Origin of the sequence: Nostoc sp. (assembly GCF_036919575.1) — a bacterium.
Taxonomy (GTDB): domain Bacteria; phylum Cyanobacteriota; class Cyanobacteriia; order Cyanobacteriales; family Nostocaceae; genus Nostoc.
In genome coordinates this window covers 1-57,671 of the sequence record NZ_JBALBY010000032.1, presented here as the reverse complement: position 1 = coordinate 57,671, position 57,671 = coordinate 1, and the positions used below count along the sequence as shown (strand labels likewise).

At 43.0% G+C, this 57,671-nt stretch carries 55 protein-coding genes, 2 pseudogenes and 1 CRISPR repeat array (1 of these 58 running past the window's edge); of the genes and pseudogenes, 26 read left to right on the top strand and 31 right to left on the bottom strand.

The window, feature by feature from the left end; all coding sequences use genetic code 11:
- A protein-coding gene (locus tag V7K27_RS10610; RefSeq protein WP_334946876.1) for a TldD/PmbA family protein crosses the window boundary here: on the top strand, nt 1-162 show its final stretch. 1,185 nt of this gene lie to the left of the window's left edge; the window shows 162 of its 1,347 coding nt (coding positions 1,186-1,347); the start codon falls outside the window, past its left edge; the stop codon is at nt 160-162.
- A 343-nt stretch (nt 163-505) separates the two neighbouring features.
- On the opposite strand, the gene V7K27_RS10605 is transcribed toward V7K27_RS10610, so the two are convergent.
- Both V7K27_RS10605 and V7K27_RS10600 read right to left on the bottom strand, forming a co-directional pair.
- Complete coding sequence (locus V7K27_RS10605; protein WP_334946874.1) at nt 506-787, bottom strand: hypothetical protein; 282 nt, start codon at nt 785-787, stop codon at nt 506-508.
- Nucleotides 780-1,148, bottom strand: a pseudogene (locus tag V7K27_RS10600) (DUF4277 domain-containing protein); the annotation flags it as partial. The gene V7K27_RS10605 and the pseudogene V7K27_RS10600, both read right to left, overlap by 8 nt.
- Before the next feature lie 1,200 nt (nt 1,149-2,348).
- Here V7K27_RS10600 and V7K27_RS10595 point away from each other — a divergent pair.
- The 3 genes from V7K27_RS10595 (at nt 2,349) to V7K27_RS10585 (ending at nt 7,624) form a co-directional block, all read left to right on the top strand.
- Nucleotides 2,349-5,351: a peptidase domain-containing ABC transporter gene (locus tag V7K27_RS10595; protein WP_334946872.1), complete on the top strand. Its 3,003-nt coding sequence runs from the start codon at nt 2,349-2,351 to the stop codon at nt 5,349-5,351.
- A 176-nt stretch (nt 5,352-5,527) separates the two neighbouring features.
- Nucleotides 5,528-7,096 carry an HlyD family efflux transporter periplasmic adaptor subunit gene (locus V7K27_RS10590; RefSeq protein WP_334946870.1) on the top strand — a complete coding sequence of 523 codons (1,569 nt, stop codon included), beginning with the start codon at nt 5,528-5,530 and terminating at the stop codon, nt 7,094-7,096.
- A gap of 30 nt (nt 7,097-7,126) precedes the next feature.
- A complete protein-coding gene (locus tag V7K27_RS10585; protein ID WP_334946868.1) occupies nt 7,127-7,624 on the top strand; it encodes a DUF427 domain-containing protein in 498 nt (165 codons plus the stop codon).
- Between the two features lie 228 nt (nt 7,625-7,852).
- Here the strand turns inward: V7K27_RS10585 and purQ are convergent, their stop codons facing one another.
- Complete coding sequence (purQ, locus tag V7K27_RS10580) at nt 7,853-8,527, bottom strand: phosphoribosylformylglycinamidine synthase subunit PurQ (protein ID WP_334946866.1); 675 nt, start codon at nt 8,525-8,527, stop codon at nt 7,853-7,855.
- 109 nt (nt 8,528-8,636) lie between these two features.
- Complete coding sequence (gene purS, locus V7K27_RS10575; RefSeq protein WP_334946864.1) at nt 8,637-8,915, bottom strand: phosphoribosylformylglycinamidine synthase subunit PurS; 279 nt, start codon at nt 8,913-8,915, stop codon at nt 8,637-8,639.
- Between the two features lie 145 nt (nt 8,916-9,060).
- Here purS and V7K27_RS10570 point away from each other — a divergent pair, with 145 nt between their 5' ends.
- The gene (locus V7K27_RS10570; protein ID WP_334946862.1) at nt 9,061-9,465 is read left to right on the top strand and encodes a Fur family transcriptional regulator; all 405 of its coding nucleotides are present in this window, start codon (nt 9,061-9,063) and stop codon (nt 9,463-9,465) included.
- 128 nt (nt 9,466-9,593) lie between these two features.
- A complete protein-coding gene (locus V7K27_RS10565) occupies nt 9,594-9,797 on the top strand; it encodes a type II toxin-antitoxin system Phd/YefM family antitoxin (protein ID WP_334946860.1) in 204 nt (67 codons plus the stop codon).
- 218 nt (nt 9,798-10,015) lie between these two features.
- Here the strand turns inward: V7K27_RS10565 and V7K27_RS10560 are convergent, their stop codons facing one another.
- Both V7K27_RS10560 and V7K27_RS10555 read right to left on the bottom strand, forming a co-directional pair.
- A complete protein-coding gene (locus V7K27_RS10560) occupies nt 10,016-10,591 on the bottom strand; it encodes a Uma2 family endonuclease (protein WP_334946858.1) in 576 nt (191 codons plus the stop codon).
- 363 nt (nt 10,592-10,954) lie between these two features.
- Nucleotides 10,955-11,302, bottom strand: coding sequence for a DUF433 domain-containing protein (locus tag V7K27_RS10555; RefSeq protein WP_334946857.1), 348 nt, complete (start codon nt 11,300-11,302; stop codon nt 10,955-10,957).
- An 83-nt stretch (nt 11,303-11,385) separates the two neighbouring features.
- Between V7K27_RS10555 and V7K27_RS10550 the strand changes: the two genes are divergently transcribed.
- Nucleotides 11,386-11,973, top strand: coding sequence for a pentapeptide repeat-containing protein (locus tag V7K27_RS10550; RefSeq protein WP_334946855.1), 588 nt, complete (start codon nt 11,386-11,388; stop codon nt 11,971-11,973).
- 48 nt (nt 11,974-12,021) lie between these two features.
- Here the strand turns inward: V7K27_RS10550 and V7K27_RS10545 are convergent, their stop codons facing one another.
- The 3 genes from V7K27_RS10545 to V7K27_RS10535 all read right to left on the bottom strand — a co-directional run bounded on the left by V7K27_RS10545 (nt 12,022) and on the right by V7K27_RS10535 (nt 13,719).
- Complete coding sequence (locus tag V7K27_RS10545; protein ID WP_334946853.1) at nt 12,022-13,029, bottom strand: SPFH domain-containing protein; 1,008 nt, start codon at nt 13,027-13,029, stop codon at nt 12,022-12,024.
- Between the two features lie 90 nt (nt 13,030-13,119).
- Nucleotides 13,120-13,260 (bottom strand): hypothetical protein, encoded by a 141-nt coding sequence (locus V7K27_RS10540; RefSeq protein WP_334946851.1) that lies wholly within the window; start codon nt 13,258-13,260, stop codon nt 13,120-13,122.
- 24 nt (nt 13,261-13,284) lie between these two features.
- A complete protein-coding gene (locus V7K27_RS10535) occupies nt 13,285-13,719 on the bottom strand; it encodes an NfeD family protein (protein WP_334946849.1) in 435 nt (144 codons plus the stop codon).
- A 213-nt stretch (nt 13,720-13,932) separates the two neighbouring features.
- Here V7K27_RS10535 and V7K27_RS10530 point away from each other — a divergent pair, with 213 nt between their 5' ends.
- Entirely contained in the window at nt 13,933-15,927 is a 1,995-nt protein-coding gene (locus V7K27_RS10530; RefSeq protein WP_334946847.1) for a PP2C family protein-serine/threonine phosphatase, read from the top strand.
- Between the two features lie 747 nt (nt 15,928-16,674).
- On the opposite strand, the gene cobM is transcribed toward V7K27_RS10530, so the two are convergent.
- Both cobM and lgt read right to left on the bottom strand, forming a co-directional pair.
- Nucleotides 16,675-17,490, bottom strand: coding sequence for a precorrin-4 C(11)-methyltransferase (gene cobM / locus V7K27_RS10525; protein ID WP_334946845.1), 816 nt, complete (start codon nt 17,488-17,490; stop codon nt 16,675-16,677).
- A gap of 231 nt (nt 17,491-17,721) precedes the next feature.
- On the bottom strand, nt 17,722-18,597 hold the full coding sequence (gene lgt, locus V7K27_RS10520) for a prolipoprotein diacylglyceryl transferase (RefSeq protein ID WP_334946843.1): 876 nt from the start codon (nt 18,595-18,597) through the stop codon (nt 17,722-17,724).
- Nucleotides 18,598-19,086: 489 nt separating this feature from the next.
- Here lgt and coaD point away from each other — a divergent pair, with 489 nt between their 5' ends.
- Together coaD and V7K27_RS10510 are read left to right on the top strand one after the other, a co-directional pair.
- Entirely contained in the window at nt 19,087-19,638 is a 552-nt protein-coding gene (gene coaD, locus V7K27_RS10515; protein WP_334946841.1) for a pantetheine-phosphate adenylyltransferase, read from the top strand.
- Nucleotides 19,548-20,216 (top strand): DivIVA domain-containing protein, encoded by a 669-nt coding sequence (locus tag V7K27_RS10510; RefSeq protein WP_334946839.1) that lies wholly within the window; start codon nt 19,548-19,550, stop codon nt 20,214-20,216. The genes coaD and V7K27_RS10510 overlap by 91 nt, the downstream gene beginning before the upstream one ends.
- A gap of 334 nt (nt 20,217-20,550) precedes the next feature.
- On the opposite strand, the gene V7K27_RS10505 is transcribed toward V7K27_RS10510, so the two are convergent.
- On the bottom strand, nt 20,551-20,973 hold the full coding sequence (locus tag V7K27_RS10505) for a hypothetical protein (protein WP_334946837.1): 423 nt from the start codon (nt 20,971-20,973) through the stop codon (nt 20,551-20,553).
- Between the two features lie 293 nt (nt 20,974-21,266).
- The gene (locus V7K27_RS10500) at nt 21,267-22,904 is read right to left on the bottom strand and encodes a CTP synthase (RefSeq protein WP_334946835.1); all 1,638 of its coding nucleotides are present in this window, start codon (nt 22,902-22,904) and stop codon (nt 21,267-21,269) included.
- 84 nt (nt 22,905-22,988) lie between these two features.
- Between V7K27_RS10500 and V7K27_RS10495 the strand changes: the two genes are divergently transcribed.
- The 4 genes from V7K27_RS10495 to V7K27_RS10480 all read left to right on the top strand — a co-directional run bounded on the left by V7K27_RS10495 (nt 22,989) and on the right by V7K27_RS10480 (nt 27,143).
- Nucleotides 22,989-24,764 (top strand): N-acetylmuramoyl-L-alanine amidase, encoded by a 1,776-nt coding sequence (locus tag V7K27_RS10495; protein ID WP_334946833.1) that lies wholly within the window; start codon nt 22,989-22,991, stop codon nt 24,762-24,764.
- A gap of 153 nt (nt 24,765-24,917) precedes the next feature.
- Entirely contained in the window at nt 24,918-25,328 is a 411-nt protein-coding gene (locus V7K27_RS10490; protein ID WP_334946831.1) for a hypothetical protein, read from the top strand.
- An 11-nt stretch (nt 25,329-25,339) separates the two neighbouring features.
- Nucleotides 25,340-25,486 (top strand): type II toxin-antitoxin system VapC family toxin, encoded by a 147-nt coding sequence (locus tag V7K27_RS10485; protein WP_334946829.1) that lies wholly within the window; start codon nt 25,340-25,342, stop codon nt 25,484-25,486.
- Nucleotides 25,487-25,739: 253 nt separating this feature from the next.
- Nucleotides 25,740-27,143, top strand: a complete 1,404-nt coding sequence (locus tag V7K27_RS10480) for an ATP-binding protein (protein WP_334946827.1) — start codon at nt 25,740-25,742, stop codon at nt 27,141-27,143.
- 197 nt (nt 27,144-27,340) lie between these two features.
- Here the strand turns inward: V7K27_RS10480 and V7K27_RS10475 are convergent.
- Nucleotides 27,341-27,442: pseudogene (locus V7K27_RS10475) on the bottom strand (Uma2 family endonuclease); the annotation flags it as partial.
- A 512-nt stretch (nt 27,443-27,954) separates the two neighbouring features.
- Nucleotides 27,955-28,464: a pentapeptide repeat-containing protein gene (locus V7K27_RS10470; protein WP_334946883.1), complete on the bottom strand. Its 510-nt coding sequence runs from the start codon at nt 28,462-28,464 to the stop codon at nt 27,955-27,957.
- 87 nt (nt 28,465-28,551) lie between these two features.
- Between V7K27_RS10470 and V7K27_RS10465 the strand changes: the two genes are divergently transcribed.
- Together V7K27_RS10465 and V7K27_RS10460 are read left to right on the top strand one after the other, a co-directional pair.
- Nucleotides 28,552-29,067, top strand: a complete 516-nt coding sequence (locus tag V7K27_RS10465) for a hypothetical protein (protein WP_334946825.1) — start codon at nt 28,552-28,554, stop codon at nt 29,065-29,067.
- Nucleotides 29,068-29,166: 99 nt separating this feature from the next.
- Complete coding sequence (locus V7K27_RS10460; RefSeq protein ID WP_334946823.1) at nt 29,167-29,685, top strand: YraN family protein; 519 nt, start codon at nt 29,167-29,169, stop codon at nt 29,683-29,685.
- Nucleotides 29,686-29,755: 70 nt separating this feature from the next.
- On the opposite strand, the gene V7K27_RS10455 is transcribed toward V7K27_RS10460, so the two are convergent.
- Nucleotides 29,756-30,145 (bottom strand): hypothetical protein, encoded by a 390-nt coding sequence (locus V7K27_RS10455; RefSeq protein WP_334946821.1) that lies wholly within the window; start codon nt 30,143-30,145, stop codon nt 29,756-29,758.
- Nucleotides 30,146-30,417: 272 nt separating this feature from the next.
- On the opposite strand from V7K27_RS10455, the gene queA reads away from it, so the two are divergent.
- The 4 genes from queA to V7K27_RS10435 all read left to right on the top strand — a co-directional run bounded on the left by queA (nt 30,418) and on the right by V7K27_RS10435 (nt 37,487).
- Nucleotides 30,418-31,662 carry a tRNA preQ1(34) S-adenosylmethionine ribosyltransferase-isomerase QueA gene (queA, locus tag V7K27_RS10450; protein WP_442947605.1) on the top strand — a complete coding sequence of 415 codons (1,245 nt, stop codon included), beginning with the start codon at nt 30,418-30,420 and terminating at the stop codon, nt 31,660-31,662.
- A 142-nt stretch (nt 31,663-31,804) separates the two neighbouring features.
- Nucleotides 31,805-32,914, top strand: coding sequence for a tetratricopeptide repeat protein (locus V7K27_RS10445; RefSeq protein ID WP_442947607.1), 1,110 nt, complete (start codon nt 31,805-31,807; stop codon nt 32,912-32,914).
- A gap of 280 nt (nt 32,915-33,194) precedes the next feature.
- A complete protein-coding gene (locus V7K27_RS10440) occupies nt 33,195-34,037 on the top strand; it encodes a methyltransferase domain-containing protein (RefSeq protein ID WP_334946817.1) in 843 nt (280 codons plus the stop codon).
- A gap of 326 nt (nt 34,038-34,363) precedes the next feature.
- Nucleotides 34,364-36,533: a CRISPR direct-repeat array (repeat unit 37 nt; unit sequence GTTTCTATTAACCAAATCCCCTCACGGGGACTGAAAC).
- Between the two features lie 177 nt (nt 36,534-36,710).
- Nucleotides 36,711-37,487 carry an ABC transporter ATP-binding protein gene (locus tag V7K27_RS10435; RefSeq protein ID WP_334946815.1) on the top strand — a complete coding sequence of 259 codons (777 nt, stop codon included), beginning with the start codon at nt 36,711-36,713 and terminating at the stop codon, nt 37,485-37,487.
- 416 nt (nt 37,488-37,903) lie between these two features.
- On the opposite strand, the gene V7K27_RS10430 is transcribed toward V7K27_RS10435, so the two are convergent.
- The 3 genes from V7K27_RS10430 to V7K27_RS10420 form a co-directional block, all read right to left on the bottom strand.
- Nucleotides 37,904-38,674 carry a hypothetical protein gene (locus V7K27_RS10430; protein WP_334946813.1) on the bottom strand — a complete coding sequence of 257 codons (771 nt, stop codon included), beginning with the start codon at nt 38,672-38,674 and terminating at the stop codon, nt 37,904-37,906.
- Nucleotides 38,675-38,795: 121 nt separating this feature from the next.
- Nucleotides 38,796-39,443, bottom strand: coding sequence for a hypothetical protein (locus V7K27_RS10425; protein WP_334946811.1), 648 nt, complete (start codon nt 39,441-39,443; stop codon nt 38,796-38,798).
- A gap of 256 nt (nt 39,444-39,699) precedes the next feature.
- Nucleotides 39,700-39,936 (bottom strand): DNA-directed RNA polymerase subunit omega, encoded by a 237-nt coding sequence (locus V7K27_RS10420; protein ID WP_334832704.1) that lies wholly within the window; start codon nt 39,934-39,936, stop codon nt 39,700-39,702.
- Nucleotides 39,937-40,093: 157 nt separating this feature from the next.
- Here V7K27_RS10420 and V7K27_RS10415 point away from each other — a divergent pair, with 157 nt between their 5' ends.
- Complete coding sequence (locus V7K27_RS10415; protein ID WP_334946809.1) at nt 40,094-40,513, top strand: fasciclin domain-containing protein; 420 nt, start codon at nt 40,094-40,096, stop codon at nt 40,511-40,513.
- 146 nt (nt 40,514-40,659) lie between these two features.
- Here V7K27_RS10415 and V7K27_RS10410 read toward each other — a convergent pair whose 3' ends face one another.
- From V7K27_RS10410 to pilM, 5 genes are all read right to left on the bottom strand, one after another.
- Complete coding sequence (locus tag V7K27_RS10410; RefSeq protein ID WP_334946807.1) at nt 40,660-42,132, bottom strand: glycoside hydrolase family 13 protein; 1,473 nt, start codon at nt 42,130-42,132, stop codon at nt 40,660-40,662.
- 547 nt (nt 42,133-42,679) lie between these two features.
- Complete coding sequence (locus V7K27_RS10405; RefSeq protein WP_334946805.1) at nt 42,680-45,094, bottom strand: AMIN domain-containing protein; 2,415 nt, start codon at nt 45,092-45,094, stop codon at nt 42,680-42,682.
- Between the two features lie 564 nt (nt 45,095-45,658).
- Nucleotides 45,659-46,462, bottom strand: a complete 804-nt coding sequence (locus V7K27_RS10400; protein WP_334946803.1) for a pilus assembly protein PilO — start codon at nt 46,460-46,462, stop codon at nt 45,659-45,661.
- Nucleotides 46,459-47,235 carry a PilN domain-containing protein gene (locus tag V7K27_RS10395; RefSeq protein ID WP_334946801.1) on the bottom strand — a complete coding sequence of 259 codons (777 nt, stop codon included), beginning with the start codon at nt 47,233-47,235 and terminating at the stop codon, nt 46,459-46,461. Before V7K27_RS10395 ends, V7K27_RS10400 begins: the two co-directional genes overlap by 4 nt.
- Nucleotides 47,236-47,239: 4 nt before the next feature.
- Nucleotides 47,240-48,346, bottom strand: a complete 1,107-nt coding sequence (gene pilM, locus V7K27_RS10390; protein WP_334946799.1) for a type IV pilus biogenesis protein PilM — start codon at nt 48,344-48,346, stop codon at nt 47,240-47,242.
- A 197-nt stretch (nt 48,347-48,543) separates the two neighbouring features.
- Between pilM and V7K27_RS10385 the strand changes: the two genes are divergently transcribed.
- Nucleotides 48,544-49,842, top strand: a complete 1,299-nt coding sequence (locus tag V7K27_RS10385; RefSeq protein ID WP_334946797.1) for an ABC transporter substrate-binding protein — start codon at nt 48,544-48,546, stop codon at nt 49,840-49,842.
- On the opposite strand, the gene V7K27_RS10380 is transcribed toward V7K27_RS10385, so the two are convergent.
- From V7K27_RS10380 to V7K27_RS10365, 4 genes are all read right to left on the bottom strand, one after another.
- Complete coding sequence (locus tag V7K27_RS10380) at nt 49,833-49,958, bottom strand: hypothetical protein (RefSeq protein WP_334946795.1); 126 nt, start codon at nt 49,956-49,958, stop codon at nt 49,833-49,835. The two genes, V7K27_RS10385 and V7K27_RS10380, sit on opposite strands and share 10 nt — an antisense overlap.
- A 121-nt stretch (nt 49,959-50,079) precedes the next feature.
- Nucleotides 50,080-51,369 (bottom strand): bifunctional folylpolyglutamate synthase/dihydrofolate synthase, encoded by a 1,290-nt coding sequence (locus V7K27_RS10375; RefSeq protein ID WP_334946879.1) that lies wholly within the window; start codon nt 51,367-51,369, stop codon nt 50,080-50,082.
- Nucleotides 51,370-51,474: 105 nt separating this feature from the next.
- A complete protein-coding gene (locus V7K27_RS10370; protein WP_334946793.1) occupies nt 51,475-51,603 on the bottom strand; it encodes a photosystem II protein Y in 129 nt (42 codons plus the stop codon).
- 211 nt (nt 51,604-51,814) lie between these two features.
- Nucleotides 51,815-52,342 (bottom strand): gamma carbonic anhydrase family protein, encoded by a 528-nt coding sequence (locus tag V7K27_RS10365; RefSeq protein ID WP_334946791.1) that lies wholly within the window; start codon nt 52,340-52,342, stop codon nt 51,815-51,817.
- 243 nt (nt 52,343-52,585) lie between these two features.
- Between V7K27_RS10365 and V7K27_RS10360 the strand changes: the two genes are divergently transcribed.
- Both V7K27_RS10360 and V7K27_RS10355 read left to right on the top strand, forming a co-directional pair.
- Nucleotides 52,586-53,095, top strand: a complete 510-nt coding sequence (locus V7K27_RS10360; RefSeq protein ID WP_442947606.1) for a TIGR02652 family protein — start codon at nt 52,586-52,588, stop codon at nt 53,093-53,095.
- A gap of 59 nt (nt 53,096-53,154) precedes the next feature.
- Complete coding sequence (locus V7K27_RS10355) at nt 53,155-53,598, top strand: VOC family protein (RefSeq protein ID WP_334946787.1); 444 nt, start codon at nt 53,155-53,157, stop codon at nt 53,596-53,598.
- Nucleotides 53,599-53,910: 312 nt separating this feature from the next.
- On the opposite strand, the gene V7K27_RS10350 is transcribed toward V7K27_RS10355, so the two are convergent.
- Both V7K27_RS10350 and V7K27_RS10345 read right to left on the bottom strand, forming a co-directional pair.
- Nucleotides 53,911-55,066, bottom strand: a protein-coding gene (locus V7K27_RS10350; RefSeq protein ID WP_334946785.1) for a PCRF domain-containing protein whose coding sequence is annotated in 2 segments (ribosomal slippage) — nt 53,911-54,990 and nt 54,992-55,066 — 1,155 coding nt in all. Because the reading frame shifts where the segments join, the coding sequence is not laid out codon by codon here.
- A gap of 132 nt (nt 55,067-55,198) precedes the next feature.
- Nucleotides 55,199-55,927, bottom strand: coding sequence for a Bax inhibitor-1/YccA family protein (locus V7K27_RS10345; RefSeq protein ID WP_334832723.1), 729 nt, complete (start codon nt 55,925-55,927; stop codon nt 55,199-55,201).
- Between the two features lie 337 nt (nt 55,928-56,264).
- On the opposite strand from V7K27_RS10345, the gene V7K27_RS10340 reads away from it, so the two are divergent.
- Complete coding sequence (locus tag V7K27_RS10340; RefSeq protein ID WP_334946783.1) at nt 56,265-57,050, top strand: RNA polymerase sigma factor SigF; 786 nt, start codon at nt 56,265-56,267, stop codon at nt 57,048-57,050.
- Here V7K27_RS10340 and V7K27_RS10335 read toward each other — a convergent pair.
- Nucleotides 57,037-57,198: a hypothetical protein gene (locus tag V7K27_RS10335; protein ID WP_334946781.1), complete on the bottom strand. Its 162-nt coding sequence runs from the start codon at nt 57,196-57,198 to the stop codon at nt 57,037-57,039. The genes V7K27_RS10340 and V7K27_RS10335 overlap by 14 nt on opposite strands.
- Here V7K27_RS10335 and V7K27_RS10330 point away from each other — a divergent pair.
- Nucleotides 57,180-57,575 carry a four helix bundle protein gene (locus V7K27_RS10330; RefSeq protein ID WP_334946778.1) on the top strand — a complete coding sequence of 132 codons (396 nt, stop codon included), beginning with the start codon at nt 57,180-57,182 and terminating at the stop codon, nt 57,573-57,575. The genes V7K27_RS10335 and V7K27_RS10330 overlap by 19 nt on opposite strands.
- Nucleotides 57,576-57,671: the final 96 nt, after the last annotated feature.

Genomic DNA, 57,671 nt, shown 5'->3' with positions numbered 1-57,671 from the left:
TTACGTTTTGATGAAAGTCTCTATCGCTTTTGGGGAGAAAACTTAGTAGATTTGACCACATTTCAAGAATTCATTCCCGAAGTAGGTACATACGAGAGTCGTCAACTTGGAGGTAGTTTAGTTCCCGGTATGCTGGTAGAAGATTTTACCTATACTTTGTAATCAGGTGTTGACAGACAATCAAAAGCCAACAGATAGAACCCACCTTCCGCACCCCCAAGTGTCACAAGCGGAAATTACTGAGAAAAACACGTAAGCAAGAATAAAAACAAACATCTGAAGACAAAAAAGACATTTGAGCCGCCATGAATCACCAAAAATGGCATCAAAACTTATTGTCAATAAGCAGCAATAAGAATTGATGGCAGATAGATTCGGATGAGATAATTGAAGAAGAATTCAGAATCCAGAATTCAGAATTCACCAATCTTTCAGTCGCGGGTCTGAATCCCTGATTGATTGAAGACCACCAAATTGAAAATTTGGTGGGGTGCAAAAACGCCGATTATTCATCCGCTTTTTCGTTCAGAATACCCAACTGAATTCTGACGACTGGCGCCAATATTGCTGTTCGATAAATCAAGATGTTAACAAGAAAGGCAGAGGGCAGGAGGCAGAAGGCAGAAGGGAGTTCTGCTTCGTGTCCACAGAGAGTGACCGGACCGAACTTGGGTTTAAGTCCCCCACCAAAATCTCTGCTGAAGGTGGCCTGCAATTGGTGTGGGTCTGAAGCCCAGACCATATTGCTACCTTCTGCCCTCTGCCTTCTGCCTTCTGCCTTCTTCACAGACTCTCCCCAGTTTATCGTCGTTGAGATATTCTGGTTTTACTCCTGCTCCTATTAAATGCTCACAGGCTATTGTTTCAAAATATTGGGGAAACATATACAAAGGTTTTGATATAAATCCTAAGTTGATGTGCAGCTAAATTGTATAAGACGAAAACCCAAAAATATTGTAGTGCGGGCAACATGAGCGCGTCCAATATACAAATTAAATACGCAACAGCTTAACCCATTCAATATCATGGCTTTAACGACATGACCAGGGCTGACTTTTTCTCATTTCTCTTCACCTATTAATGAGAGTGATTGTTTCTACTAATCCTATAGAATCTATTATTCCTGCTACTATGCCTAGATGGTCTATGTTCTAAATTTCAATGTCTTTAGCATTCAACATCACAACAGTATTCTCCACGTCTTCTGTTGTAATTAAATCATTTCTCTTTTTGTTATCAATTAATTTTTTTAACTATGGCGTTTTCCCTTTCTTCTGCCTTTCGTCACAAAACTTCCTCTTCTCGCCAATTCAAGAGACTTAATACTACTTCTTCTCATTAAGTCTCTTAACTTTTTAAGCAAATTTAGTTATTATGTACTACTCTGTCAGCTTTTTGTTGATGTGTGACAGTTAGGGTGCGGAAGGTGGGATATAAGGATGGACTCGATATTAATTAAACTAGTAGATTTACTGAAGGCAGTTATTGTCTTTTCTTCATAAATTGAGTAGTTGATTACTCTCAGGCGATCAAAAAATATTCACCTTTACTTTTCCAGTTAATTTTTATTGAATTAATCTGGGCCAAATGTCATAGCTACTGTTTGACAACGAAAGTTTGTTGTTTTTCACCGATTATATAGTGATGGTATCAATCCCTATATTGAAGATTTTGTAAAAAATAACTCAGAAATTTAAAGTTTTTTTTAATTACACAATTCTTCATGAGGGTATTTACTTAGGAAAGCATTTGTGATATTTTCATGTTAAATTATCATAAATTCAAATATCCGACGCTAAGTTTAACAACGGCGTTTATCAAAAAGTGAAGGTTCAAAACCTCGCCCGCAAGTTGCGCGTTCGCGCTAGCGTCTCGTCAGAGAAACAGTCCTTGTATCTGAAGGTAGGTAAAAACCCCTCTTACCGTTGTATCTGTCTTGATTTAATACTTCCGACTTCCGACTTCCGACTTCATTTTTATGTGTCCTGGTTTGATGACAAGTATCCATCTTGCATACTTGCAATGCTAAATATTGATTTTCAACTTGTATAAATTAACGCGATGATGGCGTAAATTATGTAGCGTTAACCAAGTGATAAGTTGTCCTCGATCTATTTACGCTATCTTGGTTTTGAATAATGCATAACATTAGGAACCGTGTGAACTGGATGCAGAACTGCAATTAGATGAAGTTACTCTCTGTGCTTTTACATATTCAGGCACACACTGAATACTAGAGAAGTCTTGCGGCTGCTGGCATAAAACCAAACACTGCTACTGTTAATAAAAAGAGATGCTCCCTAATATTTTCGGCTTTATTCCTCACTTTTTCCTTCGACTTGTTTTATATGACTTACATTAAGAACACTTTTGCCGAATTTCTCACCACCCTAGAAGGGTTTGATCAGTTACCAGATGGAGCGATCGCCAATCTATCAGAACAGGTGCAAGCTTGGCGCTATCGCATCGGTCAGAAAATCATTGGTAAAGAAAGTCTCCCGGAACAGATCACCATAATTTATGAGGGACAAGTGCGCCTGTTGGGATATGACCCCCAGACGCAACTGCCAATCACTCTAAAATTACTGCAACCTGGCGAAATTATTGGCGAAATTGGTTTGCTGCGCGATATCGCCTGTGAAACAGCGATCGCCTCCACCGAAGTAGTATGTTTAACCTTGAATGCCTCAGCATATTTTAGCTTTCTGGCTTTATATCCAGCTTTTGCCGATGCTCGCAAGAACCGCAGTTATTTAGTTGAAGTTTTCGATATTCTCAGTTCCTATTGGCAAAAGCAAGCGATCGCGACTTTAAACCTCAGAGAACTGTCAGAAAAGGCTTTACCACAGGCGAAAATACATTACCTCCCTCCCGGAAAAACTCCATTCAACCAACTAGATCGCGAAAGAGTCTGGTTTATCAGTGGCGGTGGGACAGTCACGAATTTATCACCTAGCGATCGCCTAGAATCGCACGATGATAGAGATAATATTCAAGTCATCGGTCAAAACTCCGCCCGGTTGCTGGGGATACATCCGTCAGATTTGATCTTGGAAGTCCCTCATCAGATAGAACTTGTGGTAAGTGACACCAAATCAAATAGCACCCAGGAACTAGATATTCCCTACGCATCAAACGAAATAGTTCCACAGACAGCGCCCCAGACCTCAAACAGTTTGCTAAAAGGCAAATACCCGTTTTTTGGTGGTAACGGAGAACTAAATACAGCCTTCGCCTGCTTCCAAATGATCGCGAAGCAGCTAGAAATGCCCTTTCGTCGAGAGGTGGTTCGCCGCATCTTAACTGAGCAAGTCAAACGTCAGGGTACTATATCGTTTCAAGTTACTGCTTACCTAGCAGAGTTAATCGGACTGAAGGCGCAGTTGATAGAGCTACCAGTAGCCTCTGTGACGCGCATTCCTACACCGGCATTAATTCGCTATGGTGATAGTTTTGCGGTTTTATATGCAGCAGATGCAAATACTATGGTTGTGGGTGTCCCATCCGAAGGAATTGTGCGCTGTAAACCCGCCCAATTGATTGAACAATTAGATGTTGATCCAACCAACTTTCCGCCCCAAGTTAGAGTATTACTGCTCACTCCTACCAAAGAAACACCCCAAGAGCGCTTTGGTATCCGGTGGTTCCTGCCCTATTTGTCACGCTACCGTCGAGTCCTGATAGAGGTCTTTGTTGCTTCCTTTTTCGTGCAGTTGGCAGCCTTGGCAAATCCGCTAGTCGTCCAGTTAATTATCGACAAAGTTATCACTCAAAATAGTATTGGTACTCTACATATTTTGGGGGTTTTGCTATTAGTAGTCGGGATATTTGAAGCCGTGCTGACTACCTTAAGAACCTACTTATTTGTTGATACCACTAACCGGATCGATATGAGTTTAGGGTCGGAAATCATCGACCACTTACTACGTTTACCCCTGCGCTATTTTGAACGCCGACCGGTGGGCGAACTTTCCACTCGCATCAACGAACTAGAAAATATCCGCCAATTCCTCACGGGTACTGCTTTAACAGTGGGGTTAGATGCTCTATTCTCAGTGGTCTATATCGGTGTAATGCTGATTTACAGTTGGCAACTCACCTTAGTAGGCTTAAGCACAATTCCGGTGTTTATCATTGTGATCTTAATTGCTTCTCCCACCATTAGCAGACAGTTACGTGGTAAAGCCGAACGCAACGCCGAAACTCAATCTTATTTAGTGGAGGTGATGTCAGGAATTCAAACAGTAAAAGCGCAAAATATTGAATTGCGAACGCGCTTTTCCTGGCAAGAGCGTTACGCTCGATTTGTTGCCGCAGGTTTTAAAACAGTTGTGACTTCTACCCTCGCCAACTCTACCAGCAGCTTCCTCAACAAACTCAGCAGCTTACTAGTTTTATGGGTAGGAGCTTATTTAGTACTGCAACAACAATTAACTTTAGGCGAATTAATTGCCTTTAGGATTATATCGGGTTACGTCACCAGTCCAATATTGCGCTTGGCTCAACTCTGGCAAAGCTTCCAAGAAACTGCCTTGTCTATAGAACGTTTAGGCGATATTGTCGATACACCACAAGAAGGAGAAACAGACCGCTACAATATACCCTTACCTCCGATCAAGGGAGCAGTGAAATACGAAAATGTTTCCTTCCGGTTTGGCACAAGTGGTCCTTTGCAACTTTCTAATGTCACCCTCGAATTTTCTCCAGGTCAATTTATCGGCATTGTCGGACAAAGTGGATCTGGTAAAAGTACGATGATGAAGTTACTACTGAGACTTTACGAAACCGAGTCCGGCAGAATTTTGATTGATGATTATGATATTGCCAAAGTGGAACTTTATTCACTGCGACGACAAATAGGCGTAGTTCCCCAAGAGACATTATTGTTTGACGGCAGCGTTCAGGAAAATATTGCTCTGACGAATCCCGATGCCACAACCGAAGAAATTATCGAAGCGGCTCAGGTTGCTTGCGCCCACGAGTTTATCATGAACTTGCCCAACGGTTACAACACGCGGGTGGGCGAACGGGGTTCTGCACTTTCAGGTGGACAACGACAGAGAATTGCGATCGCCCGCTCTGTTTTACAACGACCAAAATTATTAGTTTTAGATGAAGCAACTAGCGCATTAGATTATCCCACAGAACGGCAAATATGTCTCAATTTAGCCAAAGCATTCAAGGGTGAGACAGTATTTTTTATTACCCACCGACTGAACACCGTGAGTAATGCAAATAAGATCGTCGTGATGGATAATAGTAGGGTTATAGAACAAGGCAGCCATCAAGAACTAATGGCTCTTAAAGGTCATTATTCTTATCTGTATCAGCAACAAGATGTTAATTTGTAATTACTCATTGCTGGTGGGAGCATGGCATGAGAAAATTCTCTGTTTGCCCAACTCTTCCATAGATGCAGCAATCAGCGTAGAGTAGGCAATTTCACAAATATCAAAATCCAGGTTTTCGACATTGATAAATAGCGCCCACCCTACAAAAAATCCCAAACCCAAAAACCAAAATCGTTATGACTCAACTTAATGGGAATCAACTCAACGGCAATCAGAAAAACGGAATAAAGCAAGATTCACAGGTACTTACAAAGCAACAAAAAGCTGCTCAAGAGTCTTTAACTAACTCAAACACTCAGGAATTTGAGCAATCCATCGTCTTGCGCCAATCTCCAATTTGGTCGCGTACAATCATGGTTACTCTAATTCTGTTAGCCTGTTTTGGAATTGGTTGGGCTTATTTTGCAAAAATTGAGCAAGTAGTGCCAGCAACAGGGCAATTAAAACCACAAGGAACAGTCAAAGAAATTCAGGCTCCTGTGAGTGGAGTCGTGAAAACGGTTAATGTTAAAGATGGACAAGAAGTAAAGCCAGGAGATTTGCTCCTGACTTTTGATTCTATCGCTTCTCTTGCTGAATTAAATTCTTTGAATAAAATTCGCCTTGCATTAATTAAAGAAAACCAAATTTATCGCCGATTGATGGGTGCAAGTACCAACACAGGATCTGAAGTCTTATATTTGGGCGGGAATTTGCCACCAGAAACTGCTTTTCTGTTGAAAAGTCGGGCAGCACTAGTAAGAGAAAATGAGTTATTGCGGACTCAATTAAAAAATTCTGGTCAAGATTCTGCGGTAGGAATGGATGAGCAAAAACTTTTACAAGTTGCCAAAAAAGAATTAGACTCTCGCTCATCAGCAGCGCGATTGGAAGTAGAAAAAACCAAAAAACAACTTAGTCAAAATCAATATAAGCTGGAAGATAGCAAAGCAAGTTTAGCTATTCAACGAGGGATTTTAAATAAGCTGAAGACATTAGCACAAGAAGGTGGAATTTCTCAACTTCAGTATCTCAACCAGCAACAAGAAGTACAAAACCGCACGGCGGAAGTAGCGCAACTAGGTGAGGAAACAAAACGCCTCCAGTTTGATATAGAAAAAGGACGACAAGAGTTAAGCAATACGGTGGCTCTTTCTGATAAGACCATTTTGGATAAGATAGCTGATAATAAACAGCGTATTGCCGCAATCGATAGCCAATTCATGAAAGTTGTGCTGGATAATGAGCAGCGTTTGGCAGATGTCAATAGTAAAATATCTCAATCACAGTTAAATATTAGATATGAAGAACTCCGTGCGCCTGTAGCTGGAAAAATTTTCGATTTACAAGCAAAAAACCCTGGATTTGTAGCGACTCCAACGACAAAACTGCTGCAAATTGTCCCAAATGAAAACTATATAGGTGAAGTTTTCATCACTAACAAAGATATTGGTTTTGTACGGAAAGGTATGAAGGTAGATGTCAGAATTGACTCCTTTCCTTACAGCGAGTTTGGCGATATCAAGGGAGAAGTGATTGACATAGGGTCAGACGCATTACCGCCAGACCAAACACATCAGTTTTATAGATTTCCGGCAAGAGTCTCATTGGATAAACAATCTTTAGTGATTAAGGGTAAAAAAGTCACCTTGCAATCAGGTATGTCCATCAGTGCTAATATCAAAGTGCGCGAAGAACGCAGTGTGATCAGTTTATTCACTGAGTTGTTTACCAAGCAAGTTGATACTCTTAAAGAGGTACGTTAGTAGTTGTAGTCAAACAATTTTCAATTTTGAATGGTTAATTCTCAACGCATCGAACCCGCTCCCGGACAAGAATCAGTTTGGGATTACCCCCGTCCTCCTCGTCTGGAGGACACAAGTAAACATATCGAAATAATCTTTAACGGAGTAATAATTGCAAATACTCACAACGCCAAACGTGTTTTAGAAACTAGTCATCCTCCTTCTTACTACATTCCTCCTGCGGATATCAAAATGGAATATTTGCAGCTGATGCCGCAATCTAGCTTTTGCGAGTGGAAGGGAAGTGCTGGTTACTACACAATCCGAGTTGGTGAAAAAGAAGTTCAGAATGCTGCTTGGTTCTACCCTAACCCGACACCAGCTTTTGCTTCTCTCAAGGACTCTGTAGCTTTTTACGCTCATCTAATGGATAATTGCTACGTGAATGGCGAAGAAGTGCAACCACAACCAGGTAACTTCTACGGCGGTTGGATCACCAGTGATATTGTTGGGCCTTTCAAAGGCGCTCCTGGTACTTGGGGATGGTAAGCTAATTTTAAGCCCAAAGAAACCTCACCCTGGTTATGCTACGCAAAACCTGTCCCTCTCCTTGGTAAGGAGAGGGATGTCTGTTAGGAGTTTTAATTCGATGACTTGTGTGTACACCGTAGCCCTGGGGGGGAGAGGAATGGAAGCGGGGTGACTAGTAATAATCGCGTTCATTATTTTTCAGATAGCGATCGCTCTCTAACCCAACCTAGTTGCCTGATATTTACTCTACGCTAATGCCGCTACTTTCTCTAACAATCCCTGAAACAACCTCAAGCCATCGCTATTCCCCAGCATCGCGTCAGACGCCCTTTCTGGGTGCGGCATCATCCCCAACACATTGCCTCGGCGATCGCAAATCCCGGCAATGTTATTCAGTGAACCGTTGGGATTTTCCCCTTCATAGCGAAACACAACTTGACCGTTATCTTCAATTTCTGCGAGAGTGGCTTCATCTGCGTAGAATCGCCCCTCTCCGTGGGCAATGGGCAAAGTGATCACTTCACCATTGGTATAAGCTTGCGTCCATGAGAGATTAGTCCGCTCAACTTTTAAGGGAACGCGATCGCAGATAAAATGCAAATCTCGATTTCTAGTTAATACCCCAGGCAAAAGTCCAGCTTCAGTTAATACCTGAAAACCATTGCAAATACCGAGGACAAACTTACCTTTTTGGGCGTGTTCGACAACCTGCTGCATCACCGGTGAAAAACGGGCGATCGCACCGCAGCGCAGATAATCCCCGTAACTAAAACCACCAGGTATAATCACGACATCCAAATCAGCAATGTCCGTTTCTTGATGCCAAACCATGCGAGTTGGTTGTAAGAGCAAATCTCTGGTTACATAAGCAACATCGCGATCGCAATTAGAACCGGGGAAAACAACAACGCCGAATTTCATGATTAGTCAAGGGGAGTGGGGAGTGGGGAGTGGGGAGATGGGGGAGATGAGGGAGATGAACCAATGACCAATGACAAATGACCAATGACAAATGACAAATGCCCAATCCCTAAAATACCCCAGTTTGGGTTTCGACTTCAATCATCTCAAAGCGGTAATTTTCAATTACGGGATTTGATAGCATTTGGTCACAAATGCGATCGAGGTCTTGACGCGCTTTCTTTTCATCAGTCGAGGTGATGGTGAGTTCAATGTACTTACCAATCCGCACCTGGTCAACGTTATCGTATCCCAATTGCTGAAGACCGGATTGTACAGCCACACCAGCAGGGTCTAAGACTGAAGGACGAAGCGTTACGAAAATTTTGGCTAAATACTTGGTTTGCACGGGCTTTTGGTGAATGCTGCGATCGCTATACTATAACTTTATCCTCCAACTGAGTGAAAATAAGATTACGAAGCGGTTAAAGTTAATTGATCAATTAGCCCATCTAATCAGCTTCAACTACAGTGGTATATTTAAATAATTGTCTATGAGAGCCATACGCACCCGCAGTCAAGAGCGTATTTTCAACCTATTGAAAACCATCAAAAAAGGCATTTCCGCCCAAGACATTTACGTAGAGCTACGTAACACAAATCAGAGCATGGGTTTAGCGACAGTTTACCGTTCCCTAGAAGCCTTAAAACTCGAAGGCATGGTACAACTGCGGAATTTAGCTAACGGTGAAGCCCTCTATAGCCTAGCGCAGCAAGACAAACACCACCTTACTTGCTTGCAATGTGGTGTCTCAATTCCGATTAATCAATGCCCTGTTCATGACCTAGAAGACCAGTTAGAATCCAACCATAAGTTTAAAGTTTTTTATCACACCCTAGAGTTTTTTGGGTTGTGCAGTCAGTGCCAGATAAATCAAGCTACTGGGATTGATCAATAGTCATATTAAAGAAGTCGGAAGCGATGCCCTTCGGCAACGCTTGGGGTACAGTTTTGTAACGGGGATAAAGACTCATTGCCACAAAACTTTCTGCCGTCGTTAGGCAGGGGAATTAAACTGAACATACTTTGTTAAAATCTCTCTTGGAACGAGTAGCTAGGGGAGAAGAAGTAATTTTGCTAGACCAAGATAAAGCCGTAGCTCGTTTGGTTCCTCCGCTACCAAAAGAACAACGGTTAGCAACTATGAAAAAATTTCGAGATTCGCTGGCGATTAAGGGTGAGTCTTTGAGTGCAACTGTCATAAATGCACGTACAGAGGAACGTCGTTGATTTATTTAGATACAAGCATTATGCTTTATTCAAACAAAGCTCAACCAACTAATACCAATTTAATGTGAAGTTGCACATATCTTGATCCCCCTAAATCCCCCGATAAATTGGGGGACTTTGATAGATGTTTTTCCGGTTCCCCCCTTATTAAGGGGAGCCAGCGCGGTCTTGGGGGTTTCCCCCATGAGCGACTGGCGTGGGCTAGGGGGGATCGAATTCTATGCAGCTTCATAAAAAATTGGTATAAATACGTCTGCAACTGTTAATTGCCAATTTTCCAAAACACTTAAAACGGGTAAAACATCTTGCTTTTCTTTTAATTCTGGTAATTTGTTGGGTTCAAAAATCATGATTGACTCATCATCAGAATCGAGCAACCAACCTAGCTTTGCACCATGTTGGATAGAAAATGTAATTTTGCGGATAACTCTGTTGGGTGATTGTTCTGGTGAGAGAATTTCAATTATCCAATCTGGGGGAATTTCAAATTTATTTGTAATTCTGCCTTTTGCATCAAGGGGAATTCTTTCCCATTCAAACACAGCAATATCCGGTACTATTGAATGACCTTGAAATGTACAGCGTAATTCAGGAAAGGCATAAGCTAATTTTTGTGGTTTTGTCACTTGATTTATGGCAGAAGCTAATTCAACTTGTAAAGTGCTATGTTTTCCTTGTGGCATAGGTTTTTGGGAGATTTGCCCGTTAAAATACTCGCTTGCTGGTTTGGTTTCTGGTAGTTTTAAGAACTCTTCTACACTTAATGCTGTGGTTGGCTCAATAAATAACGTCATATTTTACAACTTATCAAAGCTTGATTATTTTATCATTGACCTCTCTCCAAACCTCTCTCCTTTTAGGAGAGAGGTTTTGAATCTTACTCCCCAACGCTAGTAGGGAAGGGGTTGGGGGTTAGGTCTGTATTGGACTCAACTGCAAACTGCTATAGTCTTGGAGAAGGAAATCTATTTACGCGAATAACTTGTCCCATTAATGTTGATTCTGTAGAAATCAACGCATCAATATTTATTGCTAATCGATTCTAGTCTAAATCATCTTTGCACGCAATTATTCCCGTATGGTCGGGTTTTATCTTATGTAATTTAAAAAAATCACGACGATTAAATAATTCGTAATTCGTAATTCGTAATTCGTAATTAAGAAGCATCTAAAATTGCATCAGCTTGTTCTTGTTCGTGAATAGCAGTATCAATTTCGTGAGGGAATGCTTCAGCATAAAGCCATGCTGTTACTAAGTCAGCTGCGGTAAGTTGAGGATATTGATCTAGAATATCAGCATCTTTAGCACCTTGTCGTCGATAAGTTGCCAATAACCAAACAGGAATGCGTGTTCCGGCAATACAAGCATCAGCACCCATTACACCAGGGGTTTTCGTAATTCCATGATTGTTGGTATTAATACCTTGGGTTAAGATGCGAATTGCTTCAACCTTTTGGGCTGGTGTTAGGGATAGTAACTGTGTTTCTAACTCTTGGGCTGTCATTGGAAACTATCTAAGATTAACTATATTTTAACGGGGAGCTATAGTGCTACCGTCCGAACCAAAGCGAGTAATGGTGTTGAAAAATGAACGTCAAAAGACAAAGTATTACTGTTGAAGAATTGTTGAGACGTTACGCTGCTGGGGAGAGAAATTTTTCTGCTATTGAATTCAGTTACAGTGACAAAGGATTGAGAGGCTGTAACCTGAGTGGAATTAACTTGAGTGGTTCCAAGATTGAGGTTTACATGGCTGATGTTAACTTGAGTGGGGCTGACTTGAATGGAGTTTATATGCCCGAAACCATCTTGTCTCGATCCAATCTTAGTAGGGCTAATCTCAGTAATGCTATCTCGTGGCAATGTAGTTTTGATGATGCCAATCTCAGTGGAGCCAATCTTAGTGGTGCCGACTTGGGGATGAGTAATTTTCTCCGTGCCAATCTTAGAAGTGCTAACCTGAGTGGAGCTAGGCTCGAAAATACTGGATTCAGAGGAGCTGACCTGAGTGGAGCTAACTTCAGCAATACTATTTTTGCTCGCGTTAGCTTCTATGGAGCTAACTTGACCGGAGCCAATTTGGACGGTGTTGAATTCAGGAGAGTATCCTTCCAAAACACCATTATGCCAGATGGAAGTATTCGAGATGGAAGTATTGGAGATGAGAGTTGCTGATGTACGGCACGAGGCATTGAGCATTGCTTCTCCCTCATCTCCCCATTCCTAACCAGGGCGGTTATTTTCTAATCCTGGTATTTGCTTAGAAAACAACTCGTTAGAGTCAACCTGACCATTTGAGATAATGGAGCGCATACCCTCAAAAGCAGCAGGGATAGTGCGCGGGTCTATAAATAAGACTTTGCTGCTATCACTTTTACCAATTGTTGCACCCATATCCAGATAGCCCAAGGCAAACAGAACTTCCACTGCTTTATTGGCATTGGGGTTAGTGTGGAGCTTTTGGGCGATAATTTCTGTAGACTCTGCGATCGCCTGGGCTTTTAAAACCTGCTGCTGACGTTCAGCTTGGGCTCTGAGAACGATCGCCTTTTGTTCAGCTTCCGCTTGCAGAATTGTCGATTTTTGACGAGCCTCAGCATCCAATATTTGCGCCTCAGCTTTACCTCTAGCACTATTGACAGCAGCTTCGCGTTCGCCCTCAGAAGTTAAAATTGCTGCCCGTTTGCGTCGTTCAGCCGACATTTGCAATTCCATCGATTCTCGCACCGCCTGAGACGGAATAATGTCTCGCAGTTCTACCCGTGTAACTTTCACACCCCAAGGATCGGTAGCAACGTCCAAATCCTGTAATAAAAGTTCACTGATGTGGGAACGAGCAGTAAAAGTTTGATCCAACTCTAGTTGTCCCATTTCGGCGCGAATTTGAGTTAGCACCATGTTTACCATTGCCGACTCCAGATTTTCTACCTTATACCAGGCTTTTTCCATATCCACAATCCGCCAGTAAAACACTGCATCTACCTCAATGCCAACGTTGTCACGGGTGATGCACTGTTGGGGAGGAATATTTAAGACTTTTTCTCGGATAGTTTCTCGGTAGACAACTCTATCTAGGAAAGGAATGACAAAGTTTAGTCCTGGTTCCAGTTTTTTGTTATAACTACCCAATCTTTCCACCAAAGCTTGATTACCTTGATTGACGACTTTCACAGATCCTGCTACAGCAGAACCACCAAGGGCTAAAAAGACAAGCAAAAAGAACTGTTCCATTGTGAATCTCCTAATTTAAAAAAGGGAGTAGGGAGTGGGGAGTAGGGAGTAGGGAGATGAGGGGGATGGATAATTCTAAACTCCTAACTCCTAACTCTTAACTCCTAACTCCTGTACAGACGCGATTAATCGCGTCTCTCCTAACTCCTGTACAGACGCGATTAATCGCGTCTCTCCTAACTCCTGTACAGACGCGATTAATCGCGTCTCTCCTAACTCCCCACTCCCCACTCCCCACTCCCCACTCCCCAATAACTAAGAATTCAACAAATTTTCTGGTATCACAATCAAAGTAGTGCCTTCTCGCCTAACTACATAAACTCTTTGATGGGGTGGTACGGTAAATTTGTCATCGTCGCATCTTGCTTGCCAAGAATTTCCCTCATACCGCACCCGCCCTGTTTTCCCAGGCAGAATTTCTGTTAAGGTTTCAGCTATGACTGCATCCCGAATTTTAGATTTGCGTTGTCGCGGTTGCAAAAACCGACGAGAAAGCACGATTAGTGCTGTGGAAACCAACAGCCAAACCGCAATTTGCAACCATACACTTCCTAAACCCACTCCAGACAGCAGCGCCACCACAAAAGCGCTAATTCCCATCATGAAGGCGACAAACGCCGATGGTAAGAACAATTCCGTTAGACATAGAATTGCTCCTGCCAGAAGCCAGATTAAGGTAAAACTTGGCATAACGCCATCCTAAACTCTACATTGACGTAAATCTATTTCTACGATTAGATACAGCCAGACGTAAGTTATTTACAGAAATCAAAACTTGGTCTTTTTACCAATAATTTTGATTAATTTCAGTAACAAGGTGTAGCTAGCGGTACACCAATCCAGTCTATTCTAGCCTTCAAGTCATTGCCAATAAGTTGATTGGTTTCTTAAATTTATATCTTTATGATTTCTACTCAACTGATAATCTATTGTATAAATCCAGGCTGTAATAGCCCGATTAATCCTATGGAAGATAGTGTTTGTGCCAGCTGTCAAACTCCTTTAGTTCACCGCTATCTTTGGGCTACTGGCTCATTGTCTACTCAAATCTCACCAGGGACAAAGGTTGCAGACAGATATGAGGTAATTAGTCCCCAGATTTGGCTGGATACTCAACCGGGACTGCCGCCAGATGTACCTGAAGAATTGCCAAAAGAAGTAATTCCTTATCTACTGTTATATCAAGAGCGGTTGCATTTGCCCCAGGCTTATGGGTTTGCTTCTAACTTTGAAAGAGATACAACTGATATCCTCTTATTGGAAAATGTGCCGATAGATGAGACAGGAAATATTTATCCAACTATTGTTGAGGCATGGGAGCAAGCAACGGCGGTACGACAAGTTTATTGGCTGTGGCAAATTCTCCAACTTTGGATACCTTTATCAGAATTGGGACTTAGCCGCAGTTTATTGGTAGTAGATAACTTGAGAGTCCAAGGTTGGTGTGTGCAACTGTTAGAACTCTATCAAACAGCAGATGAGAAGCTAAGTTTACAAAATCTGGGGCAGTGTTGGCGGTTTTGGGTAGCGTCTGCAAAGGCATCAGTCGCCAAAGGGCTAGAGAACATAGTTCAGCAGATGTGTGAAACTGAGGTTGAGTTAGAGGCTATTAATATTCAACTTAATAATTTACTACTAGCATCTGCGGCAAAATTGCCATTAGTTCTGAAGGTGGCAGGCTCTACAGATATTGGCCTAGTTATGGCGCAAAATGAAGACGCTTGCTACCCCAATGCTTTGAGTAACTTAGATGAACCTTTATTGTCTCACTTGTCGATTGTTTGCGATGGCATTGGTGGACATGAAGGCGGTGAGGTTGCCAGTAAGTTGGCAGTGCAGTCTGTAAAGTTGCAAATTCGCGCTTTATTAACGGAGGTAACAGAACAAACTGTACTTGTACCACCAGAGTTGTTGCAGGAACAATTAGAAGCAAGTTTACGAGTAGTAAATAATCTGATTTGTGCGCGCAATAACGAACAAAAACGCCAGGGCAAAGAACGCATGGCTACAACTATTGTAATGGCGGTACAAGTTCCCCAACAAGTAGAGACGAGTACTGAGTGGCAATCAAATAATACTCATGAACTTTACTTGGCTAATGTTGGCGATAGCCGTGCCTATTGGATTACTCGCAATTATTGCCAACTACTGACAGTAGATGATGATGTGGCAACGCGGGAAGTACGCTTTGCTAAAAGCTTGTATCGAAAGGCACTTTTGAGAGCAGATGCTAGTGCTTTAACTCAAGCGTTGGGGACAAAAGATGCAGAATCTTTACGTCTTAAGCTTCAGCGATTGATTGTGGAAGAAGATGGTATATTGCTACTGTGTTCTGATGGTTTAAGTGATAATAACTGGGTGGAACAATCTTGGCAGGATTATGCAATACCCGTGTTCACGGGTGAACTGACAGTTGAAGATGCTGTCCGCAATTGGATTAACTTGGCAAACGAAAAAAATGGGCGTGATAATACGTCGGTTGTTCTCACTTATTACCGTGTCTCTCCAGAATACTTAGTACCTGTGACTCCGGCGTTGCCTGAAGATATTATAGAAGCAGAAATACAAGAGGAACTAGAGGAACCAATTTCTTTTACAGAAAGTTCGCAAACTTTGCCAGATTTGGATCTAGATTTGGATCTAAATTTGGGTCTAGATTTGGATCTAGATTTGGATCTTTCAGAGGAACCATTTGTAAGCCCAGAAATCCCACCAACTTTAATTACAAAACCTAAGCGGGATAAACGTTTGGTAAGGCTGGGGGGAGTGTTGGCGTTGCTTGTGGGGGGTACAAGTCTGGGATTATTTGCTTGGTGGCAAATTAATCCTCAAGGATTCCAGCAGATGTGTCGGCAACTTCCCCAAAGAGTGCAGCAACTTTGTCCGCCAGAAAACTAAATAATAGGTTAGGGACTGACAACAAATAAATTACCCCACAAGAAGTAGTTGAGTATTTTTTTATTTGGAAGTCCCTTATACCGAAATGTTGTGATGTTAAGACTAAATGTCGTGATGTTAAGGCTTAATGTTGTGATGTTAAGGCTTAATGTTGTGATGTTAAGGCTTAATGTTGTGATGTTAAGACTAAATGTTGTGATGTTAAGGCTTAATGTTGTGATGTTAAGACTAAATGTTGTGATGTTAAGGCTTAATGTTGTGATGTTGCTAAGAACAGCCTTTACATTCAGGATGACGGCTAATTACTGCTCGTGCCGCTTTTTCCTCTCAGCCCTCACAGAGACTGAGTTTCCCGCATTCCGTGAGGTCTTATCAGAAAGTTGAGTTTAAAATCCCGTCCTTAAAGGACGGCTTTATATTAGAGGTATTGTGGTAGAGTTAGAAGCGGTCGTTGACCCACCCAGACATCGGAGACAGAAAGCCTAACACCAAAGTTCGATAGAAGACTATCGATGGCGCCCAAATGTCGGCAGACTGGGATAAGAACGAGAGGCAATGGAAACATCCTTAAGTTACAAAACACCTGAACATTTCGTTTGTTTTCAAGTTGCTGCGGGACACGCAGTCGTAAAGTCTGTGGAGCGAACATAAGACCAAATCCTCTTAGGGGGTGGAGGCGGTTGCTATGAAACAGAAACCTAAGTCGTGAGTCTTAGGAATCCCCGACCGTTTATGGCGGGGAGGATGTCAAGAGCGAAATAAATGATTATGTTCGGGATGATATAAACGCGATCGCCCTTTTGCTGTCGAGAGTGCTGGACTGATTATATAAAGTGTAGTGCGAATTAGGTTTTCTTGATGAGTGCAGTCTGCCATTTGATTAAGGGGAACAACCCTGATTTTTTCATCAGGCCAGCCGATGCGAAAGCAAATTGCAATGGGGGTTTCGGCTGGGTAATGTTCGAGTAGTTTAGCTTGAGCATTTTCGACGTGACGCGCACTGAGATATAGGCAAAGGCTAGCCTGATGTGCTGCAAGAGAGGCTAATTCTTCAGTAGCGGGGACTTCTGTACGTCCACTGATGCGTGTCAGAATGATGGTTTGGACTAAACCAGGGACAGTCAGTTCGACTTTGAGTTTAGCAGCAGCAGCTTGAAAGGCGCTGATACCTGGTATGACTTCAAAAGGGATATTTGCCTCGGCGAGGAGGTGCATTTGCTCGTGGATGGCGCTGTAGAGGCTGGGGTCGCCAGAATGGAGACGGACTAGAGATTTGTGTTGCGATCGCACCCTATCGATCATAATCGGTAAAATCTCTTCTAAAGTCTGATTTGCAGTTCTAATTATCTCCGCATCTTCTCGGCAAAGTTCTAAAATCTGTTCGGGTACTAAAGAATCAGCAAATAAAATCACATCAGCAGCAGCCAGTAGTTTCTGCGCCTTCACCGTTAATAAATCAGGATCTCCAGGGCCTGCCCCCACAATATACACAGATGGTTCTACAGCATATAATGTTTTTTTATAGCTTAAGTCTTCTGTATATTCACTCTTAAAAGCACACACGGCAATCCCTCAAAAAAATTTTTTGGGCATTTTCTCAGTATCTTTCCGGATTCACCCTCTTCTCCTAGTAGAGAGTAATGGTAGATGCACCCTGGTTAAGCCCTAGAGAATATTCTGGGGCATTTTTTATTTTTAGTCATTGGGCAATTCAATTTTGGATTTTGGATTTTAGATTTTGGATTAAATTTCAATCTAAAATCTAAAATCTAAAATCCAAAATTCTTACTCCCCTCATCTCCCACTCTCCCCATTTAGCTTAGGAGTAGGAACTACATCGGGTAAAGGGCGTTTAAGTAAGTAAAGCCAAGCCAACCCAACTAATCCCAATAAAATTCCTAGACTACTGACTACTTGTGCCATCCGTAAAAACCCTAGCATCAAGCTATCAGTGCGAAAGCCTTCAATCCACAAGCGTCCTAAGCTGTAAGCTGGCCAGTAAACTAGAAAGAGCGTGCCTACCCTCAGGCGTGGCTTACCGGATAAAGACCGGAAAAACAACGTTATTAGTAGCGTAAACACCATTAAATCCCATAGAGATTCGTAGAGGAAGGTGGGATGAAAATAATCGAAACTAGCATATTCTAGAGGACGATGGTCTGGTGGAATATACAGCTTCCAAGGTAAATTAGTAGGATTGCCAAAAGCCTCAGAATTAAAGAAATTGCCCCAACGTCCGATCGCTTGCCCTAAAATCAGCGAAGGCGCTACTAAATCTGCTAGTTGCCAGAAAGAAACCTGCTTGATTTTGGCAAAGATTAACGCAGCCAAAACGCCACCAAGAATTGCTCCGTGAATCGCAATACCTCCTTCCCAGATAGCAAAGATTTTTCCTGGAGTTTGGGCATATTTTGACCACTCAAAGAAAACGTAATATAGCCGTGCGCCAGGAATTGCCCCAATCAACAACCAAAAAAACAAATCGCCTAGCAACTCAGGATTGACATTACGGCGTTTTGCCAAATGCTGGGAAAGGATGACGCCAATTAATACTGCTGTGGCAATCAATAAGCCATACCAACGGATAGTTAATGGCCCTATTTTCACCAGAATCGGTCCTGGAGAAGTAAATTGAAACGCCAAGGGCAAGGCGGAAAAATCCAGTGCCATGAGAAATTACCTAAAAAAGTTCGTTAACTACCCGCGCACTTTGCTAAGTACGCACTTTCTTGTGTCTCGAATACTGGGGAGTTACGCTTGAATCTATCACAATGGAATTGTGAAGACGCAGGTAAAAATCCAGCATCCATATTTAGGAGTCTAGAACAATTGAGTTTACAGCAGTTTTCATTTATTTGAACCACATCTGTTCTAATGGCACAGCAATGCTCATCCGTGTCAACTTAAGGTGAAAGCCAGCCTAGAACCACCTTTTAGCAGATTATCTCATTATCTCGTTCCCAGTCGGAGACTGGGAATGCCCCTCATTGAGGCTCCGCCTCAAGACTGGTGGCAGAGCCACTAGGAACTGCATTTCCAGCTTCTTGCTGGAAACGAGATTTTAACATTTTTACCCAGAGCGCAAGATGGTAGATTTGAGTAAGTTACACAAAACTGTTTCGATATAATCACCTAAACGACTTTGATCTATCTAAAATTGTGATTGCTATTTATCCTGGTAGCTTCGACCCCATAACCTTGGGACATCTTGACCTCATCGGGCGCGCTAGTCGGCTGTTTGAGCAGGTGATTGTCGCTGTACTGCGGAACCCTAACAAAATGCCACTTTTTAGTGTGCAGCAACGCCTAGATCAGATCCGTCATTCTACACAACATCTACCGAATGTAGATGTAGACAGCTTTGATGGTCTTACCGTCAACTATGCCCAAATGCGAAAAGCACAAGTTTTGCTACGGGGTTTACGGGCTGTGTCAGATTTTGAAGTGGAACTGCAAATGGCTCACACTAATAAAACTCTTTCTACCCAAATAGAAACAGTTTTTCTCGCAACCTCAAATGAGTATAGTTTTTTAAGTAGTAGTGTGGTAAAAGAGATTGCAAGGTTTGGTGGTTCTATCGATCATCTTGTTCCCCCACACATTGCTCTAGAAATATACCAATGCTACAATCACAACTCTCCAATGTTGAACCCAATCTCAACGGAAGCAATCCCCCCCCTCAAGAATATCTCGGTGGAGAGGGAAGCATAGATATTCAGCAGGAACTCAACCGTCTAGAGGAAATGGTTCTCTCTAGTCTCAGAATTCCACTGACGGGACGCACACTCATAGATGAAGAAAAGTTACTCGATCAGCTTGATTACATCCGGCTGGCTTTACCATCACTTTTTCAAGAAGCAGCAGTGATTCTGGAACAAAAGGATGAAATTCTGCTGGAAGCGGAAGAGTATGGCCAGCAGGTTGTTGAGGCCGCGCAAGCAAAAAGAGCGCAAATTTTAGCTGAAAGCGATATTATTCAACAGGCAGAACAAGAAGCTGAACAACTGCGGCGACAAGCGCAGCAAGAGTGTGAGGCGATAATGCAAGAAACCCTCGCCGAGATTGAGCGCAAGCGATATGCTTGTCAGCAAGAGTTAGAGCAAATGCGACAAACTGCGATCGCACACGCTCAAGAAATTGAAGATGGTGCTGATGAATATGCCGATGGCGTTTTGGGAAATATCGAGCAGGATCTCAAAGATATGTTGCGAATTATCACTAACGGACGGCAACAATTACAAATTGATAACCTCACTCAGCGCAATTCACCTCCTGGAAAAAAAAGATAAAGATGAGGAAGAATTATAAGTTGGGTTTCGCTATTGCTTAACCCAACTATTTTCATTAAGGAAGACTTTTGAGGAACCTACAGCAGATTTCAAGGAAAGTGAAGTACACAACCATTCGTCAAAAAGCCAGGTATAAACCCTGTTTTACTTCTGAATTCTGAATTCTGAATTCTGTTTTATAAGGCTTTGAGAAATGTGGTGAGAAATCCGGGATCTAGCAACTTGATCCCGCAACAGGGATGAGGTTGATAAATTTGATACAGAAATTACTAGCGCTTAATACTATGCAGCATTGACACTTAGATTCATACGTACAATAATATTGTCCTAATTCCTAAGACAAAGAATATCCAGTTGCTTTCTTAACGTATTGCACGACTTTTTGATATGATTCAGGATTACTCACAGGGTTGATAATGATGGGGATAGTCCCATCTGGCAACCAAAAAGTTATCCTGCCGTTCGGTTCATGACAAAAGGAACTGATGCAGTTGAGATTAATTACATATTCATTTTTTTCGTAAATAATTTTCACCCAGTGGGCGTGATCTAATTTCAACCCCGTCACACATTCTAAATAATCGAGAATCTTTTGATAATCTTCCAAGTTAGTTTGCGGGTTAATCACTATGGGAATGGCACTATCGGGCAACCAAAAAGTAACCCTGCCATTCAGTTCATAACAAAAGGCATGGACACGCTCAAAATTCACTACATATTCTCTCCTCTCGTAAAGGATTCTCACCCAGTACGCCACAACATCTCCTCAAGTCCGAAATTTACGAATGATGCACCCTGGATGTCCAAATTTGCTGAAGCCTTAAGTTAATGTTGCAATTAATTATCTATTATGAATTTTTATCGAACAGAATTCAGGAGTCAGGAGTCAGAATTCAGAATTCAGAATGAATTCTGTATGACTGGCGGATGAATAACCTCTTTTTAGACCCCCACCAAATCATAGATTTGGTGGTCAACTTTCGTAGTGGCGGGTCCCAATCCCCGACTGAAAGATTGGTGAATTCTGAATTCTGGATTCTGCATTCTTCTTCAAGACACCTCCAATGGTGTTGGTTGATCAGATGTTGAGATAGAAAGAGCGATCGCTGCTTGAATAAAGCCTTTAAATAAGGGATGAGGGGTACTGGGGCGCGATTGGAATTCTGGATGAAATTGGCAAGCAAGAAAGAATGGGTGCTTGGGTAATTCCACAATTTCAACTAAGCGTCCATCGGGAGAAGTGCCACTGATCGCATAGCCAGACTTCAATAACAACTCGCGGTAATCATTGTTGAACTCATATCGATGTCGATGTCGTTCATAAATTACATCTTCTTGATAAAGCTTGAAAGCTAGAGTATCAGGTATGACACGACAAGGATATAGCCCCAAGCGCATTGTACCCCCTAAATCAACTACTTCTTGCTGTCCTGGCAATAAATTAATTACCGGATCGGTTGTATAGGGGTCAAATTCAGCACTATTAGCATCTGTTAATCCCCCTACGTGCCTAGCCCACTCAATCACAGAACATTGCATTCCCAGGCATAAACCCAAAAAGGGAATTTGGCGATCGCGCGCATATTTAATCGCAGCAATTTTACCATCCACCCCCCGAACACCGAAACCTCCTGGCACAACTACGCCATCGACACCTTTAAGATGAGTTTCGGCTGGTTCAGTTTCCAAATCTTCTGAGTTCACCCAACGCAGGCGCAGTTTGCCATAAGTCGAGATTGCAGCATGGTTCAGCGCTTCCACTACAGATAGGTAGGCATCACTTAACTGCACATATTTGCCGACAATGGCAATTTCTACCTCGTGCTTGGGACTATGTAACCGTTTTACCAGGGTTTGCCACTGTGTCAAATCTGGTTTGCGTTGTTCCATTTGCAGCAAGTTCAGCACTTGTTCTGCCATTCCTTCCCATTCCAGATTTAGCGGCACTTCATAGATACTTTTGGCATCTTGGGAAGTGATCACACATTCTTCGGGTACATCGCAAAATCCCGACAATTTTTGTTTTAATCCCTTGGGTAAGGGGCGATCGCTGCGACAAACTAAAATATCTGGTTGAATGCCAATGGATCTCAGTTCTTTAACTGAATGCTGCGTCGGTTTAGTTTTCATCTCACCCGCAGAGGCAATCCACGGTACTAAGGTTACGTGCATATACAGCACATTTTGCCGTCCTACCTCTTTGCGGAACTGGCGAATTGCTTCCAAAAACGGCAGTGATTCAATATCTCCCACCGTCCCGCCGATTTCTGTAATCACTACAGAGGGGTTTGTACTTTTAGCAACTCGCAGAATCCGATCTTTTATTTCATTGGTAATATGAGGAATAACCTGTACAGTACCGCCATTGTAGTCTCCGCGTCGCTCTTTATTGATCACTGCCTGGTAAATCGAGCCAGTAGTAACACAGTTCAAGCGCGACATTGAGGTATCGGTAAAGCGTTCGTAATGCCCTAAGTCCAAATCTGTCTCCGCACCATCCTGGGTAACGAATACTTCCCCATGCTGAAAGGGACTCATTGTGCCAGGATCGATATTGATATAAGGGTCGAGTTTCAGAATCGACACCGAATATTCGCGCGACTTGAGCAAACGCCCTAGACTTGCTGCTACAATGCCCTTACCAATACTGGAAACTACGCCTCCAGTTACAAAGATAAACTTAGTCATAAGAGTTTGAATTTCTAACAACTTCTAAAAATACATCCCGTCATTGTGCCACAGTTATTGTGGTGTCATCTTCTGTGATTTGCTGTGAAAAACCTCTTAGGATTAGTAATATTAGGCTGTATTCTCACCTCCTCAGTAGCATTGGCAGAGCCATCTCTTATAGTCGTTTTTCCCCAGACAAACTATCAGACGAGTGCCGAAAAAATCTTCTTTCTGGGTACTGCACCACCAGATGGTCAGGTTTTGATCAATAGTAAGCCAGTTACCCGCAGCAAAGCTGGTCATTTTTCCCCTAGTTTCCCCTTGCAGTTGGGGGAGAATCTTTTTACTGTGCGTCACGACAATCAAGAACTCCAGATTAAAGTGACAAGGCTTACCACTAGTCCTGAGCTACCACAAGGTTTAGGCTTTGCTAAAGATTCTCTGACTCCCGCAGCTGATATTGCCAGACTACCGGGGGAACTAATCTGTTTTAGCGCGTTAGCAAAACTTCCTCAAGGGGTCGCACCCCCTAACGCTAATGTCTCTGTGAAGTTGGCTAATCAAACTATTGCCCTTTCACCCCAACCTCAACAGGCACAACTACCAAGTAATTTGGCAGTTTTGACAGGGCAAAATCAGCCTTATGCCCAGTCTAGCGTAGGCAATTATCAAGGTTGCACCACGGTGGCAACAGCCGCCGATCTGGGACAACCTCAGTTTCAACTGACGCTCAATGGCAAGACGATAACTCAGCTAGGATCTGGTAAGATTCAAATCCTCTCAAGAGCAGAGTTGCCAATTGCTGAGATCACGGCAGATGCAGGCGTTGCTCGCACTGGCCCGAACACCGATTATTCTCGACTCACACCACTGCCCAAAGGCACACGCGCAACAGTTACAGGTAGGGAAGGTGAATGGTTGCGCCTAGACTATGGCGCTTGGATTAATAGTAAAGAAACGCGCATTTTACCTGGTGCAATTCAACCACAGACAATAATTCGCAGTGTCGGATACCGTCCACTCCCTGGTGCGACAGAGATAGTTTTCCCCTTACAAGTTCCTGTACCTGTGAGCGTACAACAAAGTCAGCAAGCGATCGCTCTTACTCTCTACAATACCACTGCCCAAACCGACATTATTCGCCTGGATGATGACCCCCTAATTTCTCGCCTAGATTGGCAACAGGAAGCTCCAGGACAAGTAAAATACACCTTTAACCTCAAAAAAGCTCAACAGTGGGGATATAAGCTAAGATACGACGGTACAACCCTGGTTTTGGCTTTGCGTCATCCGCCTCAAATCGGGAACACAAGACGCAAGCCTTTAGCTAATTTCAAGATTGTACTAGATCCAGGGCATGGCGGTAAAGAAACTGGTGCCAGTGGCCCAACTGGATATTTAGAAAAAGATGTGAATTTGGTGATATCTAAGTTGCTGCGCGACGAATTGGTGAAGCGAGGAGCAACGGTGGTGATGACGCGGGAGGACGATCGCGAAGTTTCCCTAGTAGAACGTCAGGCAATTATTAGTAAAGAAGAACCAGCGATCGCACTTTCCATACATCACAACTCTCTACCCGATAATGGCGATGCTGAAAAAACCAAGGGATTCGGCACGTTTTGGTATCATCCCCAAGCCCACAGCTTGGCAATATTTTTACAGAACTATGTAGTCAAAAAACTCGGCAGACCTTCTTATGGTGTGTTTTGGGATAACCTAGCGCTGACACGTCCGACAGCTGCGCCATCGGTGTTGCTGGAATTGGGTTTTATGAGTAATCCCGATGAATTTGAGCAGGTAGTGAACCCAGAAGAACAGAAGAAAATGGCAAATGCGATCGCTCAGGGGATTACTGAGTGGTTTAGGAGTGTTCGATAAATTTGGAGGTATAACACTAGTTCCTCATTGTATTTGGTGGAGTGCGATCGGTCTTTGTTCAAGCTTTTTGACTTTTATAGTGCGATCGTCAAAACCATTGCTACTGTATCAATCGAGTAAAATGAAGGTTCAGTTGTTCCCGCGAGGTGTCTGATGACTATCCTTGACCGCCGCCGTCAACTTCAACAACAGATTGCTCAACTTCCAGATGACCAACTGACTCAGGTTGAGCAATATCTAGCATTTCTTGGTTTTCAGAAAACAGTTCTATCTCAATCAAAAATGACCAAATCACCTTCCACTGGAGCTTCGATTCTGGCATCTTTAGAGCAAGCACACACTCCGCCCAATTATCCTCTGGAGGATGAAACCCTAGCACAACCACCTGAAGATTTTGCTGCTAAGATCGCTGAAATCAAACAACGTGGCGATCGCTCTCAATCTGTGATCCGACGAGGTTCTACAGGTGAAGATTTGCTCAAATTTGCTGGTACTTGGCATGGAGACGACCTAGAGGAGTGCCTAGCATTTCTTGATGCAACCCGCTCAAAAGCGAAGTTTTAAGCCAATAATTTATGTATTTGCTGGATACGAATCACTGTAGTTATCTCATTAACAACAATCCTCAAGTTGTCGCAACTGCTCAAAGCTATGCTCAAGATCCTTTTGGGATTAGCATCATTAGCTATGGTGAGTTGCTCTACATGACGGAAAACTTTTAAGCTAGCGATGCCTACGGCGGGCTACGCCTACCGTTCATATTTCAAAGCATCATTCATTCTTAACCCTTACGATTCAATACCAAGCTAGATTTTATACTTAATTATTGCGCTGAACTGTAGCGTAATTACTGTTGACAAAACTGATTCTGTCTTAAACTTTCCCAAATGGTAGTTTTGATATTCATTTGGGCATCATAAGATTACGGTAGGTAGTACTTACTGTACTTAAATGATGATTTATGAGGAGATAAGAATGTCAATTAAAACTAGAAATGTAATGTACAAAGAATATGTAAAAATATTAGAATTTAAAGAGAACCATTTTTTAGATTTAAAAGCAATTGAGATCAAACCAGCTAAACTAACACAGACAATCTCAGCATTGGCAAATGCTGATGGTGGAGAGGTATATCTTGGAATTGCAGAAAAGACTATTTTAGAAAATGGAAGACAAGAGAAGCAGCCATTTTGGGAAGGTTTTAAAAAACAAGAAGATGCCAACGATTTTATTAGAACTATTGATGATTTATTTCGTACAGAACAAAGATGTTCATATGAATTTTTATTATTTTCTAGTAAAAACTTGATATTGCATATTGAGATACCTAAAACTAAGACCTTAATTCACGCTTCTGATCAGGAAGTTTATCTAAGAAGGAATGCAGAAAATAAACGTCAGAATGAGCAAGGTATTATAAGAATATTATATGATAAAGGAATAGAGTCTTTTGAAAATCAAACACTTTCTAATATTGAAATTGAAGAAATTACTAACTCGAATATAATTTTAAATTTTTTGAGAGAAAATAATGTTGAATCAGAACCTTTAAAATGGTTAAGGAAACAAAATCTGATACGTAAAGATTTACCAACTGTATGTGGAATATTATTATTTTCAGATCTCCCGCAAGCAATTATACCAAAGAACTGTGGCATTAAAATATATAGATATAAAACGAGAAACACCGAAGGTTTTAGAGAGAGTTTAGCTTTTGATCCAATAACTATTGAAGGTGATATTTATGGACAAATAAAAGTTGCAGTTGAAAAGACAAAAGACATAGTAGAATCAATACCGAGATTAGATGATTGTGGATTAGAAAAAATTAATTATCCTACTGAAACACTTCATGAAATAATTACTAATGCGGTCTTACATAGAGACTACAGTTTTGCCGATGATATTCATATTAGAGTATTTGATAATCGTATTGAAGTGGAAAGCCCAGGTACATTACCAGGGCATATTACTGTTAAAAATATTCTTGAAGAAAGATGTTCTAGAAATGGCAATTTGGTTAGGCTCATCAATAAGTTTCCATCTCCACCTAATAAGGATATTGGGGAAGGATTGAATACAGCATTTAGAGCTATGAAAATGTTAGGTTTAAAGCCTCCAAGAATGGAGCAGAAATCTAATAGTTTCATAGTAGACATACGTCATGAAGCTCTAGCATCATCAGAAGAAATTATTTTAGATTATCTAGATAAACACGAAAAGATTATTGTTGGTAAAATCAAGAGTATATGTCATTTTAAGTCTGATTATGACTACCAAAAAACAATAAAAGGACTGGTAACAAGAGGTTTAATATCGCATTTACCCAATGCGAAAGGGAAAAATTCTGCTTATCATAAAGTCAAAACACTGAGTTAAATAGAACACATAAATGCTAAATCATTAGCGTTTAGAGCTTTTTTGGGGAGACTGTAGAGGGGCTATGCAAAGGTTAGAGACTAGAGTCCCCTGCTACCAAATTCCAACTCTGATGAAGTCATGAGCATCTTAATCTGTCATATTTTGGCGCGATGCCTGCGGCGGGCTTCGCCTACGCTCTCCTCATCAACTCAAAAATGCTCTTGAAAATTTTTCACAAACGTACCATCAGACTCTGGTAGTTGAGTGTGATCGGGAAACTGAGGCGGTATGGCAATATCAGCAAGTCTTTCACTCATACTTTGAAAAGTATTGCAGCTATTTATCGAACAGAATTCAGGAGTCAGAATTCAGAATTCAGAATGAATTCTGACCGAAAAAGCGGATGAATAATCGGGTCTAAGACCCCCACCAAATTGAAAATTTGGAAATCTGATATTTTGAAAGTCCATGTCTTTTAAAATAGGTGGCATAGTGAGAGCGATCGCTATTTTCTTGACTAATGGCAGTGCGATCGCCCAAGATGCACAAAGATATATCACTATTTTTTGACATACCTCCTCGTCCTAAAATCCGAGGATTCCTTGACGCTTCACTGAGATGTGCGGGCGTTCCCGTCTTACCGTCCCTCCACGTCCGTTTAAAGTCTCCCAATGCCCTATGGCGACTTACTTCTATTTTAAACTAAAGCCGTCGTAGAACAACGGGGTTTTAAACCCATTTTTCTGATAAGCAGGAAATGGGGAGCAGAGGAGCAGAGAGGAAATAACCAATGCCCAATGCTCAATCCCCAATGCCCACGTAGAAAATACTAAGGACAAAACAACGTGTCACGCGTATCTCGTCCTGTAATCGGATTAGTTCCTTTGGCAAGTTTGCACAATTTTTTTTGCTCATCGGAACGCAGCAGCGTATCAGTAAAATCTGCCCCGTCAATGATTGCACCATCAAATCTGGCGTTAGCAGCAAAGGCACCCTCCAACAGTGCATTTGTCAAATTTGCTCTGACTAAACGAGCTGAGTCTAAAGTGGCATTTCTCAAGTTAGAACTCTCCAAATTCGCAGACTCCAAATTTGCTGCAAAGAAACTGACACCCTGCAAGTTAGCGTGGCTGAAGTTGCTCTGGCGAAGATTAGCTTTGGTAAAGCTGGAGTCTGTTAAATCACGTCCTGAGAAATCAGCCTCAACCAAAATTTCTTTATTATATTCGAGTGCCAAAGCTGTGGGAGCAAAACCGACGGTTGCGGTGATGCCAATTATTCCCCACAGGAATAGGCTGAGTATGCTTGCCCAAATCCGGGCGCTTAACTTAAAATTCATGCTATTTTTAGCCAATGGCGAACCCTCCTCCATCTCATTATCCTTGAGTCAGAGATGTTAGCGCAAAAATCCTTTAAAAATATTTTTATGAATACTAATTCAAGTTCATACGACGATTTGAACATTGCCTTCGCACGACTTCAGGCTATTCAGTGGGATACGCTGGGAATGGGGGAGAAAGACGAAAGACTTACAGAACTGATGTTAGAATTTATGTCGCGGGTAAGACAATGGGCAAAGTTTTTGCAGAGCGAACAGAAGCATATTTTTCAAAATCTTGCTCTCCAGATTCGTCCTGACATTGAACTCCCGCCTCCCCTAATGCAATGGCTGGAGGAGTTATACAACAGCGACCGGATATCAGTCAGGCGTGGTAGTGTCTATGTTGTGCTAGGGGTACGTAATTACTTATTTTGGTGTCGTCTACGGGAATTTGATGCAGTCCCGGCGAATGGTCTTCCTCATCCTTATGAGCCTTTCATCAACTTTCTGGAATGCGGTGGTGGCATATATGTCGAACATCACAAATTTATGGATACTTACCCCAATTATGATCACTTTATTTTGACTGTTGGGAATGCCACGCCAGGAAGGGAAGAATAAGCAGATTATGGGAATATGATTTTGGTTAACTGCTAGAAACTCTTATTTTCCTGTTGAATTAAGTCATTAAATAACCCAGAATACTATACTAAAGTTTATATGCATTGTACAAATAGTGGTCAATTAGGAGAAGACTTAGTAGCCCAATGGTTGCAATCTACAGGTTGGATAATTCTCCATCGTCGCTTTTCTAGCCGTTGGGGAGAAATCGATATTATTGCCCAATATGATGGAGGAACTGGGAAAGAGCAAGGGAGCAGGGGAGAATACCCCACTCCCCACTCCCCACTCCCCACTCCCCACTCATTACTAGCATTTGTTGAAGTCAAAACCCGCAGTTCAGGCAGTTGGGATGCAGGGGGAAGAAGCGCAATCACCCCACAAAAGCAAGCAAAAATCTCGCGTACAGCTGGAATGTTCTTAGCCCAGTATCCTGAGAAGGCAGATTATTCTTGCCGATTTGATGTTGCTATTGTCTACTGTCAACAGATATCAAAAAATCTGAGTGGGGTTACAGCAACCCAGGAAGCTTTAGCTACTTCATCAGTAGCCGGATATAAGTTTAAGCTGCAAGAATACATTCTTGCAGCTTTCGACTCTTCAATTGATAATGGTTAATCGGTAATCGATAAAATATCTTGATTACCAATGACCAATAATTTTCTAGTGGCGTTACAACCAAATAATGTCACGCCAAAGTTTCTGGACAGTAGCCTAAGCCCCGGACAAACTGTTGCCGGAACGCTTCGATTTCGTCTCTCTCTGGGCTACCATGAGAGACGATCGCTACCTGATAGCGACGCATGACGTCTACAGGGCACTGTCCTGCTTCCAAACTCCAAAGTGCCATTTGCACCCTCATTGGTGGCTCATAGCTAATTCCTAATTCATTTAGAAAAGCGCGAAAGTCGCCATCCTCTTGGGGCGTGACTTGACCTTTGAGTTTGATCCTAACCACCCAGCCATCAATTTGATGAATTACGGTGACGAAAGAAACTGGTGTCTGGGGTCTAGCGTGGAGGTGTTGAACGACCCTCAGGGTTAGACTGGCATTTGCCAGATAGTACAAGTATTCCATGTTTGTTGGTGCTTGGGATCAAAGCCAATCCTACATATCTATATTCGTCAATCAATGCCTGTTCCCGGTAGGGTAAAATCCCCCGTTTTTAGATGGGGAGGTTTACCCAATTTTTATGTTAATTTTCCCGTGTTACTTAATAGTACCAATCTTATAGCCAAGGGAGAAAACTGAGCGAAGATGCCTTAAAGTTCCTTTAGAGGGGAAAGCTTAAACCAGCTTTTTTAAGAGAGTATAAATACTAAATAAAGCAAAAACTAGTAGAAGCCAATTTGAAAGACACCTCTAGCCCACAAGAAAAAGATTTTGAATTAGATTGTTCGGTAGCTGGCTATGACTACAAACTACCTCCAGAACTTATTGCCCAAAACCCAGCTGTTCCTAGAGATAGTTCACGGTTACTCGTGGTTAATTCTCCCACCACAGGCACCGAAACAGCACCCCTACACCACATTTTCCATGATTTGCCTGCACTGCTGCGCTCTGGTGATTTGTTGGTTATGAACAATACAAAAGTCATTCCCGCGCGGCTTTATGGTCATAAATCCACTGGTGCTAAAATCCAGGTGTTGCTCTTGGAAGAACGGCAGCATAACTGTTGGTTAGCTTTAGTTAAACCAGGAAAAAGCTTCAAACAGGGAGCGAAGATTATTTTTGAAGTCAGGGGAGATGGGGGAGATGGGGGAGATGGGGGAGATGGGGGAGATGAGGGAGATGGGGGAGATAGGGGAGATGAGGGAGAAAATTTTACCTTATCCCCCTCATGCCCCTCATCCTCCTCATCCTCTTCATCCCCTCACCTCCTCACGGCTACGGTTCTAGAAACAGATGCAGCCACTGGGGGGCGTTTATTGCAATTTGATGTGCCAGAGGGAAAGTCTTTGGTGCAACTGTTAGAGGTATTTGGTGAAATACCGCTACCACCATACATCACTGCCTCAGAAGCTGCTGATGAACAGTATCAGACAGTTTATGCCAAACAACCAGGTGCGATCGCAGCTCCGACAGCAGGATTGCATTTTACCCCAGAATTATTACAAAAGTTGCGCGATCGCAATATCAATCAAGCTTTTATCACGCTACACGTTGGTGTGGGGACTTTTCGCCCTGTGGAAGTAGAGGACGTAACTACCCATCAGATGCATGAAGAATGGATTGAAGTTCCCGCCACCACAGTAGAGCAAATCCTCGCCACTAAAGCAGCTGGCGGTCGGATTATTGCTGTGGGAACAACGGCAGTACGAGCTTTAGAAGGAGCGGCTGAATCTGGGAATTTACAACCTTTTTGTGGTAAAACAGACTTGTTTATTTATCCCGGCTACCAATGGCGGGTGGTGGATGGTTTAGTTACCAATTTTCACCTACCGCGTTCCAGTTTGCTGATGTTGGTAAGTGCGCTAATTGGCAGACAACGATTATTGAATATATATCAGGAAGCGATCGCTTTTGGATATCGCTTTTATTCATTCGGCGATGCCATGCTAATTTTGCCAGAAAGTGGGGAGAGACGCGATTAATCGCGTACAGGAGTGGGGAGAGACGCGATTAATCGCGTCTGTACAGGAGTTAGGAGTTAAAATTTGGGAATTTGGAGTTTTTTCTTTCGTGATGGGTACTCTGACTTATAAGGAACTAAAAATAAGTACAGGTTTGCGATTCATGTCTGAAAAATCTTTATCTTCTCAGTGGTTACATTTATTTTGCCAAGTAACACTCTGTGGCTGTTCTACGTTTTTGGTCTTGGCTGCACCGACAATTACTAATTTCCCAGTCAGCAAGCTGCTGGCACAAACCGCAATTTCTCAGAATCTCGAAGCAGCTAGTTTTTTCCAGCAGGGAGTCATGCGCTATAACCGCAAAGACTTACAGGGTGCGGAATATGCCTTTCGGCAAGCGTTGCAGTATGACCCTAACCTTGGGGCAGCACGGAATTATCTGGGTAATATATTTATGGGGCAAAATCGCCTCGATCTAGCTTTACAAGAATATGCGGAGGCGGTTAAAGTTAATCCCAATTTTAGTGAAGGTTATTACAACTTAGGGTCAGTGTTGCAGCGACAAGGAGAAAAAGATGCAGCGATTACTGCTTATCGCCAGAGTCTGGCGATCGATCCGACAAGGGTAGCAGCGCTATATAATTTAGGTTTGGTGCTGTATGAACAACGACAGCTAGAGGAAGCGATCGCAGCATACCAAAAAGCAATTGGTCTAGATAGCAGCAATGCTAATGCTTATTTTAACTTAGCGATCGCCTTACAACAACAAGGTCAAATAGAGCCGGCGATCGCTACTTATCGCCAAGCCTTGCAGCTAGATCCTAAAAATGCCACAGCCTACAACAACATGGCAAATTTGCTAGCAATTCAAGGTCAAACTGCTGAGGCGATTTCTGTTTATCGGCAAGCTATTCGCCTAAATCCTAAAAATGCCTCAGCTTACTATAACTTGGGAATAACTTTATATAATCAGGGCGAGATCAAAAAAGCCAGTGGAGTCTTGAGACGTGCCTATAAGGAGTATCGTCAGCAAGGCAACATTCAGCAAGCTGAGAAAATTGAACAGCTAATCCAGCAAATTGCCCAGAAAAGTGAGCAACAGCAACCTCAAGCCAGTCAAACAACTACTCCTCCCCAGACTCCAAATCCTACAAGTAATCTAGTACAACCACCTCAGCCACAGATCCCAAATCAACCAGAAACTTCTACGGAAACCCCCGCAAACCCCGCCTCAGTTGAACCAAAGTCTACTTTAACGAGTCCTAAACAATAACAATTCAAAATTCAAAATCTCAGAGTTAGGGACTGACAACAAATAAATTACCCACCCCACAAGAAGTAGTTGAGTATTTTTTTATTTAGAAGTCCCTAATACAAAATCAAGGATTCTTAACCCACGGAGGTGGGTTTTGCCTCGTGTAGACGCGGTTTCTAACCGCCCTTTTAACCTTACAGCAGTTCTCACCAAGCCTGATTTTTAATTAAAAACACACATGGTAGCCTATATGTGTATGTTTTTTTGAATTCTACTTCGTCGCAATACTACTTTTTTCATGAGTGCAACACTTTACGAGCAAATTCAGCAATTTTACGATGCTTCCTCTGGTCTGTGGGAACAGATTTGGGGCGAACACATGCACCACGGCTACTATGGCGCGGATGGTACCCAGAAAAAAGACCGCCGTCAGGCTCAAATTGATTTAATTGAAGAACTGCTCAATTGGGCAGGGGTACAAGCAGCAGAAAATATCCTAGATGTGGGTTGTGGCATTGGCGGCAGTTCTTTATACCTCGCACAAAAGTTTAATGCTCAGGCTACAGGGATTACATTGAGTCCTGTACAAGCCGCTAGAGCAACGGAACGCGCAATGGAAGCTAATTTGAGTCTGAGAACACAGTTTCAAGTCGCCAATGCTCAAGAAATGCCTTTTGCTGATAATTCTTTTGACTTGGTTTGGTCGCTAGAAAGCGGTGAACACATGCCAGATAAAAAGAAGTTTCTCCAGGAGTGCTACCGAGTATTGAAGCCTGGTGGGAAGTTAATTATGGTGACATGGTGTCATCGACCAACTGATAAGTTACCACTGACGGCGGATGAACAAAAGCATTTGCAGGATATTTATCGGGTGTATTGTTTGCCTTATGTAATTTCTTTGCCGGAGTATGAAGCGATCGCACATCAACTACCATTACATAATATCCGCACCGCCGATTGGTCAACTGCCGTCGCCCCCTTTTGGAATGTGGTGATTGATTCCGCATTCACTCCCCAAGCGTTTTGGGGCTTACTAAATGCTGGTTGGACTACCATTCAAGGGGCATTGTCACTGGGATTAATGCGTCGCGGTTATCAGCGCGGGTTAATTCGATTTGGCTTGTTGTCCGGCAATAAGTAGGCTAGCACAGCATTGCTGATGCGTGTCAACTTCAGCTAGAAAAAAATACGCAACGCTAAAAACAGTTCGGAAATTCCTCGACAAAAGCAAACAATAGTTTTATGATTGGTGTATCAGCTTGATGTTTGGCAAGTCGAAGCGGGGGCTAAAACCCTGGGGGATCTGCCAAAATCGCCAGAACCTTGACAAATCAATAACTACAGCGTTTCGTAAATGCGGGAAGTTGCAAAATATTTGCAATAAGGCAGCCTGAAAATGACCAAAATTTTCGATCTGCCAAAACCATTCCCAGGAGGCTTGCTCTGTAACGGTTTCAGTATGGAGCGGTTTCTATTAACCAAATCCCCTCACGGGGACTGAAACGATAAACTCAACATCGTAAAATTGACCCTTGTCAAAAGTTTCTATTAACCAAATCCCCTCACGGGGACTGAAACATCAAATAATCCACGGAGATAGCTTCAAGATAATGGTTTCTATTAACCAAATCCCCTCACGGGGACTGAAACAAGAGGAATATCAGATTCTCAAGGAATACTCAGAAAGTTTCTATTAACCAAATCCCCTCACGGGGACTGAAACTTCCTGCACAAAGAATCCCAGATTATACCAGGAAAGTTTCTATTAACCAAATCCCCTCACGGGGACTGAAACAAACCCTCGGCTTCTAGGTCAGATACCAGTCCAGAGTTTCTATTAACCAAATCCCCTCACGGGGACTGAAACACCTAATCAAAAGTTAGAAAACTGTATTCCTAAAGTTTCTATTAACCAAATCCCCTCACGGGGACTGAAACTCCTACAAAGAAGTCCCAATCAGCTTGTGCTGTAAGAGTTTCTATTAACCAAATCCCCTCACGGGGACTGAAACATCAAACCCATAGGGAATAGAATAAGCCAATTACTTGTTTCTATTAACCAAATCCCCTCACGGGGACTGAAACTTAAGCGATTTCTCTCAGCTTGCTACCATCAGTAAATTGCAGGTTTCTATTAACCAAATCCCCTCACGGGGACTGAAACAATCTGACTGTTCGCGGGAACTCCGCATAAACATCTCAAGTTTCTATTAACCAAATCCCCTCACGGGGACTGAAACAAGTCCGGCGCGGCGGTGGCACTGCCTACTAATTATGTTTCTATTAACCAAATCCCCTCACGGGGACTGAAACGTTCTGTGGGATCAAATCTTGATTTTAAATTTTTGAAGTTTCTATTAACCAAATCCCCTCACGGGGACTGAAACCCGTATTGAAATCTGTTATAAGTCCAGATTTTAATGTTTCTATTAACCAAATCCCCTCACGGGGACTGAAACGCGAATTGATAGCGCCTTTGAAGATCCGCTTGTGGGTTTCTATTAACCAAATCCCCTCACGGGGACTGAAACTCCATGATTGGCAAACGATTCCGGGCTACAGATGTCGAAGTTTCTATTAACCAAATCCCCTCACGGGGACTGAAACTAAAAGTGGAAACTTAATCAAAGAAAATTAAGTTAGAGTTTCTATTAACCAAATCCCCTCACGGGGACTGAAACGCTACTTTGTCCCAACGTTCTTGAGCTTGAGTTAACGTTTCTATTAACCAAATCCCCTCACGGGGACTGAAACATTTTATCCGCCGCCGCCCAGACCCGCACCTTAAGTTTCTATTAACCAAATCCCCTCACGGGGACTGAAACAATTATTCTTGCTATCACAGTGATGCTGGTCATGGTTTCTATTAACCAAATCCCCTCACGGGGACTGAAACTCTGAGTTGATTTTGCTAACTTCAACCCCATGCTTTTGGTTTCTATTAACCAAATCCCCTCACGGGGACTGAAACAGGCATCCCAACCGATCGGCGAATTGTCAACTTTACGTTTCTATTAACCAAATCCCCTCACGGGGACTGAAACGACGCTGTGAGTGTGTGCCAGATTACTTGCTCGCTCTCGTCGGTTTCTATTAACCAAATCCCCTCACGGGGACTGAAACAGAAATTGAGACTTATAGCTGAACAATAACAACAACCGTGTTTCTATTAACCAAATCCCCTCACGGGGACTGAAACATAAACTTGGATAAAAACATTTGACAAGAACTTGCCGTTTCTATTAACCAAATCCCCTCACGGGGACTGAAACGAGGAGGAAGGGAAATTACACTAAGAATCTTTTACGTTTCTATTAACCAAATCCCCTCACGGGGACTGAAACTCTTCGCTATGTTGTGCGACGGAGAGGCGCACGTTTGTTTCTATTAACCAAATCCCCTCACGGGGACTGAAACAACAAGCATAAGCTAGTTGCGATCGCACACAATCCAAGTTTCTATTAACCAAATCCCCTCACGGGGACTGAAACTTCCCTAAAAGGATGTTGGTTACAGATTCTTTGTATGTTTCTATTAACCAAATCCCCTCACGGGGACTGAAACTTATTGAAAGAAAAAATCTACGCATATTAAAAAAGGGTTTCTATTAACCAAATCCCCTCACGGGGACTGAAACGGAACAGAGCGATCGCAACCAATGTCTTGTATAATAACCTCACTTCTCCACCTTAGCGCTGATAGAATCACTGCTCATAGAGGTTATGCCAAAATAAATCAACAACGTATAACCATCGTGACGATGAATTGCCACCTCTCTTGAAAAAAACTTTGTGATTTACTGAAATTTCAGCAAATGCCACTCGAACTGCAAAACCTCACAGGCGGTTACACCTCAGTACCAATTGTTCAAGACATTAACCTCACTCTGCAAACAGGAGAATGGTTAAGTTTAGTTGGTGCTAATGGTTCAGGTAAATCTACTTTACTCAAATTGCTGAGTCGTATTCTCTCACCACAGCAGGGAACAGTGCTACTTGATGGCAAAGCAATTCACTCTCAACCGCCAAATCTAGTTGCACAGAAACTAGCATTATTACCACAACAACAAACGGTTCCCGTTGGCTTAACAGTGCGACAATTAGTAAGTTTAGGACGCACGCCACATCAACCTTGGTGGCAATGGGAATTAAACGCCCAAGATTGGGTAAAAGTAGAAGCTGCAATTAAAAAGACGCAACTAGAAAAATTGAGCGATCGCTTAATCGAACAACTCTCAGGCGGTGAAAGACAACGGGCTTTTTTAGCTTTAGCATTAGCGCAAGAACCAAAAGTTTTACTATTAGATGAACCTACAACTTTTTTAGATATCAACTATCAATTGCAACTATTGGAACTGCTTAAAGAACTGAATCAGCAGCAGAAATTAACTATTGTCACAGTTTTACATGAACTGAATTTAGCAGCCCGATATAGTTCCCGCATTGCATTATTAAAACAGGGTCGGATTTGGGAAGTTGGTACACCTGAACAAGTTCTCACACCAAATGCGATCGCTCAAGTCTTCGGCGTAGAATCAGTGATTATTTACACACCTGTCGGATTGCAGGTTTGTGCCATTTCTGCGATTTAATTGAAGAAGAATTCAGGAGTCTGGAGTCAGAATTCAGAATTCAGAATTCAGAAGTCAGAAGTCAGAAGTCAGAATTCAGAATTCAGAAGTTAGAAGTTAGAATTCAGGAGTCATATCAATACGGTTCGGATAAGACTCGATCCCCCCAACCCCCCGATAAATTGGGGGGCTAATAATGGCTCTATTTCCCCCTTTTTAAGGGGGACTAAGGGGGATCTTTAAGGACTATGCACCCTTAGCCGAACCGTATTGGGAGTCATATCATGTCCGCATAATTAGTTATGCTAACCATAGTCAATACACCCCAGCCCCTCCCCGCTTGCGGGGAGGGGAGACAAAGCATAGCTTTGACGGGGGTGGGGTTCTTCGGGTTTAATAAGCAATCAAGCGGACATGATATCAGAATTCTGCATTCTTCAAAAAAACAATTTGAATCGTGCTAGCTGGTTTTCAATGGTTCCTGTGAGGATTTTATTCAGTTCTGTGGTATCTTGGAATTGCAAAATTTGCTGTGTGGGTAAGTCGAAGGGAAATTGCCCTTCAAAATCTGGGCGTTGCATTTGCGCTAATAGAATCTGTTCAGACCGCTTACTTTGGATAGCATAGCCAATCTCAATACAGACATTCGGACTGGGAATTAGTTGAGGGGTTTCTTTACCATCAATATTAGCAATGGGTGTGGTGTCAGCTATAAATAACAAACTCTTACGGATTTTTCGCATGATCGTGCGGTTAATTCGGACAGTAGCACCACTGGGACGAGAGGATTCTACTAATGTTAGGGGAAGGCGCGATCGCAAATTTAAACTGTCTAAACTTTTTCGCAGTTCTTCTCTGAGAACATTCGTCGCTGCGGCATACTCAGTTTGAGAGGATAAAAAAATCGTTGGTTCTAACTGAGCCAATACCGCCTGCTTAACGAAATAAATTTCATGACTAATTAAGTCAATGTTAGCGACGCAATAGCCACCACTACCTTCAATATAAAATTCAATATTTTCCCCTTCCAGATAGCGTCCAAACCAAGTTGATTCCTTAACTTCGTCACTTTCTTCTAAAAAGTCTGCTCGCAATGCTGATTTGAGCAGGCTTTTTTTGCTTAAGCGAATGTCTGGCGGACGTTTTTCTAATTCTGGAATCGGCTCGTAATCCTGGAGATACCACGCTCTGAGCGCAATTATTGACATAAGGCGCTATTTCAACTGTTTCTCGCTATTCAACTTCGTATAATCTTACACCCAGAGAAGTCCCTATTTCCGACTATTCTGAAAATAAGCTTTAGATCCGATAGTAGTCAAAATTATCTCCTTACCTCAATAATTCTGCACCGCCTCGTTGGGGTGGCTGTGGGGGAGTGGATGTAGTCGGACTGGGTGTGGTGTTGGGGCTAGGAGATCGGGTTTTTTGGGAAGAGGGATTAAATATATTGACTAAGACTTGTACTAGGGCATTTCGCTGGCTGCGGGTGAGATGGCTGATGGCTTTGCGATCGCCTTCTATCGGATTTTCCCGTAATGAATCATTTCCTGGATAGCTATTATCATACATAATTTCGTTTGCACCCAGGTAATCAGCTAAAGTCAGCTTCCAATCCAAGCGATAAATTGGGGCGCGTCCTTTGGTATAAATGTGATATCTAATCAGGCGATTTACCAGGGTGTTATTTTCGGCAACTTTGCCATTTTCTTTGCTGATATACTTATTTTCCCGTGGCAAATCTGGCAATTGCTGATATACTAGCTGCCAAACATCGCTAGGAGTAATTCTCTGAGCATATAGCCTTGGCGTTGGCGCTGCGATCGCAGGTTGGATACTAAATAAATTTGTATGTATTAATTTGCCCGCCCCTGAACCCAAAGGAATTACACCCACTACCATTAAGGTAAGCAGTAGTGGTGAGTAATGAGTTGCGAGTTTTAAGAGAATTGATCTAGGTAGAGGTTTTTTCTTTTTCATCGTTTTCATTCAGCATGGGCTAAACCCTAGCTATCCACTAACAGCACTCTCAACTCAGCACTATTTTATAAGAAGAATTCAGAACTCAGGAGTCAGAATTCAGTATGAATTCTGTACGAGTGAGTGATGAATATTGGTGAAAACCTCGCCCCTGCTGGGCGAAAAAAATTAAAATATTCTCGCCTTAAAACTCTATCCCTTTATGGGTAGAGTGTTCTCAATTCTGAATTCTGAATTCTGAATTCTGACTCCTGTTTTATAGTTCCCCAATAATTTCTGGCTGAGTCAATTCATCAGACATTTCGATAATTGCCCTTAGCACTGGCTTCATCATCACATCTTCGTTATTTTCAAAGTCCTCATAACGCCGACGTTTAGCACGATTTGCCACCTGAACCGTAATGCGGTAACGATTTGAGGCTGCACCAATCAGTTCCTCAGCACGGAGCATAATCTGAGATTGAGTTGTCTCGAACTTAGAACGCTTTAGCATAATCAGTGGTTCTTGGGGTCATTCCCCAGTGTAGCAGTACTAATAAATCTGCTGCTGTCTGTTTAATCGCCAGCAACCTCTCTCTTGATAGAGGTTGAGAGTGTTTTAATCAATATAAGTTACTGATAATATTACCTGAATAAAATCACACACCCTTATGGCTGACCTTGTGGAAACTGCTGTGAAGGCGGGAAACTTCACTACCCTGGTGAAGGCTGCTGAAGCTGCAAATCTCATAGAAATTCTGAAAAGCCCTGGCTCTTTCACACTCTTTGCACCGACTGACGAAGCCTTTGCCAGTCTCCCAGAGGGAACTTTAGATTCACTACTACAAGACATCCCCAAGCTCAAGAAAATTGTGGCGTATCACATCGCTAGTGGGGATGTTCGCTCTGATGACTTGGTACAGATTAATGAGGCAGAGACGCTTGAGGGGTCTATTGTAGCCATTGAATCTGCTGATGGGAAATTTAAGGTGAATAACGCCAATGTCCTCAAAACAGACATTTTGGCAGACAATGGCGTGATCCATATTATTGATGCGGTGTTGATGCCTGGGGTGGTTGCCGGAAGTTAAGGGCATGGGGCATGGGGCATTGGGCATTGGGCATGGGGCATGGGGCATTGGGCATTGGGCATTGGGCATGGGGCATTGGTTATTCTCCTCATCCCCCTCATCCCCCTCATCCCCCTCATCCCCCTCATCCCCCCACTCCCTACTCCCTACTCCCCACTCCCCACTCCCACAATGCACCCACTGCGAGAGGAAAGACTCAATGACAACTGCTGAGTTTCCCCTTCACCATTCCACTCAACCTCAGCATTGCCATATAACAGCTTGTTAGGTTGAGTACGTAAACTGGCGATATCTACATTCGCTGTTGCCGAACTTGTGCCAGCGTTGACGGCAATTATCAATTCCTCTGTCCCTAAAGTTCGCGCAAAGATATAAAGTTGTCCTTGAGCATGGAGGACTTGGTAATCACCTGTACGCAAGGCTGGGTAAGTGTGGCGGAGGGCAATTAATTGGCGGTGAGTATTGAAAATTTCTTGATTCCAGTTAGTCTCTAAAGGAAAACCACGACGTGAGTCTGGGTCTATTCCTCCAGGTAAGCCAACTTCATCACCATAGTAGATGCTGGAGGCACCGGGAAAGGTGAGTAGCAGTAAAGTTGACAATTCTATACTCTCGATATCGCCGCCGGCAATGGTCATCAATCGGGCTGTATCGTGACTTGCGAGCAAATTGAGTTGAGTTAGCTGAATTTCCCAAGGGTAAAGTTGCAGTACTTCTTGGATTTTGGTGGCGTACTCGGCAGCAAATAAGGGTGGGTAAGGTTGATAGTCGCGGCTTTGGACTTGTTCTAAGACTACGCGATCGCCAGCTGCAAAGGCAATTGTCGGCCCAGCAAATAGATAATTCATCACGCCGTCAAATTGCGTCCCATCTAGCCACTGGCGGGAATCTCCCCAGACTTCGCCCACAATGTAAGCTTCGGGATTGACTGCTTTGGTGCGATCGCGAAATTCCTGCCAAAAGCCAGGAGTTTTTATTTCAAATGGTACATCCAATCGCCAACCGTCGATGCCGAATTTAAGCCAATATTCGGCAATTTCCATAATGTATTCTCGGACTTCTGGATTATCGTGGTTAAATTCTGGCAAGGCACGATTTCCCACCCAACCCCCGTAGTTAGCAGGTAACTCACCATTGTATGGTGAAAGTGGCCAGCCTTCTATTTTGAACCAATTTACCCAAGGCGAATGGGGGCCATTCTCTAAAACGTCATGGAAAAAGAAAAAGCCCCGACTGGAATGGTTAAACACTCCATCCAGAACAACTTTGATATTCCGTTCATGGGCTGCATCGAGCAATTCCTTAAAAGCTTCGTTGCCGCCTAACATCGGGTCAACTTGGTAATAATCGTGGGTATGATAGCGATGATTGCTGGCGGATTGAAAAATCGGTGTAAAGTAAATCGCGTTAATCCCCAGATTTTGGATGTAGTCTAATTGCTCCATGATGCCCCACAAATCCCCGCCTTTATAACCTTGAAGTGTGGGCATAGCTTCCCAATCTTCCCAACGGGCTTCGTGTAACAGCCGTTTGCGCGGCTTTTTGCTTCTGGCAAAGCGGTCTGGAAAGATTTGGTAGAAAACAGCGTGTTTCACCCAGTCTGGTGTTTGAATTTGCATGAATAACTTTTTGTACCTTCAGAAGCGATCGTTGCAAATATTAGCTTCTTTGTGGCTCTTACTTCTGATAGAAAATCTGTCACACAATGCAAGGATTTTAGATTTTAGTAGGACTTACGCACAAGAGATCCCCCAACCCCCTTAAAAAGGGGGCTTTTAAGGTTCCCCCCTTTTTAAGGGGGGTTAGGGGGGATCTAGGTTTCAGGTTTTGAGTGCGTAAGTCCTGTTTAGATTGAAAAGAGCAATCAAGTCACTAGCTCTGTTATTTAATTTACGCGATGTGCGACTTATTCTTGGAACCCCTCTCCAAACCTCTCCCCGAAAGGTCGAGAGGCTTTGATTTTTGCTCCCCTTCCCTTGTAGGGAAGGGGTTGGGGGTTAGGTTTGAGAGAAAGTCGCACATGACGTTAATTTTAGATTTTGCGGAAAGTTGCTCTTGCGGCTCTGCCGACTTGAGCAAACTTTCCAAGACGGATTTTGAATCTTCAATTCCATTATCCAAAATTTAAAATCTAAAATTCGGTGACTCACCTACCGATTATCTTTATTACCTGCTAGGAAGCTTCAAACCTCGACGCTCAAGGATTTGCCGCACTTCTGGGCTAGGGGTGTAGTTATAACCGTAAGAGGAGTTCTGAGAGTCATCCATAATCTGAGGTGTGAGCAACACAATTACCTCATTACGCTGATTGGATCTGCTTGTCTTTCTAAACAGCGCACCAATCAGTGGAAGATCACCCAAAATAGGAATCTTGGAGATAGTTGACCGGTCTTGGTCTTGAATGATGCCTGAGAGAATGAGTGTTTGACCATCTCGCAAGCGAATTAAGCCAGAAGTAAGGGAGCGCTGAGACACTAAAGTAATACTTCCATTTCCTGTATCTGCTGTGCCTGAAGGAGCGCTGACAGTAGGAGCAACCGATAGAGAAACGAAACCATTATCGTCAATCCGCTCAATTTTCACATTCAAGGTTAAGCCGACGTTTTGCTTCTGAATTGTTCTTTCTGTTCTAGAACCACCAGAAGTATCCGTTGTTTGGAGGGTTATATTTCCCACGACTTCTTGAGTCAGGTTGATAAGAGCTTGCTGACCTTCTTGCACAATTAAGGTTGGGTCGGTCAAAATCTTGGCATTGCCATTTGTCACTTGAGCTTGCAAGCTAGTGAGAAGACGTTTGGGGAATTGGTACAGGCTTGGCAAACTGAATCCAGCTGATGCACGAGTGCCTTGTGCATAAGCAGAAGTTTGTCTTCCAGTTAGAGGATCAGTAGTAATTGTTACTGTGTCTGGTGTTCCTGGAGTAAAAGTTGTAAGACCAGGGGTAGTTGGATTGCTGTTTGCCGGAGAAATTGGTTGTAGGAAGGTCGCATCGCCTGGTGTGTTTTGTGTGAGTACCCCGTCTTGTATGACTCTGACACCTGAGCCTCCATTTGGAACTGTAAAAGTACCATTTGTGTTCAAGAATGGCGTTCCTGTAATTGGATTTGTAATAGTAGGTGTGGCAGTCACACTGTTTGTTACTTCAGAACTAGTAGCTGGTCTAGAACCACCAAAATTCAGAGATGCGGCACCACCATCACTGGTGAAGTAGTTGTTGCCAATCCCAAAAGAAAAGCTAGTGTTGTAGTCTTGGGTGTTATTAAGATTAACATCGATAATCTTGACGTTAACTACCACTTGACGACGGCGGATATCAAGCTGAGTTAGTTGAGCGATCGCCATCTCAACTAGCCGGGGAGCGCCAATTAAGGTAATGGCATTGGTGCGTTCTTCTCCTAATACCTGTAAACCTCTCAGTAATGGGCTAGAGTCTGTAAAACTAACGCGTTGAGTTTCAACTCTGGTTTCTGTGGTCGTCTGAGTTTTGGTAATAGGAGCAGCTCCAGACCCAACAGGCACAGCATCAACACTGGTAACTTGTCGTTCGCGGCTGACCGCACTTTCTGCGCCCAAGGCGACCAAAAAGTTCAGGGCTACTCCCACCGATACCTGATTAAGTCGCAGGCTACGCATAACCATGTCACGGGTCGCATTCGGTAGTTTAACTCCGACAAAAACTGTCCGACCACTGCGATTAGCTTCTAGACCACTCAAGCGCAAAACGTAGTTAAACACATCTTGCACTGGCTCGTTTTCTATATCTAAAGAGATTGTTTGAGAGGTTGCTTGTCCAGCAGCAGCTTGCTGACCTTCGATATAAGCCAAGTTCAAACCAGCAGCACGCGCAAGTAATGACAAAACCTCACGCACCGGCGCATCTCGCAATACTAAACGGGGTACGCGTTCCTGAGTTCCTAAGTCAATAGTGCTAGGTGAAGCATCAGTATTAGAGATGGCAATATCTCCCACTGGTGGGGCGATCGCTCTAGGTAAGAAAGGTGGACCCTGACTCACAGGTTGACCTGGCCCAGCAGCTTGTGCAGGTTGTCCGTCAATGGTGATTTGCGGGTTAGGAACGAGAACGCTTGGCTTTTGACCAAGTTGGACTGGAGTAGTAGCAGGCGGTGCTGTGGATGTAGGCGCTGTTGGTGTTGGGACTGATACTGTAGTGCCTGCGGATGGGCTAAAGCTGAGTGTAATTCCATTTAGCGATCGCACCACAGGTTGACTGCTAGGTGTGTCATTGCTGCCAGTTACCATCACCCTGATGCTATTGGCATCAAGCTGACTAACCTCCACAGACGCAATTCCTGGTGCTGGGCTATCTTGACGAAAACTCTTACCTTGTGGTAATCGTAATTGAGTATTGATAATATCTGCGACTAAAGCCTTACCTCTTTTTGTCGTAAAAACTTGGGGGCGTGACCCTGAAGAAGTCTTTAAAACAACCTTAATTCCACCATCAACTGGATTTAACTTTACATCAGTAATTTGAGTAATTTGTGCCCAAACTGGTTGAGCTGCCAAAAATACAAAAGCGGTAGCACCCAATATAAAACTATTACCGTGAAGCTGTTTCACACTTCATTCCTCACACTATAAAACCTTGTTTACAAACAATTTTGAGCGAATTCTATTCGCTTAATGTTAAATCGGCGGTTAGAAACCGCGTCTACACAAGTAAAACCCACCTCCGTGGGTTTCAAACCCTCAATTTTTCCCTTAGTCCGCGGAGGCGGACTTTGCCTGTGTAGCTGCGAATTTTATGAGACTGTTAGCGAATTGATCGGGCGTCTAGGGCGTGTTTTCAAACCTTTCTTGAAGCACCTGAGTCTTTGGAGATCCCCCCAACTCCCCGATAAATTGGCTTGCTCTTAGAGTTTCTTTTCCCCCCAATTTATCGGGGGGTTAGGGGGGATCTTCGAGTTTGAAAACAGTCCCTAACCCATCAGCCCCAATCCATCTTAATTTCTTTAATTTCAGTGCGTTTCAACGTACTTTAGCTATTAGCCCGCAATTTATTGCAGGGCGGGAAAGTAACGCAAAGCCGAGGTTTTAGGGCTGGGGGGTTTAACTCCTTACTTGTTTGCCAACAGTCTGATTCGATTCGCCAAGGCTTAAGTTGACACTTAAGATTGTTCACTATTACTTTTTCGGGACAACCGGGACAACTGGGGCAACTGGGGCAACTGGGGCAGCTTTAGCAGCTGCTGCGGCTATTTCTTCTGGACTAAGTGGCATCAATACCTGTAATTGGAATAATGTATTAATCGCTGCTGGTCCCACTGGCATCGGCGTCTTATCTAATGGGTTTCTTGACTCTACTGGAGCCGAAGTTACTTGATAATCTTTAATTATTAACAAAGGCTGCAAACGCTCAATGTTACGAATTATCGATTGTGTTTGTTCATAAGTTCCTGTAATTTCGGCACTGATATTGCTGCGTTGCAGCTTGCCATTAACCAGTAGTCCTAGACTTCCATCGATAATCGGTTCTGGTTTTGGGGAAAGTGGCACAAACTTCTTCAGCTTGGCTCTCACTGTATTAATAGAAGTTGGAGTATTGCCAGACTCAATCAAGCGGTTCAGATCCAACAGCAATGTATCCAAGGTTTTTTCGTTAGCAAATAAACCTAAAACCTGAATATTTTGCTGCTTTGCCTGCGCTAGCTCGTCTTTAACTCGATCAATCTGTTTGATACTGGCTTTTTTCTGGTCAATTTGCCCTTGCAGTTCGGTGTTTTTGGCTTGCTGCTGCTGATAGCTTTCCAAAGCTGGCATCAGCAGGTTTAACAATATATAACCTGCTCCCGCTAAACCAATTACCCCCACCAAAATCCCAATAATTTTTGGTGTGAAAGCAATACCAAATATCACTGGGGACTCTGGTGTTTCCTGCCCGAGTTCCCCACCATGTTCGGCAAAATTTAAATCATCACTCAGCGTCATTTTGGAATGACTCCTGTTTGTTGCATACTACGAATTCGAGTCACTAACCCTACTGTGCCTTTTTTTTCCAACTCCTGGATTAATAAAGAAGCTGGAACATTGCTCATGTTCGATTGAATAGTGTATTTCACTACTTGGGGTGGCTTAATTATTACACCAGTAGTAGGTTGACCCGCACCTGGTGTTAAGGGAGCATCTACTAATGTCGCCGTCAGAATTCTGCTTTCTGTGGGCTTTAAGAACAGAGACTGTTGTAAACTCAATAAGAAATCATTGACATCGTTAAAGGTACGAGCTATTCCGGTAATTTCTAATCCCCCGGCGGGATTGTTTGGTGGCTGACCTGCCACCGCCGCAACGGGTGGGATTTGCTTGATGGTTTCGATTTGCACTGCCGCAGGGGTGCGATCGCGCAAATCTTGCAGCATTGCTGACCAAGGTCGAATCTGATCAAAGACACTGACTAAAGCTTGAGTTTCTCCTTTAACTGCGATCGTCTCGGTTTTGATTTTAGTGATATTTCCGATTTCTGTATCTAACCTCTTGCTTTCTTGGTCTAACTGTGCTGCTGTCCCCTGTAATTCCACAATCTTCCCTTGCAAAAACCACCAACTAACTCCCAATAAAGCTGGAAGACCTATACCTAGTCCAACTCCCAGATAGACTGGCATTAAATTCCCCGCCGGAAACTTTAGGGCTTTTCCTCTCTTTTTCTCAGTATTTCCCTGGTATGCTGGCCGGTCTTTAAGAAAATTAACATCTAGGCTGTACATTCTGTTACACCTCCCGCATTCCTAGACCAAGTACAATCGCCAAGCCAGAGCGTTGCACCTGTGGATATTTCTCAATGTCAACTTCCAAAGATAAAGCCCCAATTGGATCTATTTGGGTAGTTGGCAAGCTCAATCGTTGGGTAAAAAATTCATCTAGCTGTTGGAGTCCACCTCCTGGGCCAGCTAATAAAATCTGTGCTACCTCCAAATTTTCACTTTGATTGAGATAAAAATCGATGGAACGGCGCAGTTCATCTGTTAGTTCTCCCAATACTCTCAATATGGCTGCCATACCAGGATCGAGTTCGGTAACACCGGTTTTGCCACCGTCTATAGGAGTTGGGGGAATAATCATTCCATATAACAAATCCATATCTCGTGACGTGGGTAAGCTCATTGTCCTTGCTAAGGCAGTTTGCATTTGATAAGTCCCGATGGGGACTGTGCGCGAAAATTGCGGCACTCCGTTAACGATGATGGCGATTTCTGTACTATCGAACTCGATATCAACTAATACTGCTGCTTCTTGCGGCCCAAATTGTCGCAGTTGCTCACGAATAGTCCGAATCAAAGCAAAACTGTTAATTTCTAAAACATCGAGTTGTAATCCTGCCTGCTCGAATGTACTTATATAGGTATCCGTTATCTCCTTGCGGGTGGCAACTAGGAGTACGTGTACTTTTTCAATGCCATCTTCATCTACAAAGTAGTCAAGTTTCTGATAATCGACATCAGCTTCTTCACGAGGATAGGGTAAATACAAACCTGCTTCATGGTTTAGCACCATTTCTCGCAGTTCTTTGTCATCTAACTCCGTTGGCATGGGTATTATCCGAACGATGGAATCTCGCCCCGGTACAGCAGTGGCAACGCGAGAAGTTTTAATTTTGCTCTCAGCTAGCGCCTGCTGGATTAATTCGGCCATTGTTGCGGGGTCGCTGATTTGACCATCGATAACTATGCCTTCTGGAACTGGTACCGATATAAAGGTTTCTAGTTTCAAGCCTTGACCCTGCTTACGTAGTTGAACTACATTTACCCGTTCGGGAGCAAGTTCAATGCCAACTCCTTTATTCGCTTTGCCAAACAGACCATTGAACTTTTTGACCACAAGTTCAATGCCGGCCCCTTTATTCGATTTGTCAAACAGACTAGTGAAGCTTTTTACCACAGTTGTGCCCGCTGGACTGCTAAATTGAAAATTTAAATGTAAAGGATGGATTTTGTGCTAAGTAATTTATTTAGCCGATAATCTCGACAATTCTGCCTAAGCTTTTCAGACTGAGCAAGCGTAAAAATACTGGGAAAATGATTCAATTACGAAAATTTAAACAACTTGGTGCTTTGGCACTGCTTGGCTTATTAATCAGTTGGATTGTAAGTTGCAGCACAGGTAATGTTGGTACAAGTACAAAACAGGCTAGTTCAGGATCGGCAACTGTTGAGTTTTGGACAATGCAACTCCAACCTCAATTTAACGACTACTTCAAAAGCCTAATTGCGAATTTTGAATCGCAAAATCCAGGTATAAAGGTTAACTGGGTTGATGTACCTTGGGCGGCGATGGAGAACAAAATATTAACAGCTGTCTCCGCAAAAACGCCACCTGATGTAGTTAACCTCAATCCGGGTTTCGCTTCCCAACTTGCCGGACGAAATGCTTGGTTAGATTTAGATGCGAAAGTCCCAAACGATGTACGTTCCTCCTATCTACCGAATATCTGGAAATCAAGTACGCTCAATGGCAAGAGTTTTGGGATTCCTTGGTATCTCACCACAAGGTTAACTATTTATAACACCGATTTATTAAAACAGGGCGGTATCAATAAACCACCTGCAACCTACGCAGAATTGGCACAAGCAGCCCAACAAATTAAAGATAAGACGGGGAAATATGCCTTTTTTGTGACTTTCGTACCGCAAGATTCCGGGGAAGTGCTGGAATCTTTCGTGCAAATGGGCGTCACTTTAATAAATGCTGATGGGAAAGCGGCGTTTAATTCGCCACAAGGTAAAGCAGCGTTTCAGTATTGGGTAGATTTGTATAAAAAAGGGTTGCTTCCGAAAGAGGTTTTGACGCAAGGACATCGCCACGCGATCGATTTATACCAATCTGGAGAGACTGCGTTTCTAGCTTCTGGGCCAGAGTTTCTGAAAACGATCGCTAATAATGCCCCAAAAATTGCTCAAGCTTCGGGAATAGCACCTCAATTGACTGGTAACACAGGTAAAAAAAATGTCGCGGTGATGAACATAGTCATTCCCCGCGACACTAAACAACCAGACGACGCTGTAAAATTTGCTTTATTTGTCACCAATGACGAAAATCAGTTAGCCTTTGCTAAAGCTGCAAATGTCCTACCTTCAACAGTCAAAGCATTGTCTGATAGTTACTTTAAAGATATTCCAGCCAATGCTTCAACAATAGAAAAAGCGCGAGTTCTCAGTGCCAAAGAACTGCAACATGGAGAAATATTAACCCCCACTTTGAAGGATTTCAACAAACTGCAAAAGGCAGTTTACGAAAACTTGCAAGCAGCAATGTTAGACCAGAAGACTGTAGATAAAGCTGTAGAGGATGCGGCGCAGGAGTGGGATCAAAGATAAATTAGGGGAGTGGGGAGTGGGGAGTGGTGAATGGGGAATGGGGAGTGGGGAGTGGGGCATGGGGCATTACTTAAGCCTTGGCGAATGGAATTCGCGGCTACACAAACAAAGTCCACCTTCGTGGACTAATGCAAAATCAGGGGTTCTTAACCCACGAAGGTGGGTTTTGTCTGTGTAGACGCGGTTTATAACCGCCCTTTTAACCTTAAGTTGACACGCATCATTATTCCCTATTCCCTATTCCCTACTCCCTTTTTGTAAAAAATCTCCGACTAAATAAAGGGAACCACACAAAACGATTAAATCGTCTGTGGTGGGGGTTGAGGTTGCGGCCTCCAGTGCTGTGAATAAATCTGGATGCATTTGGCGATCGCTTAATTGGGGACAAATGCTATAAGCTAGGTTTGCTAATTCGTGTAGATCGGCAGAAGTTCTACCCGGCCAAGGTTCTACTGGTATTGGTACTAAAAAAAGGCGATCGCCTGGTCGCAGCAAGGCGGTAAAAATATCCGCATGATCCTTATCGGAAAACATTCCTATAACCCAATTGACGGGCTTGTGGTTAACTGCGTCTAAGCTATCGACATACTGGCGAAGAACTTGGGCGGCGGCGGTATTATGAGCGCCATCAAGTAATAATTTATGGTTTTTCCAAGTAGTCCATTGCATTCGCCCCGGCCATTTAGTTTTTGCCATGCCGTTAATTATGGTTTCTTCAGAAATCTGCCAACCCTTTTGTTGAAGAATTTCTAAAGCAGCTAAAGCCAAAGCTGAATTAGTTAATTGAATCTGTCCCGCTAACGGTAAAGGATATTTAATTAATTTTGAATTTTGAAGTGTTTGATATTCTGCCCATCCTGTAGAGATTTCACGGGCGGGTTGAGGCGTAAAAATGGGGCATTTTAATTCTAAAGCACGCGATCGCACCACTTTCTCTGCCTCTGGTGGCAATGTTCCAACCACAACGGGACATCCAGGTTTGAGAATACCTGCTTTTTCTCTAGCAATGTCAGCGACGGTAGGGCCAAGTTGCTGCCAGTGTTCCCGGCTGATGGAAGTGATGATCGTAACTAAGGGTTCCAAACAAACATTGGTAGCATCTAAGCGCCCTCCTAGTCCGACTTCTACCACAGCCACATCGACTTGCTGCTGGGCAAAATATAACCAACCAGCCGCCGTAATTACTTCAAACTGAGTTGGCGGTTCGTCCTCTGAGAGAATCAACCCTTGGACTTTTTCTAATAATTGGCTCAATTCTTCAGAGGAAATTGGCTGTTCATTCAGACAAATACGTTCCGTCCAATCAACTAAATGAGGGGAAGTGTAGCGTCCTGTACGATAACCAGCCTCAGTAAGTACTGAGGAAAGATAAGCACAGACAGAACCTTTACCATTAGTACCAGCAACGTGAATTACCGGGACTTGGTGATGGGGATTGCCGAGATTTGCCAATAGATTGACAATGCGATCGAGTCCTAGATGCACACCAAAGCGTTGCAGGGGTTGTATTACAGAATCGATATCCACAGAAGGGGTAATAGGAAGTGGGGGACGACTGACAAATGACAAATAAAACCGACTGTCCCCATAAATAGAAACAGCCGGTTGAAGAGTAATGATATTAAGCCGAATTTAGGCTTCCCTATCCAAAAAGCCTTGAACTTGTCTTAAAGCCGCAGCGCCAATATTAAACACTGCCCAGCTAGCAGCAATGGCTACTGGTGCTAAAACGATCGCTATACGGAAATCGATAGAATCCATATCTAGAACCCCTCTTTTAAGTAGAAATTAAAGTTTTGTCAACTGCTCTCATTTTCATTTTTAGCTGAAGTGGGCAATTTTTCCCACCTAACTATGTAAAGAATATTTAAATTATAGCTACTTCTCCCCCAGTCTTTTCTTCTCTACGAGACGCTGCGCGGACAATTTTGAATTTTGAATTTTGAATTTTGAATTGATTTCTCCCCACTCCCTAAGCCTTGCTAAAGCCAATATCAGTACCCTTACCAGCATGAACTAAAGCTAACTTTTGGTAACGTTTAGCGTGTTCAATCAGTTCTGCGGCTTCAACTTCTGTTACCTCTCGTAACACTTTGCCAGGAATGCCGACAACTAGGGACAGAGGCGGTATATTTTTAGTTACCACTGCGCCAGCACCAATAATGCTACCAGCGCCCACTCGTACCCCGTCTAAAATCACTGCGCCAATGCCAATCAAACTTCCACGCTCAATGTAAGCGGAATGTACCACAGCGCGATGCCCTACGGTAACATGATCTTCTAAAATTGTCGGAAAACCAGGATCACCATGTAGAATTACTCCATCTTGAATATTTGTGCATTCGCCAATTTCAATGCGTTCAACATCTCCCCTAACCACTGCTCCATACCAAATGCTCACCCCTGCTGCTATATTTACCGAACCCATAACAACAGCATTGGCTGCGATGAAGGCAGCTTGAGAAAAATCGGGAGATGTCCAGTAAGAAGCGGTAGACACGATAGAATATGAAGTATGATACCCAGGAACACTGGAGAAACTCCAACCTTTAAGGCTGGTTGCACAACCAGGATATCACACCATCAAGCCTCTACGCTGAGGAAAACACTAGTAAACAATGTTCCTGCCGCAACTCCGTGTCTATGCAGCAGTGAGCAAGTAACCCAAAGTGGTTGAGCCGAAGTGTATAATCCAACCGACTAGTGCTGGTGAAGACAAAATTATGTTTGTACGCACTTCATGATGAATCCAGGTTTGCAGTACCCGATGTTTGGGCCTGAAATACAGTGTCCCCATTGTCGCCAGACTATTCCGGCGCTGACACTGACAGATACGTATTTGTGTCCGCGTCATGGCGCCTTTGAAGTTAATCCTAAAAATGGAGAATTAATCCATTTGCAATCGGGGCGTCATTGGCGGAGGTGGAATAATGAATGGTATAGACAGCATACTCATCCCGATGGTATTCGCTTTGAAATTCACGAAGCATTAGACAAGCTGTATACCCAAGGCTATCGAGCAACAAAAGTGATTATTGCTCTACGCTATCAGGAATTGATGAGTGGCTACTTAGAACGCAGTACACCTTGGCGTTCTGGACAACCAGAAGCTACTGCTGCGCGTTTGTATGGCTTACCCGTGGAGTTTAGCCCTGATACCTCAGAAGATCCCTGTTGGGAAGTGATTAATTTTGACTTGGAAAAAGAACCTGGCGTCCCTGTACGTTACCCTTATTTCAGGTTGTTTGAGTAATGGTCATTAGTCATTGGTCATTTGACTAATGACTAATGACTAATGACTAATGACTAATTATGCACCACGCTTCGATTCGGACTGCGAATATTCATCGAGCGATCGCTTTCTACGAACATTTAGGGTTTACAATTTCGGAACGCTTTACTACGGGCTACACTCTAGCTTGCTGGATGGAAGGATTGGGCGGCAGAATTGAACTGATCCAAATTCCTGAACCAAAACCAGCCCCAGACGCGTTTGCTGACGAACATTATGTGGGATATTATCATCTCTCGTTCGATTTAACTGAGATTACACCAGATTTACCTAGCTGGTTGACAAGTTTACAAGAACGTGTATTGCTGGCGGCTGAGAGTCAAGCAGAAGAATTACAACCTTTGAAGGTACTTTTAGAACCGACACAACAGCAAATAGGCGATCGCATTTACGAAGTGGCTTTCATCGCCGATACTGATGGCTTACCCCTGGAATTCATTCGGGTTTTAGCAAAACTCCCATAACTTAGCTTTTTTAAGCGTCCAGATCAGCTGTGGGTTAAACCAATTCGCAATTCGCAATTCGCAATTCGCAATTCGCAATTACGTTTTGTGACGGGGATTTAGATTTAGGCATCAAAACGTGCTGCCTGTAGAGGCAGGGGAATTAAACCCCTAAACTTTGTTCAAAGTCTCTCTCCTAAAAGGAGAGAGAAATAGAAGTGAGGTTTTCCAGATACCGTGAAAAGTCAGATCCAAACCTCTCGCCGAAAGGTCGAGAGGCTTGGATTCTTGCTCCCCTTCCCTAGCAGGGAAGGGGCTGGGGGTTAGGTAAAATTACTTGAAATTATCAAGCGTTTCTTGGGTAACAGAAGTGGTTTCATTTTGTTGTTGCAGATAGGATTTGATAAACAAATCAATTTCACCGTCCAAAACCTCTGCCACAGCAGGTGTTTCTATATTGGTACGTAAATCTTTCACCTTGGTGTAAGGATGCAAAATATATTCCCGGATGAGCTTGTTGGATAAGGATTTTATCTGCCGAGGTTGAATTTTGTTAATTTGTTGGACACCTTGGGCTAGTGCGTAGGCGCAGCCCGTCGTAGACATCGCAAACAGTTTACTCTTGATAATAGCTAAGGCTTTCTCTTTGTTTTCTATCTGACTACGCTGTTGGTCGCAAAATACACTAATCCCGGTAGGAATGTGAAACACCCGCACCCATATTTCTGGGCGGTTGACATTCCGCTGTGGGCGCGGCAAAGTAATTTCTAAATCCTTCTTTGGAATCTCAAAATCAACAGACTCATCTAGAATCGGGCTGACTTCTACACTGGCTAAACTCGTCTGCAACCTGTTAGTAACATCGAAGGGCGATATCTGCTGTAGTTGATGTGTGCCTGTTTCTGATTTAAGGCAGCCGTATGCATAACGACCGATTATTTCCAAGGAGGCAAATTTAATCCCAGCGAAATCTCCGCGAGATTCTTCCACTAACAGAATTTTGTAACTGTGGCTTTCTCCCCATTTACAGTACATTCGTAGCAGCATATATCCCCAATATTCAGCATCTGCACCATTAACCTCAGCAGTAATAGTAAGAAATGCACCTTTTTGGTCGTAGGAGTCAGACAATAACTGTCGTATTTCTGCTGTTTCGAGTTCTTGCTGAAGTTGGGTAAGGTTGGTTTGCGCCTCTTGAAACAATTGATCATCGGCTGATAATTCCAACAATTCAAGTGCAGCCTTGATATCTTCTAGAATCGAACACCAGCGCTGATATTCCTGATGCTTGTAAAATATCGAGTATTCAATTTCTTGAAGTACTTCATAAGCACGGGTTGGATTATTCCAAAAATCTGGTTGAGCAATTACTTGATCTAAGTATTGAATTCTTGCAGTCAAATATCGGAGGTCAAAGACAGCCTTCAGCCTTGGTCAAGAGATTAGACAACCTTTCTACTTCGCGCTTGATATTTAAGAGTTCTAGCATAGTTTTGCTCACTTGAGGCTGAACTTATCTAGACATTCTACTATTAAAACGATGAAAAAAACCGTGGTTGCTAAAAATTCAATCACGGGTTTTACTTTATAAAACTTTACTTTTCTTAGTACCTACAGACAATTAATTGCGGCCATTTAGGGAAATTAGCAACCGCAAGATAAAGACGAACAAGTTGATGTAAGTGAGGTACATCGATAAAGCAGCAGGCAGATATTGGTCATCGCTGTAAGTGCGGGGCAAGATGTAGAAATCGACAACAGAAACCCCAACAAATAGAAACACCCCCAAACCGGAGATGGCGATTTCTAACCAATTTGGCGTGTAAACACCAAACATGGCAAACCCGAATTGGGCTAGACACACAACCACCAAAGCGATGACGCCGAGATTGATGGTTTTCGTCAAAGCCATCCCGTCTTGTTCAGAGAGATTTGAACCAATTTGACGGGCGAAAATAAAGGTGATGCCACAACCAAGGGCAGCCAACCCAATGCCTTGAATGCCAACACCTTGGGATCTCAAAGCGACAAATATCAAGCCACTGAGAGTATATCCAGACAACAGGCTGTAGGTTGCCAACAGGGGTAGTGCAAGTCCCTTGTTACCTTTTTGGGCAACATTTTGGGCAACAAAGAACAAAATTAACTCCAAAATCACCGCACCAATGAAGGTGGGAAAGAATATTCCGGGATTAGTGCGGATAACTCCCAAACCGCCGTAGGTTCCTAATGCCGTTAGCACCAATCCACCACCAACGTAGGGGAGGGCGTTGGCAATCACATTTGGGCCAACGAGGGCGTGAGATTTAGCCTCACGCATAGCTTCACGAAAATTACTGGTATTGCTCATATTGAAAAACTGTTTTTTAGGAAAACGTTCTGCTTATTCCTATTCTTACCAAGATTTAGGGGAAGAAACCAGGAAGGGGTTACGCAAGTTAGAAGACAACTAAACAAAAAAGATGATGCAAGGTTGAAATTTTCATCTAAAAATCAAAAATAACCTGCAACAGAGAGGTTAGCAAAATCATGCGTAAAAATACTGATTTATGGAGTCCGACCCCTGATAAGTTCAGTGAAACGACGATAGCTTATTCCGCCTTGACTAGGGAAAATAATGACAGCTTAAAAGAAAATATACGCAGCTCCACTTTCTTAGGAATAGGAGTTACAACAAGGGAATGTATATGGCAACAAGTGAGTCCTCTTTACGAATTGATGGTATAGAATTATTACACTTGTACCACCAGAATCCTTCTATTAAACTTCGTAATAAACTTGTACAGTTACATACTGGCTTGGTGCGAAAGATGGCTCATAAATTCAGCCATCAATGTAATGAACCTTATGAAGATTTAGAGCAAATCGGTTATTTTGGTTTGATTAGGGCAATTGAGCGCTTCGACCCTAGCCAAGGATATGCTTTTAGTTCCTTTGCTGTACCATATATTCGTGGTGAGATGCTACACTTTTTGCGCGATCGCAGTACTCTATTAAGAATTCCCCGTCGTTGGCAAGAACTGTACAATGAAGGACAAAAGATTCGCAAGGACTTGGCAATGTCTTTAGGTCGCCTTCCCAAAGATGCTGAAATCGCCAAGGAACTTCAGGTATCTCTGCAAGAATGGCAAGAAACCAAGTTAGCTGCTCAAAACCGTATGCCTTTGAGTTTAGATGCGACCGCACTTAACTATGTTGATTGCCAAATAACCTTGGGTGAGGCACTTCCTTGTCCTCGTTCTCATCTGCTTCTGCAAGAAGAAGAAGAACGGCAACAACTCCAAGGCGCAATAAATATGTTAGAAGACAAGCCCCGCATGGCAGTTGAAATGGTATTTTTGAAGGAACTTTCTCGCAAGGATGCTGCTAAGAATATTGGCACTAGTCCAATGACGGTAACGCGTTATCTGCAAAAGGGAATTCAGGATTTGATTTACTATTTGCAACCACAGGTGATGCCTACTGGATCGTAGTTATTTGGGGGGATGAGGGGGATGAGGGAGATGGGGGAGATGAGGGAGATGGGGGAGATGGGGGAGATGAGGGAGATGAGGGAGATGAGGGAGATGAGGGAGATGAGGGAGATGAGGGAGATGAGGGGGATGAGGGAGAACAGTACAAAAGTTATTAAAGATCACAAGGATTTAGAAGTTTATAAAATGGCTTTTGATTCAGCCATGATAATTTTTGAACTATCAAAAAAGTTTCCAGTAGAGGAGCGTTATTCATTAACCGATCAGATTCGTCGCTCCTCACGTTCAGTTTGTGCTAATTTTGCTGAGGGATGGCGTAAAAGAAGATATCAAGCTGCTTTTGTGGCTAAGTTGAATGACTGTGAGGCAGAATCAGCAGAAACTCAAACTTGGATTGAGTTTGCTGTTAAGTGCAACTACATGAATATTGAAATAGGTCGAGAACTATATGGTACATACAACCAAGTTCTCAGCGGTCTAGTACACATAATTAACAAACCATCACCTTGGCTAATTAAGCATTAACCTCCCTCATCCCCCTCATCCCCCTCATCCCCCTCATCCCCCTCATCCCCCTCATCCCCCTCATCCCCCTCATCCCCCTCATCCCCCTCATCCCCC

Excerpts from the sequence above, each read along its gene's own strand:
- V7K27_RS10530 (WP_334946847.1), top strand. The coding sequence starts at position 13,933 with ATGATTTCTACTCAACTGATAATCTATTGTATAAATCCAGGCTGTAAT.
- V7K27_RS10440 (WP_334946817.1), top strand. The coding sequence starts at position 33,195 with ATGAGTGCAACACTTTACGAGCAAATTCAGCAATTTTACGATGCTTCC.
- V7K27_RS10480 (WP_334946827.1), top strand. The coding sequence starts at position 25,740 with ATGTCAATTAAAACTAGAAATGTAATGTACAAAGAATATGTAAAAATA.
- V7K27_RS10465 (WP_334946825.1), top strand. The coding sequence starts at position 28,552 with ATGAATACTAATTCAAGTTCATACGACGATTTGAACATTGCCTTCGCA.
- V7K27_RS10360 (WP_442947606.1), top strand. The coding sequence starts at position 52,586 with ATGAATCCAGGTTTGCAGTACCCGATGTTTGGGCCTGAAATACAGTGT.
- V7K27_RS10395 (WP_334946801.1), bottom strand. The coding sequence starts at position 47,235 with ATGTACAGCCTAGATGTTAATTTTCTTAAAGACCGGCCAGCATACCAG.
- V7K27_RS10410 (WP_334946807.1), bottom strand. The coding sequence starts at position 42,132 with ATGCAAATTCAAACACCAGACTGGGTGAAACACGCTGTTTTCTACCAA.
- V7K27_RS10550 (WP_334946855.1), top strand. The coding sequence starts at position 11,386 with ATGAACGTCAAAAGACAAAGTATTACTGTTGAAGAATTGTTGAGACGT.
- purQ (WP_334946866.1), bottom strand. The coding sequence starts at position 8,527 with ATGAAATTCGGCGTTGTTGTTTTCCCCGGTTCTAATTGCGATCGCGAT.
- V7K27_RS10435 (WP_334946815.1), top strand. The coding sequence starts at position 36,711 with ATGCCACTCGAACTGCAAAACCTCACAGGCGGTTACACCTCAGTACCA.
- V7K27_RS10400 (WP_334946803.1), bottom strand. The coding sequence starts at position 46,462 with ATGACGCTGAGTGATGATTTAAATTTTGCCGAACATGGTGGGGAACTC.
- V7K27_RS10370 (WP_334946793.1), bottom strand. The coding sequence starts at position 51,603 with ATGGATTCTATCGATTTCCGTATAGCGATCGTTTTAGCACCAGTAGCC.
- V7K27_RS10545 (WP_334946853.1), bottom strand. The coding sequence starts at position 13,029 with ATGGAACAGTTCTTTTTGCTTGTCTTTTTAGCCCTTGGTGGTTCTGCT.
- V7K27_RS10445 (WP_442947607.1), top strand. The coding sequence starts at position 31,805 with ATGTCTGAAAAATCTTTATCTTCTCAGTGGTTACATTTATTTTGCCAA.
- V7K27_RS10500 (WP_334946835.1), bottom strand. The coding sequence starts at position 22,904 with ATGACTAAGTTTATCTTTGTAACTGGAGGCGTAGTTTCCAGTATTGGT.
- V7K27_RS10425 (WP_334946811.1), bottom strand. The coding sequence starts at position 39,443 with ATGAAAAAGAAAAAACCTCTACCTAGATCAATTCTCTTAAAACTCGCA.
- V7K27_RS10560 (WP_334946858.1), bottom strand. The coding sequence starts at position 10,591 with ATGACGTTATTTATTGAGCCAACCACAGCATTAAGTGTAGAAGAGTTC.
- V7K27_RS10585 (WP_334946868.1), top strand. The coding sequence starts at position 7,127 with ATGGTTAATTCTCAACGCATCGAACCCGCTCCCGGACAAGAATCAGTT.
- V7K27_RS10490 (WP_334946831.1), top strand. The coding sequence starts at position 24,918 with ATGACTATCCTTGACCGCCGCCGTCAACTTCAACAACAGATTGCTCAA.
- V7K27_RS10415 (WP_334946809.1), top strand. The coding sequence starts at position 40,094 with ATGGCTGACCTTGTGGAAACTGCTGTGAAGGCGGGAAACTTCACTACC.
- V7K27_RS10420 (WP_334832704.1), bottom strand. The coding sequence starts at position 39,936 with ATGCTAAAGCGTTCTAAGTTCGAGACAACTCAATCTCAGATTATGCTC.
- V7K27_RS10355 (WP_334946787.1), top strand. The coding sequence starts at position 53,155 with ATGCACCACGCTTCGATTCGGACTGCGAATATTCATCGAGCGATCGCT.
- V7K27_RS10345 (WP_334832723.1), bottom strand. The coding sequence starts at position 55,927 with ATGAGCAATACCAGTAATTTTCGTGAAGCTATGCGTGAGGCTAAATCT.
- V7K27_RS10485 (WP_334946829.1), top strand. The coding sequence starts at position 25,340 with ATGTATTTGCTGGATACGAATCACTGTAGTTATCTCATTAACAACAAT.
- V7K27_RS10470 (WP_334946883.1), bottom strand. The coding sequence starts at position 28,464 with ATGAATTTTAAGTTAAGCGCCCGGATTTGGGCAAGCATACTCAGCCTA.
- lgt (WP_334946843.1), bottom strand. The coding sequence starts at position 18,597 with ATGGCACTGGATTTTTCCGCCTTGCCCTTGGCGTTTCAATTTACTTCT.
- V7K27_RS10555 (WP_334946857.1), bottom strand. The coding sequence starts at position 11,302 with ATGACAGCCCAAGAGTTAGAAACACAGTTACTATCCCTAACACCAGCC.
- V7K27_RS10590 (WP_334946870.1), top strand. The coding sequence starts at position 5,528 with ATGACTCAACTTAATGGGAATCAACTCAACGGCAATCAGAAAAACGGA.
- V7K27_RS10570 (WP_334946862.1), top strand. The coding sequence starts at position 9,061 with ATGAGAGCCATACGCACCCGCAGTCAAGAGCGTATTTTCAACCTATTG.
- V7K27_RS10535 (WP_334946849.1), bottom strand. The coding sequence starts at position 13,719 with ATGCCAAGTTTTACCTTAATCTGGCTTCTGGCAGGAGCAATTCTATGT.
- V7K27_RS10430 (WP_334946813.1), bottom strand. The coding sequence starts at position 38,674 with ATGTCAATAATTGCGCTCAGAGCGTGGTATCTCCAGGATTACGAGCCG.
- V7K27_RS10340 (WP_334946783.1), top strand. The coding sequence starts at position 56,265 with ATGGCAACAAGTGAGTCCTCTTTACGAATTGATGGTATAGAATTATTA.
- V7K27_RS10385 (WP_334946797.1), top strand. The coding sequence starts at position 48,544 with ATGATTCAATTACGAAAATTTAAACAACTTGGTGCTTTGGCACTGCTT.
- V7K27_RS10460 (WP_334946823.1), top strand. The coding sequence starts at position 29,167 with ATGCATTGTACAAATAGTGGTCAATTAGGAGAAGACTTAGTAGCCCAA.
- V7K27_RS10595 (WP_334946872.1), top strand. The coding sequence starts at position 2,349 with ATGACTTACATTAAGAACACTTTTGCCGAATTTCTCACCACCCTAGAA.
- V7K27_RS10510 (WP_334946839.1), top strand. The coding sequence starts at position 19,548 with ATGCTACAATCACAACTCTCCAATGTTGAACCCAATCTCAACGGAAGC.
- V7K27_RS10455 (WP_334946821.1), bottom strand. The coding sequence starts at position 30,145 with ATGGAATACTTGTACTATCTGGCAAATGCCAGTCTAACCCTGAGGGTC.
- V7K27_RS10330 (WP_334946778.1), top strand. The coding sequence starts at position 57,180 with ATGAGGGAGAACAGTACAAAAGTTATTAAAGATCACAAGGATTTAGAA.